Annotated in this window: 70 protein-coding genes, 2 rRNA genes and 2 other annotated features (1 of these 74 only partly in view); of the genes, 71 read left to right on the forward strand and 1 reads right to left on the reverse strand. The window is 44.2% G+C overall.

Annotated elements, in window-relative coordinates:
- The 33 genes from B9Y67_RS00275 to tuf form a co-directional block, all read left to right on the forward strand.
- Positions 1-125, forward strand: a 23S ribosomal RNA gene (locus B9Y67_RS00275); the annotation flags it as partial.
- 77 nt (positions 126-202) lie between these two features.
- A 5S ribosomal RNA gene (gene rrf, locus B9Y67_RS00280) occupies positions 203-316 on the forward strand.
- A gap of 127 nt (positions 317-443) precedes the next feature.
- Positions 444-1,142, forward strand: a complete 699-nt coding sequence (locus B9Y67_RS00285; protein ID WP_085504847.1) for an MgtC/SapB family protein — start codon at positions 444-446, stop codon at positions 1,140-1,142.
- Between the two features lie 203 nt (positions 1,143-1,345).
- Positions 1,346-1,813, forward strand: a complete 468-nt coding sequence (locus B9Y67_RS00290) for a CtsR family transcriptional regulator (RefSeq protein WP_085504848.1) — start codon at positions 1,346-1,348, stop codon at positions 1,811-1,813.
- Positions 1,814-1,834: 21 nt separating this feature from the next.
- A complete protein-coding gene (locus B9Y67_RS00295; protein ID WP_085504849.1) occupies positions 1,835-2,377 on the forward strand; it encodes a UvrB/UvrC motif-containing protein in 543 nt (180 codons plus the stop codon).
- A complete protein-coding gene (locus B9Y67_RS00300; protein WP_085504850.1) occupies positions 2,377-3,444 on the forward strand; it encodes a protein arginine kinase in 1,068 nt (355 codons plus the stop codon). Before B9Y67_RS00295 ends, B9Y67_RS00300 begins: the two co-directional genes overlap by 1 nt.
- A gap of 24 nt (positions 3,445-3,468) precedes the next feature.
- Positions 3,469-5,907, forward strand: coding sequence for an ATP-dependent protease ATP-binding subunit ClpC (gene clpC / locus B9Y67_RS00305; RefSeq protein ID WP_085504851.1), 2,439 nt, complete (start codon positions 3,469-3,471; stop codon positions 5,905-5,907).
- A 176-nt stretch (positions 5,908-6,083) separates the two neighbouring features.
- Positions 6,084-7,457 (forward strand): DNA repair protein RadA, encoded by a 1,374-nt coding sequence (gene radA, locus B9Y67_RS00310; RefSeq protein WP_085504852.1) that lies wholly within the window; start codon positions 6,084-6,086, stop codon positions 7,455-7,457.
- Positions 7,458-8,531: a DNA integrity scanning diadenylate cyclase DisA gene (disA, locus tag B9Y67_RS00315; protein WP_085504853.1), complete on the forward strand. Its 1,074-nt coding sequence runs from the start codon at positions 7,458-7,460 to the stop codon at positions 8,529-8,531.
- 154 nt (positions 8,532-8,685) lie between these two features.
- Entirely contained in the window at positions 8,686-9,780 is a 1,095-nt protein-coding gene (locus tag B9Y67_RS00320) for a PIN/TRAM domain-containing protein (protein ID WP_085504854.1), read from the forward strand.
- 89 nt (positions 9,781-9,869) lie between these two features.
- Positions 9,870-11,051: a 2-C-methyl-D-erythritol 4-phosphate cytidylyltransferase gene (ispD, locus tag B9Y67_RS00325; RefSeq protein ID WP_085504855.1), complete on the forward strand. Its 1,182-nt coding sequence runs from the start codon at positions 9,870-9,872 to the stop codon at positions 11,049-11,051.
- Between the two features lie 81 nt (positions 11,052-11,132).
- Positions 11,133-12,602, forward strand: coding sequence for a glutamate--tRNA ligase (gene gltX / locus B9Y67_RS00330; protein ID WP_085504856.1), 1,470 nt, complete (start codon positions 11,133-11,135; stop codon positions 12,600-12,602).
- 58 nt (positions 12,603-12,660) lie between these two features.
- Positions 12,661-12,873, forward strand: a binding site (T-box leader).
- Between the two features lie 116 nt (positions 12,874-12,989).
- The gene (gene cysE / locus B9Y67_RS00335) at positions 12,990-13,661 is read left to right on the forward strand and encodes a serine O-acetyltransferase (protein ID WP_085504857.1); all 672 of its coding nucleotides are present in this window, start codon (positions 12,990-12,992) and stop codon (positions 13,659-13,661) included.
- Positions 13,642-15,036 carry a cysteine--tRNA ligase gene (cysS, locus tag B9Y67_RS00340; RefSeq protein ID WP_085504858.1) on the forward strand — a complete coding sequence of 465 codons (1,395 nt, stop codon included), beginning with the start codon at positions 13,642-13,644 and terminating at the stop codon, positions 15,034-15,036. The genes cysE and cysS overlap by 20 nt, the downstream gene beginning before the upstream one ends.
- A 3-nt stretch (positions 15,037-15,039) precedes the next feature.
- Complete coding sequence (locus tag B9Y67_RS00345) at positions 15,040-15,453, forward strand: Mini-ribonuclease 3 (protein ID WP_085504859.1); 414 nt, start codon at positions 15,040-15,042, stop codon at positions 15,451-15,453.
- Positions 15,446-16,189: a 23S rRNA (guanosine(2251)-2'-O)-methyltransferase RlmB gene (gene rlmB / locus B9Y67_RS00350; protein WP_085504860.1), complete on the forward strand. Its 744-nt coding sequence runs from the start codon at positions 15,446-15,448 to the stop codon at positions 16,187-16,189. The genes B9Y67_RS00345 and rlmB overlap by 8 nt, the downstream gene beginning before the upstream one ends.
- A gap of 2 nt (positions 16,190-16,191) precedes the next feature.
- A complete protein-coding gene (locus B9Y67_RS00355; RefSeq protein ID WP_085504861.1) occupies positions 16,192-16,701 on the forward strand; it encodes an NYN domain-containing protein in 510 nt (169 codons plus the stop codon).
- Between the two features lie 84 nt (positions 16,702-16,785).
- A complete protein-coding gene (sigH, locus tag B9Y67_RS00360; RefSeq protein WP_085504862.1) occupies positions 16,786-17,436 on the forward strand; it encodes an RNA polymerase sporulation sigma factor SigH in 651 nt (216 codons plus the stop codon).
- Positions 17,437-17,510: 74 nt separating this feature from the next.
- On the forward strand, positions 17,511-17,660 hold the full coding sequence (rpmG, locus tag B9Y67_RS00365) for a 50S ribosomal protein L33 (protein ID WP_085504863.1): 150 nt from the start codon (positions 17,511-17,513) through the stop codon (positions 17,658-17,660).
- A gap of 40 nt (positions 17,661-17,700) precedes the next feature.
- Positions 17,701-17,877: a preprotein translocase subunit SecE gene (gene secE / locus B9Y67_RS00370; RefSeq protein ID WP_085504864.1), complete on the forward strand. Its 177-nt coding sequence runs from the start codon at positions 17,701-17,703 to the stop codon at positions 17,875-17,877.
- 124 nt (positions 17,878-18,001) lie between these two features.
- Positions 18,002-18,535, forward strand: coding sequence for a transcription termination/antitermination protein NusG (nusG, locus tag B9Y67_RS00375; protein WP_062438238.1), 534 nt, complete (start codon positions 18,002-18,004; stop codon positions 18,533-18,535).
- Positions 18,536-18,679: 144 nt separating this feature from the next.
- Positions 18,680-19,105 carry a 50S ribosomal protein L11 gene (rplK, locus tag B9Y67_RS00380; RefSeq protein ID WP_062438240.1) on the forward strand — a complete coding sequence of 142 codons (426 nt, stop codon included), beginning with the start codon at positions 18,680-18,682 and terminating at the stop codon, positions 19,103-19,105.
- A gap of 117 nt (positions 19,106-19,222) precedes the next feature.
- The gene (gene rplA / locus B9Y67_RS00385) at positions 19,223-19,921 is read left to right on the forward strand and encodes a 50S ribosomal protein L1 (RefSeq protein ID WP_062438243.1); all 699 of its coding nucleotides are present in this window, start codon (positions 19,223-19,225) and stop codon (positions 19,919-19,921) included.
- 48 nt (positions 19,922-19,969) lie between these two features.
- Positions 19,970-20,119: a sequence feature (ribosomal protein L10 leader region), on the forward strand.
- A 67-nt stretch (positions 20,120-20,186) separates the two neighbouring features.
- Positions 20,187-20,687 (forward strand): 50S ribosomal protein L10, encoded by a 501-nt coding sequence (rplJ, locus tag B9Y67_RS00390; protein ID WP_085504865.1) that lies wholly within the window; start codon positions 20,187-20,189, stop codon positions 20,685-20,687.
- A gap of 59 nt (positions 20,688-20,746) precedes the next feature.
- On the forward strand, positions 20,747-21,109 hold the full coding sequence (gene rplL / locus B9Y67_RS00395; RefSeq protein ID WP_028781703.1) for a 50S ribosomal protein L7/L12: 363 nt from the start codon (positions 20,747-20,749) through the stop codon (positions 21,107-21,109).
- A 163-nt stretch (positions 21,110-21,272) separates the two neighbouring features.
- Positions 21,273-21,875: a class I SAM-dependent methyltransferase gene (locus tag B9Y67_RS00400; protein WP_085504866.1), complete on the forward strand. Its 603-nt coding sequence runs from the start codon at positions 21,273-21,275 to the stop codon at positions 21,873-21,875.
- Between the two features lie 389 nt (positions 21,876-22,264).
- A complete protein-coding gene (gene rpoB / locus B9Y67_RS00405; protein ID WP_176223872.1) occupies positions 22,265-25,807 on the forward strand; it encodes a DNA-directed RNA polymerase subunit beta in 3,543 nt (1,180 codons plus the stop codon).
- Positions 25,808-25,876: 69 nt separating this feature from the next.
- Positions 25,877-29,482: a DNA-directed RNA polymerase subunit beta' gene (gene rpoC, locus B9Y67_RS00410; protein WP_085504868.1), complete on the forward strand. Its 3,606-nt coding sequence runs from the start codon at positions 25,877-25,879 to the stop codon at positions 29,480-29,482.
- Between the two features lie 147 nt (positions 29,483-29,629).
- Positions 29,630-29,881: a 50S ribosomal protein L7ae-like protein gene (locus B9Y67_RS00415; RefSeq protein ID WP_085504869.1), complete on the forward strand. Its 252-nt coding sequence runs from the start codon at positions 29,630-29,632 to the stop codon at positions 29,879-29,881.
- A gap of 99 nt (positions 29,882-29,980) precedes the next feature.
- Positions 29,981-30,394 carry a 30S ribosomal protein S12 gene (rpsL, locus tag B9Y67_RS00420; RefSeq protein ID WP_062438267.1) on the forward strand — a complete coding sequence of 138 codons (414 nt, stop codon included), beginning with the start codon at positions 29,981-29,983 and terminating at the stop codon, positions 30,392-30,394.
- A gap of 50 nt (positions 30,395-30,444) precedes the next feature.
- Positions 30,445-30,915, forward strand: a complete 471-nt coding sequence (gene rpsG, locus B9Y67_RS00425; RefSeq protein ID WP_062438269.1) for a 30S ribosomal protein S7 — start codon at positions 30,445-30,447, stop codon at positions 30,913-30,915.
- A gap of 45 nt (positions 30,916-30,960) precedes the next feature.
- Entirely contained in the window at positions 30,961-33,039 is a 2,079-nt protein-coding gene (fusA, locus tag B9Y67_RS00430) for an elongation factor G (protein ID WP_085504870.1), read from the forward strand.
- Positions 33,040-33,169: 130 nt separating this feature from the next.
- Positions 33,170-34,360 carry an elongation factor Tu gene (gene tuf, locus B9Y67_RS00435; RefSeq protein WP_085504871.1) on the forward strand — a complete coding sequence of 397 codons (1,191 nt, stop codon included), beginning with the start codon at positions 33,170-33,172 and terminating at the stop codon, positions 34,358-34,360.
- 146 nt (positions 34,361-34,506) lie between these two features.
- On the opposite strand, the gene B9Y67_RS20510 is transcribed toward tuf, so the two are convergent.
- Entirely contained in the window at positions 34,507-34,671 is a 165-nt protein-coding gene (locus B9Y67_RS20510; protein WP_176223873.1) for a hypothetical protein, read from the reverse strand.
- A 621-nt stretch (positions 34,672-35,292) separates the two neighbouring features.
- Between B9Y67_RS20510 and rpsJ the strand changes: the two genes are divergently transcribed.
- The 38 genes from rpsJ to cwlD form a co-directional block, all read left to right on the forward strand.
- Positions 35,293-35,601 carry a 30S ribosomal protein S10 gene (gene rpsJ / locus B9Y67_RS00445; RefSeq protein WP_085504873.1) on the forward strand — a complete coding sequence of 103 codons (309 nt, stop codon included), beginning with the start codon at positions 35,293-35,295 and terminating at the stop codon, positions 35,599-35,601.
- Positions 35,602-35,633: 32 nt separating this feature from the next.
- Positions 35,634-36,266: a 50S ribosomal protein L3 gene (rplC, locus tag B9Y67_RS00450; protein ID WP_085504874.1), complete on the forward strand. Its 633-nt coding sequence runs from the start codon at positions 35,634-35,636 to the stop codon at positions 36,264-36,266.
- Between the two features lie 22 nt (positions 36,267-36,288).
- A complete protein-coding gene (rplD, locus tag B9Y67_RS00455) occupies positions 36,289-36,912 on the forward strand; it encodes a 50S ribosomal protein L4 (protein WP_085504875.1) in 624 nt (207 codons plus the stop codon).
- The gene (rplW, locus tag B9Y67_RS00460) at positions 36,912-37,202 is read left to right on the forward strand and encodes a 50S ribosomal protein L23 (protein ID WP_062438285.1); all 291 of its coding nucleotides are present in this window, start codon (positions 36,912-36,914) and stop codon (positions 37,200-37,202) included. Before rplD ends, rplW begins: the two co-directional genes overlap by 1 nt.
- A 32-nt stretch (positions 37,203-37,234) precedes the next feature.
- Entirely contained in the window at positions 37,235-38,065 is an 831-nt protein-coding gene (gene rplB / locus B9Y67_RS00465) for a 50S ribosomal protein L2 (RefSeq protein WP_062438288.1), read from the forward strand.
- A gap of 58 nt (positions 38,066-38,123) precedes the next feature.
- Positions 38,124-38,402: a 30S ribosomal protein S19 gene (gene rpsS, locus B9Y67_RS00470; protein WP_028781717.1), complete on the forward strand. Its 279-nt coding sequence runs from the start codon at positions 38,124-38,126 to the stop codon at positions 38,400-38,402.
- A 19-nt stretch (positions 38,403-38,421) separates the two neighbouring features.
- Complete coding sequence (rplV, locus tag B9Y67_RS00475; protein ID WP_085504876.1) at positions 38,422-38,763, forward strand: 50S ribosomal protein L22; 342 nt, start codon at positions 38,422-38,424, stop codon at positions 38,761-38,763.
- Positions 38,764-38,766: 3 nt separating this feature from the next.
- On the forward strand, positions 38,767-39,408 hold the full coding sequence (gene rpsC, locus B9Y67_RS00480) for a 30S ribosomal protein S3 (RefSeq protein ID WP_062438294.1): 642 nt from the start codon (positions 38,767-38,769) through the stop codon (positions 39,406-39,408).
- Between the two features lie 18 nt (positions 39,409-39,426).
- Positions 39,427-39,861, forward strand: coding sequence for a 50S ribosomal protein L16 (gene rplP, locus B9Y67_RS00485; RefSeq protein WP_028781720.1), 435 nt, complete (start codon positions 39,427-39,429; stop codon positions 39,859-39,861).
- Positions 39,851-40,051, forward strand: coding sequence for a 50S ribosomal protein L29 (gene rpmC / locus B9Y67_RS00490; protein ID WP_028781721.1), 201 nt, complete (start codon positions 39,851-39,853; stop codon positions 40,049-40,051). Before rplP ends, rpmC begins: the two co-directional genes overlap by 11 nt.
- A gap of 24 nt (positions 40,052-40,075) precedes the next feature.
- Positions 40,076-40,339 carry a 30S ribosomal protein S17 gene (rpsQ, locus tag B9Y67_RS00495; RefSeq protein WP_062438298.1) on the forward strand — a complete coding sequence of 88 codons (264 nt, stop codon included), beginning with the start codon at positions 40,076-40,078 and terminating at the stop codon, positions 40,337-40,339.
- Between the two features lie 43 nt (positions 40,340-40,382).
- The gene (gene rplN / locus B9Y67_RS00500; RefSeq protein ID WP_062438301.1) at positions 40,383-40,751 is read left to right on the forward strand and encodes a 50S ribosomal protein L14; all 369 of its coding nucleotides are present in this window, start codon (positions 40,383-40,385) and stop codon (positions 40,749-40,751) included.
- 35 nt (positions 40,752-40,786) lie between these two features.
- Complete coding sequence (gene rplX / locus B9Y67_RS00505; RefSeq protein WP_062438304.1) at positions 40,787-41,098, forward strand: 50S ribosomal protein L24; 312 nt, start codon at positions 40,787-40,789, stop codon at positions 41,096-41,098.
- 25 nt (positions 41,099-41,123) lie between these two features.
- A complete protein-coding gene (rplE, locus tag B9Y67_RS00510) occupies positions 41,124-41,663 on the forward strand; it encodes a 50S ribosomal protein L5 (protein WP_085504877.1) in 540 nt (179 codons plus the stop codon).
- Positions 41,664-41,687: 24 nt separating this feature from the next.
- Positions 41,688-41,873, forward strand: a complete 186-nt coding sequence (locus B9Y67_RS00515) for a type Z 30S ribosomal protein S14 (RefSeq protein WP_082411863.1) — start codon at positions 41,688-41,690, stop codon at positions 41,871-41,873.
- 30 nt (positions 41,874-41,903) lie between these two features.
- Positions 41,904-42,302: a 30S ribosomal protein S8 gene (gene rpsH / locus B9Y67_RS00520; RefSeq protein WP_062438311.1), complete on the forward strand. Its 399-nt coding sequence runs from the start codon at positions 41,904-41,906 to the stop codon at positions 42,300-42,302.
- 30 nt (positions 42,303-42,332) lie between these two features.
- Positions 42,333-42,869 (forward strand): 50S ribosomal protein L6, encoded by a 537-nt coding sequence (rplF, locus tag B9Y67_RS00525; RefSeq protein WP_085504878.1) that lies wholly within the window; start codon positions 42,333-42,335, stop codon positions 42,867-42,869.
- A 32-nt stretch (positions 42,870-42,901) separates the two neighbouring features.
- Positions 42,902-43,264, forward strand: coding sequence for a 50S ribosomal protein L18 (gene rplR / locus B9Y67_RS00530; protein WP_085504879.1), 363 nt, complete (start codon positions 42,902-42,904; stop codon positions 43,262-43,264).
- Positions 43,265-43,284: 20 nt separating this feature from the next.
- Positions 43,285-43,788 (forward strand): 30S ribosomal protein S5, encoded by a 504-nt coding sequence (gene rpsE / locus B9Y67_RS00535; protein WP_028781729.1) that lies wholly within the window; start codon positions 43,285-43,287, stop codon positions 43,786-43,788.
- Between the two features lie 13 nt (positions 43,789-43,801).
- Complete coding sequence (gene rpmD, locus B9Y67_RS00540; RefSeq protein WP_062438321.1) at positions 43,802-43,987, forward strand: 50S ribosomal protein L30; 186 nt, start codon at positions 43,802-43,804, stop codon at positions 43,985-43,987.
- 28 nt (positions 43,988-44,015) lie between these two features.
- The gene (rplO, locus tag B9Y67_RS00545) at positions 44,016-44,456 is read left to right on the forward strand and encodes a 50S ribosomal protein L15 (RefSeq protein ID WP_062438325.1); all 441 of its coding nucleotides are present in this window, start codon (positions 44,016-44,018) and stop codon (positions 44,454-44,456) included.
- Positions 44,456-45,748 (forward strand): preprotein translocase subunit SecY, encoded by a 1,293-nt coding sequence (gene secY / locus B9Y67_RS00550; protein WP_085504880.1) that lies wholly within the window; start codon positions 44,456-44,458, stop codon positions 45,746-45,748. Before rplO ends, secY begins: the two co-directional genes overlap by 1 nt.
- Before the next feature lie 53 nt (positions 45,749-45,801).
- Positions 45,802-46,455: an adenylate kinase gene (locus tag B9Y67_RS00555; RefSeq protein ID WP_085504881.1), complete on the forward strand. Its 654-nt coding sequence runs from the start codon at positions 45,802-45,804 to the stop codon at positions 46,453-46,455.
- On the forward strand, positions 46,452-47,198 hold the full coding sequence (gene map, locus B9Y67_RS00560) for a type I methionyl aminopeptidase (RefSeq protein WP_085504882.1): 747 nt from the start codon (positions 46,452-46,454) through the stop codon (positions 47,196-47,198). The genes B9Y67_RS00555 and map overlap by 4 nt, the downstream gene beginning before the upstream one ends.
- 16 nt (positions 47,199-47,214) lie before the next feature.
- Positions 47,215-47,550: a KOW domain-containing RNA-binding protein gene (locus B9Y67_RS00565; RefSeq protein ID WP_085504883.1), complete on the forward strand. Its 336-nt coding sequence runs from the start codon at positions 47,215-47,217 to the stop codon at positions 47,548-47,550.
- Positions 47,528-47,746: a translation initiation factor IF-1 gene (infA, locus tag B9Y67_RS00570; protein ID WP_028781736.1), complete on the forward strand. Its 219-nt coding sequence runs from the start codon at positions 47,528-47,530 to the stop codon at positions 47,744-47,746. Before B9Y67_RS00565 ends, infA begins: the two co-directional genes overlap by 23 nt.
- Before the next feature lie 35 nt (positions 47,747-47,781).
- Complete coding sequence (rpmJ, locus tag B9Y67_RS00575) at positions 47,782-47,895, forward strand: 50S ribosomal protein L36 (protein WP_003156543.1); 114 nt, start codon at positions 47,782-47,784, stop codon at positions 47,893-47,895.
- 24 nt (positions 47,896-47,919) lie between these two features.
- Complete coding sequence (gene rpsM, locus B9Y67_RS00580; RefSeq protein WP_085504884.1) at positions 47,920-48,285, forward strand: 30S ribosomal protein S13; 366 nt, start codon at positions 47,920-47,922, stop codon at positions 48,283-48,285.
- Between the two features lie 30 nt (positions 48,286-48,315).
- Positions 48,316-48,705 carry a 30S ribosomal protein S11 gene (gene rpsK / locus B9Y67_RS00585; RefSeq protein ID WP_062438342.1) on the forward strand — a complete coding sequence of 130 codons (390 nt, stop codon included), beginning with the start codon at positions 48,316-48,318 and terminating at the stop codon, positions 48,703-48,705.
- A 183-nt stretch (positions 48,706-48,888) separates the two neighbouring features.
- The gene (locus B9Y67_RS00590) at positions 48,889-49,833 is read left to right on the forward strand and encodes a DNA-directed RNA polymerase subunit alpha (protein ID WP_062438345.1); all 945 of its coding nucleotides are present in this window, start codon (positions 48,889-48,891) and stop codon (positions 49,831-49,833) included.
- A gap of 46 nt (positions 49,834-49,879) precedes the next feature.
- Positions 49,880-50,239, forward strand: coding sequence for a 50S ribosomal protein L17 (gene rplQ, locus B9Y67_RS00595; RefSeq protein ID WP_085504885.1), 360 nt, complete (start codon positions 49,880-49,882; stop codon positions 50,237-50,239).
- A 161-nt stretch (positions 50,240-50,400) separates the two neighbouring features.
- The gene (locus B9Y67_RS00600) at positions 50,401-51,237 is read left to right on the forward strand and encodes an energy-coupling factor ABC transporter ATP-binding protein (RefSeq protein WP_085504886.1); all 837 of its coding nucleotides are present in this window, start codon (positions 50,401-50,403) and stop codon (positions 51,235-51,237) included.
- Positions 51,213-52,085 carry an energy-coupling factor ABC transporter ATP-binding protein gene (locus B9Y67_RS00605; RefSeq protein ID WP_085504887.1) on the forward strand — a complete coding sequence of 291 codons (873 nt, stop codon included), beginning with the start codon at positions 51,213-51,215 and terminating at the stop codon, positions 52,083-52,085. Before B9Y67_RS00600 ends, B9Y67_RS00605 begins: the two co-directional genes overlap by 25 nt.
- Complete coding sequence (locus B9Y67_RS00610) at positions 52,078-52,875, forward strand: energy-coupling factor transporter transmembrane component T family protein (RefSeq protein WP_085504888.1); 798 nt, start codon at positions 52,078-52,080, stop codon at positions 52,873-52,875. Before B9Y67_RS00605 ends, B9Y67_RS00610 begins: the two co-directional genes overlap by 8 nt.
- Before the next feature lie 15 nt (positions 52,876-52,890).
- Positions 52,891-53,631 carry a tRNA pseudouridine(38-40) synthase TruA gene (gene truA, locus B9Y67_RS00615; RefSeq protein ID WP_085504889.1) on the forward strand — a complete coding sequence of 247 codons (741 nt, stop codon included), beginning with the start codon at positions 52,891-52,893 and terminating at the stop codon, positions 53,629-53,631.
- A gap of 239 nt (positions 53,632-53,870) precedes the next feature.
- On the forward strand, positions 53,871-54,308 hold the full coding sequence (gene rplM, locus B9Y67_RS00620; RefSeq protein ID WP_062438365.1) for a 50S ribosomal protein L13: 438 nt from the start codon (positions 53,871-53,873) through the stop codon (positions 54,306-54,308).
- Positions 54,309-54,327: 19 nt separating this feature from the next.
- Positions 54,328-54,720 (forward strand): 30S ribosomal protein S9, encoded by a 393-nt coding sequence (gene rpsI / locus B9Y67_RS00625; RefSeq protein WP_085504890.1) that lies wholly within the window; start codon positions 54,328-54,330, stop codon positions 54,718-54,720.
- A 130-nt stretch (positions 54,721-54,850) separates the two neighbouring features.
- Positions 54,851-55,563, forward strand: partial view of an N-acetylmuramoyl-L-alanine amidase CwlD gene (gene cwlD, locus B9Y67_RS00630; protein WP_085504891.1) — the 5' portion only. The gene runs 37 nt beyond the window's last position; 713 of the gene's 750 nt are visible here — the first part of the coding sequence; it begins with the start codon at positions 54,851-54,853; the stop codon falls past the right edge of the window.

Consider the following 55,563-nt stretch of genomic DNA (forward strand, 5'->3'; position numbering starts at 1 on the left):
AGATGAGATTTCCCATCACTTCGAGTGAGTAAGATCCCTCAGAGACGATGAGGTAGATAGGTCCGAGGTGGAAGCGTGGTGACACGTGGAGCTGACGGATACTAATCGATCGAGGACTTAACTAACATAATTCGTGAATGACGTCAGTCGTTGAATGTTGCTTATCTAGTTTTGAGGGTTCACCTCAATTAAATAGTCAAGGTCTAGTGGCGATAGCGGAGAGGTCACACCTGTTCCCATGCCGAACACAGCAGTTAAGCTCTCCAGCGCCGATGGTAGTCGGGTTTATCCCCGTGAGAGTAGGACGCCGCTAGGCAATTGAAAAACCCGGAAGTTTTCCAAAGCTTCCGGGTTTTTTGGTTTCTTTTTAAAAAACAGGTATAGAGTGCTATACTGTTCATACTTATATATAATCAGCATATATGTAGTTGTTGGAGGTGAGGATGATGGAAGTAATCCCTTTTTTGGATGATGATTTTAATACTTATTTCATCCGACTGCTTATCGCTCTTCTTTTATCTGGCTTGATAGGTTTTGAGCGGGAATTAAAAAACCATTCTGCGGGTTTTCGAACACATATACTGGTCGGGGTCGGAGCTTGTCTGATGATGCTTTTATCTTTATATGGTTTTGAGACATTTATGGAGTCATCAGATAATATCAGATTTGATCCAGCAAGGATACCTTCATATGTAATCAGCGGAATCGGTTTCCTGGGAGCAGGCACGATAATTGTCAATGGTATGACTATCAAAGGACTGACCACTGCTGCTTCGATCTGGACGGTGGCAGCGATCGGTTTGGTGATCGGTGCCGGGATGTATGACGCTGCTATTTTTACCACCATTATAGTACTGTTAAGTCTTGTAGTCTTGAATCAAATTGAAGAAAAAGTAATGGCAGGAAGAGGAAGAAATTTTGTTCGGTTGTTAGTAGAAAAAGAAGTCAACATGGGAGAAGTGGTAGAGACTTTTGATCAATTCGGTCTAAATGTAAAAAGATTATCTATTGAAAATGAACGAACAGGAGAACGGACGCTTTTTATAGAAATAGAGAGAGGACAAAAGTTTGACCAAACGGTTTTATTTGATTGTCTTTCTAAAATTGAACATGTCAAATTGGTATACGAACGAAAAGCATGAAACCACACCTAAGCTGTACTGCATCTTTGTAGTACGGCTTTTTTCTACATAATCTCTTATAAATCATGGTTTTAAAAACATGCGAATTAGGGGAACATGAATGGTATGAAAAAATTATAAACTTTTTAGTTGCATCCAGAAAAAATTTAAGTATAATAAAATTAAAGTCAAAGATAGTCAAAGTCAAAAGAGGAGGGGGGAAGATGCGGAATATATCCGACATCATTGAAGCTTATTTAAAACAAATACTTGATTCTAACCGTCAAGATGCAATCGAAATAAAGCGAAGCGAAATAGCAGAGCGCTTTCAATGTGTTCCCTCTCAAATTAATTATGTGATTAAGACTAGATTCACTGTGGAAAAAGGCTATATAGTAGAAAGTAAACGGGGTGGCGGGGGTTATATCCGCATTATACGTGTCAAACACCAGGATGATACGAAACTTTTAGATGAAATCTTAAATAACATCCAGGACAAAGTGACACAGACAGCCGCCATTGATATTATTGAACGACTTTTAGACGAAGAAATCATTACAGAGCGGGAAGCCAAACTGATGGTTAGTGTTATGACCCGCCAAGTACTGACCTTTCAACTTCCATTACGAGATGAAGTTAGAGCAAGGATTTTAACAGCAATGTTAACAACCCTTAGATATAAGATGTCATGAGGAGAAAGGGGAGAAGTTGAGATGGAGTGCCAAGAATGTCATCAACGTCCGGCAACTGTGCATTTGACCAAGGTAATCAATGGTGACAAAACAGAAATTCATGTGTGTGAACAATGCGCCAAAGAAAAAGGCTATGGCGAAACTTCCTTTTCATTGAATGACTTGCTATCAGGCTTATTCAACTTTGATCATGCCACCTCGATTAGCAGCGGCACAGCGCCAGCTTCCACGCAACTTGCCAAGCAGGTGCAATGTCCGAAATGCGGTCTTACGTATAAGGAATTTGCCAGAATTGGCAAATTTGGATGTGCAGAATGCTACAAGACGTTTGATGAGAAGCTCAATCCGATTTTTCGACGCGTGCATAGCGGGAATACCCAGCATAATGGGAAAATTCCAAAACGTGCAGGTGGTAACCTTCACCTTAGAAAAGAAATAGAACAGAAAAAACATGAGTTACATCAATTGATTGATAGAGAAGAATTTGAAGAAGCAGCTAAAGTACGCGATCAAATTCGTAAGCTGGAGAAACAGCTGGATGATGAGCAAGGAGGAGATGTCTGATGTCTCTTCAGAATTTCATGAATGAAGCGATTAGTCCATGGATGAAAGAAGAAGGTCCTGACAGCGATATTGTACTCAGCAGCCGTATTCGGCTGGCCAGGAACTTCGCGCAGGTAACTTTTCCTATCATTGCAAAAGAAGAAGAGCTCAAACCGATTCTTGATTTTTTTAATCAAGAATATGCTCATCAGTCATTTAAAGACTATAGAAACCTGGAATTAGTAGAAATGAGCAGGCTGAAGCCGATAGAAAAAAGAGTGCTGGTTGAAAAGCATTTGATCAGCCCTCATCTTGCTGAACATTCGGACCATTCGGCCGCATTGATTTCAGAGAATGAGCAAATATCGGTCATGATCAATGAAGAAGATCATCTTCGTATCCAGTTATATTATCCTGGCTTTCAATTAGAACAGGCTTTACAACGTGCCTCGGAGCTGGATGATTGGCTGGAGGAGAAAATAAATTATGCCTTTGATGAGAAGCGAGGGTATTTAACAGCTTGTCCCACAAACGTCGGTACAGGGATGCGGGCTTCTGTCATGATGCATTTGCCGGCACTCGCCATGACGCAGCAGGTAAACCGGATGATTCCAGCTATTAACCAGTTAGGGCTGGTGGTAAGAGGCATCTATGGAGAAGGAAGCGAAGCGTTAGGCAACATCTTTCAAATCTCCAACCAGATCACGCTTGGAAAGTCAGAAGAAGATATTGTAGAAGATTTGCAAAGCGTGGTCAGACAGCTGGTTGACCAGGAAAGGAAAGCACGCGAAACGCTGATGCAGCGTTCCGGCATCCAATTGGAAGATCGTGTGTTCCGTTCTTACGGGGTTTTGAAAAATAGTCGGATCATCGAGTCTAAAGAAGCTGCCAAATGCTTATCGGATGTCCGGCTGGGAATTGATTTAGGTTTTATTAAAAATGTATCCCAAAATATTTTGAACGAGCTGATGATTTTGACGCAGCCGGGGTTTTTACAACAATACGCTCAGGAAACATTGACGCCAGATCAGCGGGATATACGAAGAGCGTCGCTGATACGTGAGCGACTACAATTAGAAAAAAAGTAACACTACTTTAAGGAGGTTATGTCCATGATGTTTGGGCGATTTACAGAAAGAGCACAAAAAGTGTTGGCACTGGCACAAGAAGAAGCAGTACGACTAGGGCATAATAATATTGGTACAGAGCATATTCTGCTTGGTTTAGTACGTGAAGGCGAAGGAATTGCAGCTAAAGCTCTCACTGCTTTAGGTCTGGAAGCGGAAAAGATCCAGGGAGAAGTGGAACAACTGATTGGAAGGGGAGAGAAAGTTTCTCAAACCATTCATTATACACCGCGAGCTAAAAAAGTAATTGAACTATCCATGGATGAAGCTCGAAAGCTTGGCCATTCTTATGTAGGCACAGAGCACATTCTGCTGGGGTTGATCCGTGAAGGTGAAGGAGTTGCGGCGCGCGTATTGAACAACTTAGGAGTGAGCCTGAACAAAGCGCGTCAGCAAGTTTTACAGCTATTGGGGAATAACGAATCTTCAAACGGTCAGAATCGTCGTGGAGGTTCCAGCCAGGCAGCCAATGCCAACACCCCCACATTAGATTCCCTGGCACGTGATTTGACCGCAATTGCTAAGGAAGGAAATATTGATCCGGTCATTGGCCGTGGTAAAGAGATCGAGCGGGTTATTCAAGTACTCAGCCGACGCACTAAAAACAACCCTGTTTTGATTGGTGAGCCTGGGGTAGGTAAAACCGCTATCGCAGAAGGCCTGGCACAGCAGATCATTAGTAATGAAGTGCCAGAGATTCTCCGTGATAAACGTGTCATGACCCTTGATATGGGTACGGTCGTTGCGGGGACGAAATACCGTGGTGAATTTGAAGATCGCTTGAAAAAAGTAATGGAAGAAATCCGTCAGGCTAATAATATCATCTTATTCATCGATGAATTGCATACCCTGATCGGAGCGGGTGGTGCAGAAGGTGCGATTGATGCCTCAAATATCCTGAAGCCATCACTAGCCCGTGGTGAACTGCAATGTATCGGTGCTACTACAATCGATGAATACCGTAAATATATCGAGAAGGATGCAGCGCTTGAACGCCGTTTCCAGCCGATCCAAGTCGATGAGCCGACAACAGATGAATCGGTTCAAATTTTACAAGGGCTGCGCGATCGTTATGAAGCTCACCACCGTGTAACGATTACGGACGAAGCGATTGAATCTGCAGTAAAACTATCTGACCGTTATATTACGGACCGGTTCCTGCCGGATAAAGCAATTGACCTGATCGATGAAGCAGCATCGAAAGTTCGTCTGCAGTCTTATACTGCTCCGCCAAACTTGAAAGAATTGGAACAGAAGCTGGAAGAAGTACGCAAAGAAAAAGATGCTGCCGTACAAGGCCAGGAATTCGAAAAAGCAGCTTCACTACGCGATAGTGAACAACGTCTTCGTGATGAGCTGGAGCAGACTAAAAATGAGTGGAAAGAAAAGCAAGGGCAGGAAAGTTCCGAAGTATCTACCGAAGATATCGCAGCAGTCGTTTCTACTTGGACGGGAGTGCCGGTATCTAAACTTGCTAAAGATGAAAGCGAACGTCTGTTGAATATGGAGGACACCCTTCACAAGCGTGTCATTGGCCAGGATGAAGCGGTGAAGTCCATTTCTAAAGCGATCCGTCGTGCCCGTGCCGGACTTAAAGATCCAAAACGTCCGATTGGTTCCTTTATCTTCTTAGGACCGACTGGTGTAGGTAAGACAGAGCTTGCCCGCGCGCTTGCTGAAACAATGTTCGGCGATGAGGATGCCATGATTCGCATCGATATGTCCGAATATATGGAAAAACACAGCACTTCTCGTTTGGTAGGTTCACCACCAGGATATGTCGGTCATGAAGAAGGCGGTCAGCTTACTGAGAAAGTCCGTCGTAAGCCATATTCCGTTGTCCTGTTGGATGAGATAGAAAAAGCTCACCCGGAAGTATTCAATATCTTGCTCCAGGTGCTGGAGGATGGACGGTTGACTGATTCAAAAGGTCGCGTCGTCGACTTCCGTAATACCGTGCTGATCATGACCTCCAACGTAGGGGCTCAAGAGTTGAAACGGAATAAATTCGTAGGTTTCAGCCTGGGTGATGACAACCAGGATCATTCCGATATGAGATCGAAAGTGTTGGGTGAACTGAAAAAGGCATTCCGCCCAGAGTTCCTGAACCGGATCGATGAAACCATCGTGTTCCATTCTCTAGAAAGAAAACACATGACTGATATTGTCACGCTTATGGCTGAGGAGTTACGTAAGCGCCTGAAGGAACAGGAGATCGACTTCACCTTATCTCAGAAAGCCATCGAGAAAATCGCAAGCGAAGGTTTCGATCCCGAGTATGGGGCAAGACCGTTGCGTCGTTCCATTCAGAAAAACGTGGAGGACCTGCTTTCTGAAGAGCTCTTGAAAGAAAACATTGAAAAAGGGCAAAAAGTAGATATTGATATCAATGACCAAGAGGAATTTGTTGTACACGCCAAATAATGGAATATTAGAAATCGGAAGGTTTTTGCCTTCCGATTTTTTTCTGTTTTCGCTATGCTTTCAGTAGGGAGTCTTTCTGGTTTCGAAGTTTTATTATAGGAGAAAAATAAATAAATCTTGCAACCTTTCCATCATTCTTATCGTATATAAAATAACAGAAGTAAGGGGAGATCAGCTTGGCAAAAAAGAAAAGCAAATTTGTTTGCCAGGAATGCGGCTATGAATCGGCAAAGTGGATGGGCAAATGCCCGGCCTGTCATCAGTGGAACACCTTAGTAGAAGAAGTAGTTTCCAAGGACCCTGCCCGCCATGTTTTCCAGGCAGACAACAGTGCTTCTAAGAAACCTGAGAAAATAACGGCTATCCATTCGGAAAAGGAGCCGCGTATAACGACGAAGATGCCGGAGCTTAACCGGGTGCTCGGCGGCGGGATTGTGCCGGGTTCTTTGGTTTTAATTGGGGGGGATCCGGGAATTGGTAAGTCAACTTTGTTATTGCAAGTATCTTCACAGCTGGCAGACAAAGGAATGCCAGTTTTATATATATCCGGAGAGGAATCAGCCAGACAGACAAAATTACGGGCTGATCGGCTATCGATAAATTCGGAAGAACTTTATGTCCTTCCCGAGACCAACTTAGCGGAAGTAGTCAACCAGATTGAATCTATTAACCCGAAGTTTGTCGTCATCGACTCGATTCAGACCATTTACCGGGAAGAGGTGACCTCTGCGCCGGGCAGTGTTTCACAAGTGCGGGAATGTACGAGTGAACTGATGCGAGTCGCGAAAAGTAAAGGGATTCCGATTTTCATTGTCGGTCATGTGACCAAAGAAGGATCAATTGCAGGTCCTCGGCTGTTGGAGCACATGGTAGATGCCGTTTTGTATTTTGAAGGGGAACAACATCATACCTTCCGCATTCTGCGAGGAGTAAAGAACCGTTTTGGCAGCACCAATGAGATGGGTATTTTTGAAATGAAAGAAAAGGGACTGGAAGAAGTGGATAACCCTTCTGAAATCTTTCTGGAAGAACGTTCTCAGGGAGCGGCTGGTTCTACGATCGTAGCCTCCATGGAAGGGACACGGCCGGTACTGGTAGAGATTCAGGCGCTTATATCTCCCACTACCTTTGGAAACCCTAGACGCATGGCAACCGGACTGGACCATAACCGTGTGCCATTGTTAATGGCCGTCCTGGAGAAACGTGTCGGTCTTCTTTTACAGAATCAGGATGCTTATTTGAAAGTTGCCGGTGGAGTGAAATTGGATGAACCGGCTATCGATCTGGCAGTTGCCATCAGCATTGCTTCGAGTTTCAGGAACCAGGCATCCAAGGCGGATGATGTTGTAGTAGGAGAAGTAGGACTAACTGGTGAAATAAGACGTGTTGCACGGATAGAACAACGTGTCCAGGAAGCAGCCAAGCTTGGTTTTAAGCGAGTCATTATTCCGCAGAAAAACCTTGACGGCTGGACACCCCCTGACAATATTGAGGTGGTCGGGGTCAATACAGTACAGGAAGCATTAAGCATAACGTTAGGAGAGAGATAAATGGAATGGCATGAAATGAAAGAGTCCGTCATCGGCGATATTTTACAATTTGTCGCCCCTGGGACTCCAGTCCGTGAAGGCATCGACAACGTGCTGCGTGCGAAAACCGGCGGACTGATTGTGGTAGGGTATGATGAAAAGATGCATCATATCGTAGATGGAGGCTTTCATATCCAGTCTGTTTTCACCCCTGCCCATCTGTATGAATTAGCCAAGATGGACGGAGCTATCATTTTAGATGATCGAGGTGAATATATTTTATACGCTAACGCCCAACTCATCCCGGATTCGACTATCACATCGACAGAGACCGGGATGCGCCACCGGACGGCAGAGCGTGTCGCCAAACAAACCGGACATTTAGTAATTGCCATTTCTCAGCGGAGGAATGTCATCACCCTTTATAAGGGAAGTCTCCGCTATTCGCTGAAAGATATAGGAGTCATTTTGACGAAAGCGAATCAGGCGATCCAAACGTTGGAAAAGTATAAAAAGGTGTTGGATCAGGGGATTACAAACCTTGGGGCATTAGAATTTGAAGAGATGGTCACTTTTTCAGAAGTGATCCAGGTGATTCACAGAATTGAAATGGTCCTTCGTATCAAAACAGAAATTTTGAATTACGCAAACGAGCTCGGCACCGAAGGCAGGCTGGTCCAAATGCAGTTGACCGAGCTGGTATCGAATATTGAAGAAGAAGCTACCCTTCTACTGAAAGATTACAGTAAGAACGATGACTATGAACCTTCTTACCTGTTAAAAAAGATGCAGGAGGCTACCGACTCTGAATTGATGTCTGGAGAGAAGATTCTTAAATTACTGGGTTATTCCCCTAATCAGAAAATGCAGGATTCTATTGAACCGAGAGGGTATCGTATCCTGAGAAAAATTCCACGTCTACCACCTTTGATCATCGAACATCTGATTAATCGTTTCGGTACCCTTAATCATATCGTCATGGCTTCTACGAAAGAACTGGTTAAAGTCGATGGTATTGGGGATGTACGGGCAAATAAAATCAAAGATGGGCTGGATAGGGTCCAGGAACAGTTATTTGTAGATAGACATATTTAAAAATTGACAACTTTATTTCAATATGGTAAAATTTTATGTTAAAAAATTGACTATATTTGTAAATTGTGCTACCTTTGAAAATATATATAACTTACTGCTTTTATGGTTATAGCAACGCTATTTTGGTCATACTGTTGGCTAGGAGGTGAACATAGTGCTTAAAAGAATTGTGCAATTATTTATTATTATTGCGGGTGCTACATTAGGTTATTTGTATATCCCTGATTTGATGAAGCTTTTCACTGACCAGGGCTGGTTACAATCTTCTTATGTCGGCGCTATTTTGGGAGCACTTATCTTATTTTTATTAACATTTTGGCTGGTCGATTCGATTGTAAATTTACTGAGGTGGTTTGAGGATACCCTTGTAAAAGCCCCTTTAGCTGATTTGCTGCTTGGAAGCTTCGGTCTGATAATCGGACTGGTGATTGCATTTTTAATTAATATGATCATCCAGGATATTCAGATTCAAGTCGTCAGCCAGGTCGTCCCTATTTTCCTGACCTTTTTCTTAGGATATTTCGGATTCCAGGTAGGTTTTAAACGTAAAGATGAAATACTAGCGTTATTTGGTAATAGTACAATAAAAGACAAAAAACAACCGGAAGAAGAAAATACTGCCCAGGTTACAGCAGAACTTCCTAAGCCGAAGATTCTGGATACGAGTGTCATCATCGATGGCCGGATAGCGGATATCTGTCAGACTAATTTTCTTGAGGGAACCATTGTCATTCCGCAATTTGTGCTGGAAGAACTGCAGCATATTGCCGATTCCTCTGATGGTTTGAAGCGTAATCGCGGTCGACGCGGGCTGGATATACTGAATAGACTTCAGAAAGATCTTCCGGTCAACGTGGAGATCTATGAGGGAGATTTTGAAGAGATCCAGGAAGTGGACAGTAAATTGGTCAAGCTCGCTAAAGTAATGGATGGTGTAGTTGTCACGAATGATTTCAATTTGAATAAAGTTTGTGAGTTTCAGAATGTAGCGGTGCTGAATATCAATGATCTTGCTAATGCTGTGAAACCGGTTGTTCTGCCAGGTGAAGAAATGAAAATCCAGGTGATCAAAGATGGTAAAGAGCAGAACCAGGGGGTTGCCTACCTGGATGATGGTACAATGATTGTTGTGGAAGAAGGAAAGAATTACATTGGTGAAACCATCGATGTCATTGTCACGAGTGTGTTGCAGACATCTGCGGGCCGGATGATTTTCGCTAAACCGAAACCACTTGAAAAAGCCTTATAAAAAGGGTATAAACAAATAAGGAAAAGCAAAAGTGATAACAGGTGATGTTATCGCTTTTGTTGTTTACAAACGGTTAGGATGGATGCATGATGATCGAATATACAGCAATAGTGCTCGCAGCTGGTCAGGGAAAGCGAATGAAAGCGGGGAAAAACAAACAGTTTCTGCTGCTGGATGATAAGCCTTTAATTATACATACCTTATCCGTTTTTGAGAAAGACGAGTGGTGCCGGGAGATTGTGTTAGTTATTAATGAAAAAGAGAAAAAGAGTATGCAGTCTCTGCTTGATGTTCACCCCTTTGAAACGGTTATCCGGTTGACGGTTGGAGGGAAAGAGCGTCAGGATAGTGTGTATCAAGGGTTGAAGTCAGTTTCCAATAAATCGATTCCAGTGTTTATTCATGATGGAGCAAGGCCGTTTGTGGAACAGTCCCACTTACATGAGTTGGCTAAAGAAACGGTGGAACATGAGGCGGCATTGCTGGCAGTACCGGTTACGGATACAATCAAACAGCGGAATGGAAATAAGCTGACGACCCTGGACCGGAAGACCTTATGGGCGGCCCAGACGCCACAAAGCTTTTCCTATCCATTGATATTAGAAGCACATGAACAGGCGAAAAATGCCGACTATACGGGGACAGATGATGCTTCACTTGTGGAACGGATGGGAAGAGATGTCACGGTTGTACAAGGAAGCTATGATAATATGAAATTAACAACTCCAGAGGATAAGGCGAAAGCACTATCGCACCTATCCCATAAAAACAACAAGACGGGAGATGAAGGGATGTTTCGGATAGGACAAGGATTTGATGTGCATCAGCTTGCCGAAGGGAGGAAGTGCATCATCGGTGGTGTGGAGATCCCTTATGAAAAAGGATTGCTCGGCCACTCCGATGCAGATGTATTACTTCATACGGTAGCGGATGCTTGTTTAGGAGCAATCGGGGAAGGAGATATTGGCAGACACTTCCCGGATACTGATGAAGCATATAGGGGCGCAGATTCTTCCCAACTGCTCGAAGATGTCTGGCAGCTGGTTGAGGAAAAAGGGTACAACCTGGGTAACCTGGATTGTACAGTAATTGCCCAAGCACCGAAAATGGCGCCATATATAGAGGGAATCAGGAAAAATATTGCTGCGTTATTACAAGCGGACATTAGCCGGATCAATGTCAAAGCGACAACAACAGAAAAATTAGGCTTTCCTGGAAGAGGCGAAGGAATTGCCGCGCAGGCTGTTGTCCTTTTGCAGAATGATAACTAAAAGACTGGAAAAAATGATAAAATAGGACAAGGTGAAGAACGTCCTTCCATGGAGCGGAAACTAGAAAGGGGTAGACATACTATGAACAACGAAGTGAGGGTGCGCTATGCACCAAGTCCAACGGGCCACCTGCATATCGGGAATGCCCGCACGGCTTTATTCAATTATTTATATGCGCGTCATTTAAATGGGAAATTCATCATCCGGGTGGAAGATACCGATGAGAAGCGAAACGTCGAAGGTGGTGAGAAAAGCCAGCTGGATTACTTGAAATGGCTTGGCATCGAGTGGGATGAAGGTGCGGATATCGGTGGTGAGTACGGACCATACCGCCAAATGGAGCGGCTTGATATTTACCAAAAGTATGTGGACGACTTATTAGAGCGTGACTTGGCTTACAAGTGCTATATGACTGCCGAGGAGCTGGAACAGGAACGTGAAGAACAGCGTGCGAAAGGGCAAGTACCGAAATATTCTGGTGCTCATGCCGACTTGACGCAGGAACAATGTGAGCAATTCGAAGCGGAAGGCCGTGAGCCGAGCATCCGCCTGCGTGTACCGAAAGACCACACTTATAAGTTCAATGATATTGTTCGTGAGGACATCAGTTTTGACTCCAGTGACTTTGGCGATTGGGTAATTGTAAAGAAAAACGGAATCCCGACATACAATTTCGCCGTTGCCATTGATGACCATCTGATGGGTATATCCCATGTATTGCGAGGAGAAGAACATATCTCCAATACACCAAAGCAAATGATGGTATATGAAGCCTTCGGATGGGAGCCGCCTAAATTTGGCCACATGACACTGATTTTAAATGAAAACCGTAAAAAGTTGAGTAAGCGTGATGAACATATCCTGCAGTTCATTGAGCAATACAAAAACCTTGGTTACTTGCCGGAAGCTTTGTTCAATTTCATCACACTGCTCGGCTGGTCCCCGGTAGGTGAAGAAGAAATCTTTACGAAAGATCAATTTATCGAGATGTTTGATCCTAATCGTCTGTCCACTTCACCAGCTGTATTCGATCCGGCTAAATTGAAATGGATGAACAACCAATACATCAAAGCGGCTGATTTCGATCAAGTGGTCGATTTAACGCTGCCGCATTTAATCCAGGCTGGTCGTCTGCCTGAAGATTTGGACGGGGAAGAACGAAAATGGGCCCTTGAATTGATCAGCCTTTATCATGAACAATTAAGCTATGGTTCTGAAATCGTGGAATTGACAGAGTTATTCTTCAAACAGGAAATCGAGTATGATAGTGAAGCGATGGGAGTGCTGGAAGGAGAGCAGGTTCCTGAAGTATTAAGCACCTTCAAGCAGAAGCTTGCCGAACTGGAAGAAGTGACACCACAGAATATTAAAGCTCAAATCAAAGCGGTTCAGAAAGAAACAGGTCATAAAGGGAAGAAGCTGTTTATGCCGATCCGTGTAGCTACCACCGGTCAGACGCACGGTCCGGAACTCCCGGATGCTATTCATTTGCTTGGTATCGATACAGTAACGGTCCGCTTGAATGATGTCCTGAATAAGCTGGAAGGCTAAATGATTCACAAAGGATCATTATTGTAATATAGTAATAATACATTTAAGAAACGTATCATTAGGAACGTCGATGAGGAAAAGTAGAAAGCATATCCCTTACACAGAGATAACCACCCTGGCTGAAAGTGGTTTTAAGGCCTGCTTTTGAATTGCCCCTCTGAGTCTTGCGTCGAACGAAGTAGGCGGAAGCGGGTTCTCCCGTTATAGAGAATCGAGTTGGAGAAAGGTACTTTCTCAAACAGAGTGGAACCGCGCGTGGAGCGTCTCTGTGCTGATCAGCATAGAGGCGTTTTTTTATTCTTTTAAAAATAGTTTAGATTTACGAATGCTTACGTCATAAGCCAAAGGCGACAAGCAGGTTTTCTAATATATTTAAGGAGGTCAAGTATGGGGCTATTCAAAATGTTCAAGGAAGATGTAGATGTCGTGTTTGACCAGGATCCGGCAGCTCGCACGTATTTTGAAGTTATTCTTACCTATTCCGGGCTGCATGCCATTTGGGCGCACAGGGTGGCCCATGCTTGTTATAAACGGAAATTTTTCTTCATCGCCCGTGTGATTTCACAAATCAGCCGCTTTTTCACAGGGATTGAGATTCACCCCGGTGCGACGATCGGACGTCGTTTTTTTATCGACCATGGTATGGGTGTAGTAATTGGGGAAACCTGTGAAATAGGAGATAATGTGACTATTTTCCAAGGGGTCACTCTAGGAGGCACAGGGAAGGAAAAAGGAAAAAGGCATCCGACTTTGCTGGATAATTCCCTTGTCGCTACAGGGGCGAAAGTGCTTGGTTCGATTACCATCGGGGAAAATTCCAAAGTGGGAGCAGGGTCTGTGGTATTGAACGATGTTCCTGATAATTCTACCGTAGTAGGGATTCCGGGACGGGTAGTCATCCAGGACGGTAAGAAAGTAAGGAAGAAGGACCTGGATCACCACAAGCTTCCTGACCCGGTATATGATCGATTGAAAGCGATGGAAGAAGAAATCATGCGGTTGAGAAAACAGATTGACGATAGCGAAGGAGCGATTCACGATGGCCATAAAAATTTATAATACGCTTAAACGGACAAAAGAGGTATTCACTCCTCTCGAAGAAGGTAAAGTGAAAATGTATGTATGCGGACCGACCGTATATAACTATATCCATATCGGGAACGCCCGACCGGCTATCGTATTCGATACTGTTCGCCGGTATTTCGAATATAAGGGGTATAACGTCGATTATGTACTCAACTTTACAGATGTCGATGACAAGCTGATCAAAGCAGCTAATGAAATGGGGGAAGAGGTGCCCGCGATTGCCGACAGATTCATCGGTGCCTACAAAGAGGACGTCAAAGCTCTCGGTGTAAAGGAAGCCGTCCATCATCCCCGCGTTACGGAAAATATGCCTGAGATCATTGAATTCATTAAGGGTTTGATCGATAAAGGCCATGCCTACGAATCCGACGGAGATGTTTATTTTAAAACACGTTCGTTTGATCAGTATGGTAAACTGTCCCATCAGTCCATTGACGAACTACGTACTGGAGCACGGATCCAAGTTGGTGAGAAGAAGGAAGACCCGCTTGACTTTACTTTGTGGAAACAGGCGAAACCGGGAGAGATTTCCTGGGAGAGCCCATGGGGCAAAGGGCGCCCTGGCTGGCATATCGAATGCTCGACAATGGCCAAAAAGTATTTAGGTGAAACGATTGATATTCATGCCGGTGGCCAGGATTTAACATTCCCGCACCATGAAAATGAGATCGCCCAATCGGAAGCACATAACTGCCAGACATTCGCAAATTATTGGATGCACAATGGTTATATCAATGTGGAAAATGAAAAAATGTCCAAGTCGCTTGGCAACTTTGTTCTTGCCCATGACTTAATCCAAAAGCACGATCCCAATATCATCCGCTTCTTTATGCTAAGTGTTCATTACCGTCACCCAATCAACTTTAGTGATGCACTTCTGGAAGGGGCGAAAAACAGCTTTGATCGGATTCGCAATGCCTATGAAAATCTTCAGCATCGTAAACAAGCAAGCATGGATCAAGCCGACCAGAAAGAGTGGCTGGAAAAAGTGGCACAGCATAAACAGCGGTTTGAAGAAGAGATGGACGATGATTTCAATACCGCCAATGCGATATCGGTATTATTTGATTTGACGAAAGATGCCAACCTGTATCTTCAATCCCCGCAAACTTCTACAGAAGTGATTGAGGCGTTCGAGGAAGCTCTGGTTTCGCTTACGGGTATTCTCGGAGTAGAATTGAAGCAGGAAGAGCTGATTGATGAAGAAATTGAAGCCTTAATCCAAAAACGGATTGAAGCAAGAAAGAACAGGAACTTTGAACTTGCCGACCAAATCCGTGATGATTTGAAAGCAAGGAATATCATTTTAGAAGATACACCACAAGGGACACGCTGGAAACGGGGATGAACCATGAAGAAGATGGAAGTAAAACAAATGAAAAGCCTGGCCCTTGCCTATATGGGTGATGCTGTATATGAGATGCATGTCCGGCATCACCTATTAAGTCAGGGTGCTGTAATGCCGAATCAGCTGCACCGTTCTGCGGTTCGCTTTGTTGCAGCTACCTCCCAGGCAGCTGTCGTACAAGCCTGGATAGCGGATAACTTCCTAACTGAAGAAGAACAAGGGGTCGTAAGAAGGGGAAGGAACGCTAAATCTGGTTCCATTCCGAAAAATACCGATGTGCAAACGTATCGTTACAGTACAGGATTTGAAGCACTGCTTGGGTACCATTATCTTTCAGGGGCTGTGGCTCGTCTCGAAGAACTTGTAACAGACGCTATCCGACAGGTAGAAGAGAAAGGGGTTGATAGGAATGAGTGAAGAATGGATTATTGGGAAAAATCCTGTATTTGAAGCGTTGAAGTCAGGTCGTACTATCAACAAAGTATTTGTTTCTGATCAGTTGCAGCATCAGGCATTTCAGAAGATCCAAAACCTGGCGAAAGAAAATGGGGCACTGGTTCAAAAGGTTCCAAGGAAAAAGATCGATCAGCTGGTGGAGGGGAACCACCAGGGGGTGGCAGCATCGGTCGCTGCCTATGATTACAGTTCGTTAGATGACTTATTCGCAAAAGCAGAGACCTTGGGTGAGGCTCCTTTTTTCATCGTGCTGGATGAAATCTCAGACCCTCATAATCTTGGTTCTGTTCTGCGAACGGCAGATGCGGTCGGGGCGCATGGAGTAATTATTCCTAAGCGTCGTTCGGTCGGGTTGACCGCTACAGTAGCCAAAACATCAGCAGGTGCCATTGAATATATTCCGGTCGCCCGGGTGACGAACCTCTCTCGTACGATAGATGAGTTGAAGGAGCGGCATGTGTGGGTGGCAGGAACCGACGCGGAAGGTACAGAAGATTATCGCCAACTGGATGGTGAGATGCCGATTGCACTGGTGATCGGGAGTGAAGGGAAGGGAATCAGCCGGATTATCAAGGAAAAATGTGATTGGACGATCTCACTTCCGATGAAGGGTAAGGTAACATCTTTAAATGCTTCCGTCGCTGCGTCCCTCTTAATGTATGAAGTCTATCGTAAACGAAATCCACTAGGACGATAACGATGATTGTACTATTAGTAGATGGTTATAACATGATCGGCGCCTGGCCTGAGTTGAAGAATTTAAAAGATAAAGACCTCAGCCAGGCGCGTGACCTGTTGATCGACATGATGGCTGAGTATCAGTCATATACCGGTGAGCGCGTCATCATCGTGTTTGATGCCTATCATGTGAGGGGACTGGCAAACAAAGAAAAAAACCATCGCGTGGAAGTCATATTCACCAAGGAAAATGAAACAGCGGATGAGCGGATTGAGAAATTAGCGGGAGAATTGAATGATGTACGGACCCAGGTGTATGTAGCTACCTCGGATTACGCGGAGCAGCGGACAATCTTTGGTCAAGGTGCTTTTCGAAAGTCTGCGAGGGAGCTTTACATCGAAGTGAAAAATATTGAAAGAACCATCGAGAAGGATGTAGAAGCTCATAAACAACTAAAATATCAGCCTAAAATACCGATAAAAAAAGAGGTGCTGGACGTTTTCGAGAAATGGCGCCGGGGTGATAAATGAGCCAAGAGCCTTGTTGACGTTTTGGAAGGGCTTACTGTATAATATTTCTATATTCAGGGCACTATGGGTCGGGGGGAATCCTGAGTGAGCATCGTTCAAAAAGAAGTGGACATCCATGATTACGAAAAGCTGGAAGATGAAGAAATCATCGAACGGATTAATGAGGGTCATAGCCAGGCGCTTGATTATCTGATCAATAAGTACAAAAATTTTGTCCGTGCCAAAGCCCGGACGTATTTTCTAATTGGTGCGGATCGTGAGGATATTGTACAGGAGGGTATGATCGGTCTTTATAAAGCCATTCGGGACTATAAAGAAGACAAGCTCTCATCCTTTAAAGCCTTCGCTGAATTATGTGTCACCCGCCAGATTATTACCGCCATCAAAACTGCCACTCGTCAAAAACATATCCCGCTTAATTCTTATGTATCCTTGGACAAGCCGATTTATGATGAAGAATCCGACCGTACCCTGCTGGACGTGATAGCTGGATCAAAAGCTATTGATCCGCAAGAATTAATTGTTAATAAAGAAAAATTCGGCGACATGGAAGACAAAATTTCAGAATTATTAAGCGACTTGGAGCGGAAAGTACTCACTCTCTACCTGGACGGAAGATCCTATCAGGAAATTTCTGCTGAGTTGGACAGGCATGTAAAGTCGATTGATAATGCCTTGCAGCGAGTGAAGCGGAAACTGGAAAAATACCTGGAAGTAGCTGAAATCATATTATAATCCTGCATTGACATGCCTTGACATGCGTGCTACATTTATGAGAGTGAAAATTCCTCTTATTTGAGGGGTGTATGATGAGAAAAAAAGTAGTCTTAGCCTGTACTGTTTGTATGAGTAGAAATTACAGTTCTTATAAAAACCCGTCGAACCAAGCGGAACGGCTTGAGGTTCGTAAATTTTGTAAAAAATGCGGCAAACACACATTGCATCGAGAAACAAAATAGAGAAAGAAGCCGACAGGCGCAAGGTTGGGGGAGGTTTAGCATGTTTAAGTTCTTGAAGAACGTGTCTCGTGAAATGCAGAAGGTCAGCTGGCCTAAAGGTCAGGAACTTGTGCGCTACACGATTACTGTTTTAACTACAGTGGCATTTGTTTCTGTGTTCTTCGCAGTCGTCGATTTAGGCATTTCTTGGGGTCTTGAATTATTCTTCCCTGAATAATGCTGTCGGATTTATGCTATAATGGTGAATAAGATTGACGTTTAAAAACCCGTTCCGCGGGTTTTTTCAATGCTCAAATTTTGAAAGATAAGGGAGGGAAGGGCAAGGAGCTTGTCCTGTATACATGGAAAAAAGATGGTATGTGGTTCACACCTATTCCGGTTACGAAAATAAAGTAAAAACGAATTTAGAAAAGCGTGTCGAGTCGATGGGAATGGAAGATAAAATCTTCCGTGTACTAGTGCCCGAAGACGAAGAAACAGAAATAAAAAATGGGAAACGTAAAGTAGCGAAGAAAAAAGTATTCCCTGGATATGTACTGGCTGAAATGGTGATGACCGATGATTCCTGGTATGTCGTCCGCAATACACCTGGTGTAACCGGGTTTGTCGGATCGACAGGCTCCGGTTCAAAGCCGACCCCTCTCCTGCCTGAAGAAGTAGAGACGGTGCTTAAACGTATGGGAATGAAAGAGCCAGTCACCGACATCGATTTTGAATTGAAAGAAAGTGTCTCAGTGACCGATGGTCCTTTCGCCAATTTCACGGGTACTATCGAGCATATCGACCTGGACAAACAAAAGGTGAAAGTCCACGTAAATATGTTTGGAAGAGAGACTCCGGTAGAACTGGACTTCTCTCAAATAGAAAAATTATAACTCTCCTCTTGCAAACAGGTCGTAAAGATGCTAAAATTTTTATGTTCTTTATGTGCCTCGGACAAAGAGGAAGTCAACATATTGTAATCTGAGTGGGAGGGCATCGCCCCATTACCACATCACGGACTTAAGGAGGTGTGTCTCGTGGCTAAAAAAGTAATCAAAGTAGTAAAGCTTCAAATCCCTGCAGGTAAAGCTAACCCAGCACCGCCAGTAGGACCAGCGCTAGGTCAAGCGGGTATCAACATCATGGGTTTCTGTAAGGAGTTCAACGCTCGCACACAAGAACAAGCGGGAATGATCATTCCAGTTGAAATCACGGTATTTGAAGACCGTTCATTTACATTTATTACGAAGACTCCGCCAGCTGCAGTGCTTCTTAAAAAAGCAGCCGGTATTGATACTGCATCAGGCGAACCGAACCGTAACAAGGTTGCAACGCTTAAGCGTGACCAGGTAAAAGAGATTGCGGAAACAAAAATGCCTGACTTGAATGCTGCTGACGTTGAAGCTGCTATGCGTATGGTTGAAGGTACTGCGCGTAGTATGGGTATCGTTATCGAAGACTAATCCCACAGCGTCGCTCTTATTGGAGTTAAAGGTTGCGAGAATGGAGGTTGCTTTCATTCCGCAACCTTTATTCGTGGGAGGTATAACCGTTAAAACCACAACGAGGAGGAAATAATAATGGCTAAACAAAGCAAAAGGTATCAAGAAGCTCAAAAGCTTGTTGATCGTGAAAAAGCATATGAAGTAAAAGAAGCAGTCGAATTAGTGAAAGAAACTGCTAAAGCTAAGTTTGATGAGACAGTAGAAGCTGCTTTCCGTTTGGGTGTAGACCCTAAGAAAGCTGACCAGCAAATCCGTGGGGCAATGGTTTTGCCGCATGGTACAGGTAAAACACAACGTGTTCTTGTATTCGCTAAAGGAGAGAAAGCAAAAGAAGCAGAAGCTGCTGGCGCTGACTACGTAGGCGATCAGGACATGATCAACAAAATCAACCAAGGCTGGTTCGAATTTGACGTAGTTGTCGCTACTCCGGACATGATGGCTGAAGTAGGTAAGCTGGGTCGTGTACTTGGACCTAAAGGTCTAATGCCTAACCCTAAGACTGGAACTGTCACTTTCGAAGTGGAAAAAGCTGTCCAGGAAATCAAGGCTGGTAAAGTGGAGTACCGTGTAGACAAGTCTGCTAATATCCATGTACCAATCGGTAAGGTTTCTTTCGATACAGATAAGCTGGTTGAAAACTTTGAAGCAATCACAGAAACTCTTGTAAAAGCAAAGCCGCAGGCTGCTAAAGGAACTTACATGAAGAATTCCGCTATTGCTTCTACAATGGGTCCTGGAATTAAAGTAGATATCTCCAGCTATATCCGCAAATAATTCGCTGTTGACTTTTAATTGCATTAAGCATATAATGAATAATGTTGTTTAAATAAATACGTTATACCGTAGACAGCAGGTGCGTTTTCGCGCTTAATTTCCTGCCGAGGTGTGTGAATAAACGAAACGGTTGTCCGTTTATAATCGTTTCTCACCATAAAGCCTCCATGTCTACATGGGGGCTTTTTTCATCTTGAACACTTGCCGTTTTGAAAATGAAACAGGCACCTGACGGTATGATGAAAAGTCAATAGGAGGTGGAATGATGAGCAAAATTATCGAGCACAAAAAGCAGATTGTATCTGAAATTGCAGACAAGCTTCGCAATAGTAAGTCTACTATCCTTGTAGATTACCGCGGACTTGATGTTGCTGAAGTGACTGAGCTTCGTAAGCAGCTGCGTGAAGCTGGCGTTGATTTCAAAGTGTACAAAAACACAATGACTCGCCGTGCGACAGAAGAAGCTGAGCTTACTGAGCTTAACGACACATTGGTTGGGCCGACTGCGATTGCTTTCAGTGAGGAAGATGTCGTAGCACCTGCCAAAATCCTTAACAACTTCGCTAAGGATCATGATGCCCTGGAAATCAAAGGAGGCGTCATCGAAGGTAATGTAGCCAGCCTTGAACAAATCAAGGAACTTGCAGATCTTCCAAACTACGAAGGTCTTGTATCTATGCTACTCAGCGTGCTTCAAGCACCTGTCCGCAACTTCGCTTACGTTACAAAAGCAGTTGCAGAGCAAAAAGAAGAACAAGGCGCGTAATAGCGTTTTATGCTTACGGTTAAATTATAAAACTAACATTTTTAAGGAGGAACTTAATCATGAGTCATGAACAAATTATTGAAGCGATTAAAGAAATGTCTGTTCTTGAGCTTAACGATCTAGTTAAAGCTATTGAAGAAGAATTCGGAGTAACTGCTGCAGCACCAGTTGCAGTCGGTGGCGGCGGTGCAGCCGAAGCTGCTGAAGAGCAAACAGAATTCGACGTAGTACTTGAGAGCGCTGGAAGCTCCAAAATCAAAGTCGTTAAAGCTGTTCGCGAAATCACTGGTCTTGGACTGAAAGATGCTAAGGACCTAGTTGATAACGCTCCTGGCGCTATCAAAGAAGGCATTTCTAAAGAAGACGCTGAAGAGATCAAAGGTAAGCTGGAAGAAGCAGGCGCTTCTGTAGAAGTTAAGTAATTTCATGCTTGAGAGGTAAAGCTCGCTGTTTATCGGCGAGCTTTCTTTTTCTTATACTTTAAGTAACACCCAAAGACAAAGGGTTTCTTCATTAGAACTTGTCGATAATCCGAGTTTTGTTTGAAAGTGATGATCGAACCCAATGAAAAGCAGGTGCATGATATTGACCGAGCACTATTACTCCAATAAAACGGAAACTCAAAGCGAAGAACGGACATGGCAGTTCACCCTTAAAGGGGAAACTTTTCGCTTCACAACGGATAATGCAGTTTTCTCGAAGAAGGAAGTAGACTTTGGTTCCCGTGTGTTGATTGAAGCTTTTCAGCCACCGGAAATAGAGGGCGATTTATTGGATTTAGGTTGTGGCTATGGACCGATTGGTTTGTCTATTGCTAAAGCAAACCCGGACAGGGTAGTTTATATGGTTGATATAAACGAACGTGCGGTAGAGTTGTCAAGAAAAAATGCCGAACAAAATGGCATCCCAAATGTTGAAGTCAGGGTGAGTGATCGCTTAAGCCAGATAGAGGACATCCGGTTTGCTGCCGTGTTGACCAACCCTCCCATTCGTGCGGGGAAGAAAGTAGTCCATTCCATGTTTGAAGAAGCTCACCAATCCCTGGTTGATAAAGGCGAACTTTGGGTGGTCATTCAAAAGAAGCAAGGGGCCCCGTCTGCCCGCAAAAAACTCGAAGAATTGTTCGGTGAGGTAGAGGTAGTAGATAAACAGAAAAGATATTATATCTTTCGGGCTAAAAAGGTTTGACTGCCATATGCGTTTATGCTATTATTGGAAAATGCCTATATATGCACTCCTGTGTCAAGGTTTTTTTCGTGTTTTATGTATAAATTTAGTGAACGCGGTTCACAATGGTAAAATCGAAGAAAATAACAGGGTGGCATACGGTTTGTTTCTATAATAGAAGAACGTTTCTTTTTTGTCTAACGTTAGAGAGAAATGAAGTTTCTTTTTTTAGATCCCATCCGCATTTGCGGATGACACTATATATCAGCTTGTGGTCGACATTAGCTTCCATAAGCTTGTTCGGCATGTTTGCCGGACCCTTTTTACGTAAGATTGAAAGTGGGGAGTGGAATACTCGCTATCAGCTTGAGATGCTTCCGCTTTTATTATTAAAATGCTTGATTTGAGGGGTGAAGCAGTTGACAGGTCAACTAGTTCAGTATGGACGACACCGCCAACGCAGAAGTTATGCGCGCATCAGTGAAGTACTAGATTTACCTAACTTGATTGAAATTCAGACAGCTTCCTATGAGTGGTTCTTAGAGGAAGGTCTGAAAGAAATGTTCCAGGATATTTCTCCAATTGAGGATTTCACCGGTAATCTATCGCTTGAGTTTGTAGATTATAGTTTAGGTGAACCTAAATATCCCGTGGACGAATCGAAAGATCGAGACGTTACCTATAATGCTCCTTTACGTGTGAAGGTCCGTTTGTTGAATAACGAAACAGGTGAAGTGAAAGAGCAGGAAGTATTTATGGGTGACTTCCCGTTGATGACAGATACAGGTACTTTTGTCATCAATGGTGCAGAGCGTGTCATCGTATCACAGCTTGTCCGCTCACCAAGCGTGTATTTCAATAATAAAATTGATAAAAACGGTAAGAAAGGCTATACAGCCACCGTCATTCCAAACCGTGGTGCATGGTTAGAGTTTGAAACGGACGCAAAGGATGTCGTCCACGTTCGTATCGATCGTACTCGAAAGCTGCCAATTACGGTTCTTTTGCGTGCGCTGGGCTTTGGTACCGATCAAGAAATCATTGACCTTATCGGGGACAATGAATATTTGAAAAACACATTAGAAAAAGACAACACCGAGAACAGTGAAAAAGCGCTTCTTGAAATCTATGAACGTCTACGTCCGGGAGAACCACCGACTGTGGAAAATGCCAAGAGTTTACTGGTTTCCCGCTTCTTCGATCCGAAGCGTTATGACTTGGCTCGTGTTGGCCGTTATAAAATGAACAAAAAACTTCATATTAAAAACCGTTTGTTCAATCAAACGTTAGCTGAAACGCTAGTAGATGAAGAGACTGGGGAAGTTTTAGCTGATAAAGGTGATAAAATTGACCGTCGTCTGTTGAACAAACTGCTTCCATATTTGGAAGGACAGGATGAAAACACTGGAGAGGAACTCCTTGAGCCGCATGATGGGGTGCTGGAAGATCCAATCAAAATCCAGTCCATCAAGATTGTTGATCCTACTGATCCAGAAGGGGAAAGAACAATCAACGTAATCGGCAACTCTAATATTGAAAAAACAGTCAAAAACATCACGCCTGCTGATATCCTTGCATCGATCAGCTATTTCTTCAACTTGCTTCACCAAGTTGGTGACACCGATGATATTGACCATTTAGGTAACCGTCGTTTGCGTTCTGTCGGTGAATTACTGCAAAACCAATTCCGTATCGGATTGTCCCGTATGGAACGTGTGGTGCGTGAGCGTATGTCTATCCAGGACACCTCTTCCATTACACCACAGCAATTGATCAACATCCGTCCAGTAATTGCATCAATTAAAGAGTTCTTCGGAAGCTCTCAGTTGTCGCAATTCATGGATCAGACGAACCCGCTTGCAGAATTGACGCACAAGCGCCGTCTGTCTGCCTTGGGACCTGGTGGTTTGACTCGTGAACGTGCCGGATTTGAAGTTCGAGACGTACACTATTCCCACTATGGGCGTATGTGTCCGATTGAAACGCCGGAAGGACCGAATATCGGCCTGATCAACTCGCTTTCCTCTTACGCAAAAGTGAATGAGTTCGGTTTCATCGAAACTCCATACCGTCGTGTGGATCCGGATACCAACAAAGTTACGGATCAAATCGACTACTTGACTGCCGACGAAGAAGATAACTACGTGGTAGCTCAGGCGAACGCGAAACTTGAAGAGGACGGTTCATTTACAGATCCAGAAGTCATCGCCCGTTTCCGTGGTGAAAACACGGTTGTCAGTCGTGAACGACTTGATTACATGGATGTATCACCAAAGCAGGTAGTATCTGCTGCGACGGCATGTATCCCATTCTTAGAGAATGATGACTCCAACCGTTCCCTGATGGGTGCGAACATGCAACGTCAGGCGGTGCCATTGTTAAATCCGGATTCGCCAATTGTTGGAACTGGCATGGAATATGTCAACGGTAAGGACTCCGGTGCGGCTGTCATTAATCGTCATGAAGGGATTGTCGAGCGCGTGGAAGCGAAAGAAATTCACGTACGTCGCATCTCTAAAGTTGATGGTAAAGAAGTAGAAGGCGATCTGGATCGTTATCGTCTGCAAAAATTCATTCGTTCCAACCAGGGAACTTGCTATAACCAGCGTCCGATTGTTTCCAAAGGAGACCGTGTTGCCAAAGGTGAAATCCTTGCTGACGGTCCGTCGATGGATAAAGGTGAGCTGGCTCTTGGTCAAAACCCTCTAGTAGCATTCATGACATGGGATGGCTACAACTATGAGGATGCCGTCATCATGAGTGAACGTCTGGTGAAGGATGATGTATACACCTCTGTTCATATTGAAGAGTATGAATCAGAAGCCCGTGATACAAAGCTTGGACCAGAGGAAATCACACGCGATATCCCTAACGTCGGGGAAGAAGCGTTAAAAGACTTAGATTCCCGCGGTATCATCCGTGTTGGTGCTGAAGTCAGCGATGGTGACCTGCTGGTAGGTAAAGTTACACCTAAGGGTGTGACAGAGCTATCTGCTGAAGAACGACTATTGCATGCAATCTTCGGTGAAAAAGCTCGAGAAGTACGGGATACTTCCTTGCGGGTGCCGCATGGAGCAGGTGGAATTGTGCTTGACGTGAAGATCTTCAACCGCGAAGATGGCGATGAGCTTCCTCCTGGTGTCAACCAGTTGGTACGTGTCTATATTGTTCAGAAGCGTAAGATTTCTGAAGGGGACAAGATGGCTGGTCGACATGGTAACAAAGGTGTTATCTCTAAAATCTTGCCGGAAGAGGATATGCCGTTCCTTCCAGATGGTACACCGGTAGATGTCATGTTGAACCCGCTTGGTGTACCGTCCCGTATGAACATCGGGCAGGTACTGGAATTACACTTAGGTATGGCAGCACGTCAGCTGGGCATCAAAGTAGCGACGCCGGTATTTGACGGTGCACGAGAAGAAGATGTCTGGGAAACATTAGAAGAGGCGGGAATGCCGCGTGATGCGAAGACCATCCTTTATGATGGCCGTACCGGTGAACCGTTTGACAACCGTATCTCTGTCGGCGTGATGTATATGATCAAGCTGGCACACATGGTTGATGATAAACTCCATGCACGTTCAACCGGCCCATACTCCCTCGTTACACAACAACCGTTGGGTGGTAAAGCGCAGTTCGGTGGACAACGTTTCGGTGAAATGGAGGTATGGGCACTGGAAGCATATGGTGCAGCATATACCCTTCAGGAAATCCTGACTGTCAAATCCGATGACGTTGTTGGCCGTGTGAAAACGTATGAAGCAATCGTCAAAGGGGAAAACGTACCTGAACCTGGTGTACCAGAATCATTCAAGGTCTTGATCAAAGAGCTGCAAAGCTTGGGTATGGATGTGAAGATTTTGGCAGGAGACGAATCAGAAATTGAAATGAGAGATATCGAAGAAGAAGAAACGAAAGCTTCTGAGAACCTGAATCTCGACCCGGAAGAATAAAAACTCTTAGCAATAGTCCTGATGTTCTAAGCTTAGGGAAACCTGGATACTAAAAGGGAGGTAGGCCCCTTGCTAGATGTAAATAATTTTGAGTATATGAAAATAGGTTTGGCATCACCGGATAAGATTCGTTCTTGGTCATTTGGTGAGGTCAAGAAACCTGAAACAATCAACTACCGTACGTTGAAGCCAGAAAAAGATGGATTGTTCTGCGAGCGCATTTTCGGACCTACAAAGGACTGGGAATGTCATTGCGGAAAGTATAAACGTGTGCGCTACAAAGGTGTCGTTTGTGACCGTTGTGGTGTGGAAGTTACGAAAGCAAAAGTCCGCCGTGAGCGTATGGGGCACCTTGAACTTGCTGCCCCTGTCTCTCACATCTGGTATTTCAAAGGTATTCCAAGCCGTATGGGGCTTGTACTGGATATGTCACCGCGTGCATTAGAGGAAGTCATTTACTTTGCTGCATACATTGTGACAGACCCAGGTGAAACAGCTTTAGAGAAAAAACAGCTGTTATCTGAAAAAGAATACCGCGCTTATCGCGAAAAATATGGGAAAAACTTCGGTGCTCAAATGGGCGCAGAAGCAATCCGTAAGCTTCTTTCCGACATCAACCTTGATAAAGAAGTAGATATGCTGAAAGAAGAATTAAAAACAGCACAAGGACAACGACGCACACGTGCGATTAAGCGATTGGAAGTGCTGGAGGCATTCCGCCACTCAGGAAATGATCCTTCCTGGATGATTCTTGATGTGCTGCCGGTAATCCCGCCGGAACTTCGCCCGATGGTTCAATTGGATGGCGGCCGTTTCGCCACTTCTGATTTAAACGACCTTTACCGTCGTGTCATCAACCGTAACAATCGTTTGAAACGGTTGTTGGATCTTGGTGCACCAAGCATTATCGTGCAAAACGAAAAACGAATGCTTCAGGAAGCAGTCGATGCCTTGATTGACAACGGTCGTCGCGGCCGTCCTGTAACCGGTCCTGGTAACCGTCCTTTGAAATCTCTTTCTCATATGTTGAAAGGGAAGCAAGGTCGTTTCCGTCAGAACCTTCTCGGTAAACGTGTCGACTATTCCGGTCGTTCCGTTATCGTAGTAGGGCCAAACCTGAAGATGTTCCAATGTGGTCTTCCAAAAGAAATGGCACTTGAATTATTTAAGCCATTTGTCATGAAGGAATTGGTCGAACGTGGCTTAGCTCATAATATCAAATCTGCCAAACGTAAAATCGAACGTATCCATCCAGAAGTATGGGATGTGCTGGAAGATGTCATTAAGGAGCATCCGGTCCTGTTGAACCGTGCCCCTACATTACACCGACTTGGTATCCAGGCGTTCGAGCCGGTATTGGTTGAGGGACGAGCGATTCGTCTGCATCCGTTAGTATGTACAGCCTATAACGCTGACTTTGACGGTGACCAGATGGCTGTTCACGTACCATTATCTGCTGAAGCCCAGGCAGAAGCCCGCATCCTTATGCTGGCAGCACAAAACATCCTTAACCCTAAGGATGGAAAACCGGTTGTTACTCCTTCACAGGATATGGTTTTGGGTAACTACTACCTGACAATGGAACGCCCGGGGGCTGTTGGTGAAGGAATGGTATTCAAAGATCTGAATGAAGCATTGATCGCTTATCAGAATGGCTACGTTCACCTGCATACTAGGGTCGCTGTGTATGCTGGCTCATTAAATAATGAAACACTTACAGAAAAGCAAAACCAGCAACTGCTATTGACTACTGTAGGTAAGTTGATTTTCAACGAAATGCTGCCGGCTTCATTCCCTTATATGAATGAACCGACACAAGAGAACCTGGAAATTAAGACTCCAGAGCATTACTTTGTAGAAAAAGGAACTAACATCAAGGAAGAAATCGCCGGACGTGACGAGATACTTCCATTCAAGAAAGGTATTCTTGGTGATATCATCGCACAAGTATTTAAACAGTTCTCCATCAGTGAGACGTCTAAAATGCTTGACCGCATGAAAGACCTTGGTTTCTCTTACTCTACAAAAGCTGGTATGACAGTCGGTGTTTCCGATGTTGTCGTATTACCAGAAAAGCAGGAGATATTGGATGAAGCTCAAGGTAAAGTAGATAAAGTATTGAAACAGTTCCGTCGTGGTTTGATCACAGAAGAAGAACGCTACGATCGCGTCATTGAAGTTTGGTCGAAAGCCAAGGATGATATTCAGGACCGCTTGATGAAATCCTTGAACCCGCGTAACCCGATCTTCATGATGAGTGACTCTGGTGCGCGTGGTAACGCCTCAAACTTCACACAGCTCGCGGGTATGCGTGGTCTTATGGCCAACCCGGCTGGACGTATCATCGAGTTGCCGATCAAATCCAGTTTCCGTGAAGGTTTGACTGTACTAGAGTACTTTATTTCCACTCACGGTGCTCGTAAAGGTCTTGCCGATACAGCGTTGAAGACGGCCGACTCTGGTTACTTGACGCGTCGTCTTGTAGACGTTGCTCAGGATGTCATCATCCGTGAAGATGATTGTGGAACAGATAGAGGCTTGACCGTCAGCTCGTTGACCGAAGGTACAGAGTTGATCGAACCGTTGATCGACCGTTTGATTGGACGTACAGCTTATCAGACCGTACGTCATCCGGAAACGAATGAAGTGTTGGCTTCCCGCAATGAAGTCATCTCTGAAGATGCTGCGAAAGCTATTGTGGAAGCTGGCATTGAAGAAGTGGTTATCCGCACAGCATTCACTTGTAATACGAAACATGGTGTTTGTAAAAAATGTTACGGTCGTAACCTTGCTACCGGGGACGAAGTGGAAGTTGGAGAAGCAGTGGGAATCATTGCTGCCCAGTCCATCGGTGAACCAGGTACACAGCTTACGATGCGTACATTCCATACGGGCGGGGTTGCTGGAGACGACATCACACAAGGTCTCCCGCGTATCCAGGAATTGTTTGAAGCCCGTAACCCTAAAGGTCGTGCCGTCGTTTCTGAAATCTACGGTACAGTCCAAGAGGTTAATGAAGTCAAAGAGAAACAGGAGATTGTCGTACAAGGCGATGTAGAAACACGCACGTATACAGCTCCTTATGGCGCTCGCATGAAAGTTGCTGTTGGAGATCAGGTTGGCGCTGGTCAGGAACTTACAGAAGGTTCCGTTGATCCAAAAGAACTCTTGACTATCAGTGGCTTGGATGGCGTCCAGGAATATCTGTTGAAAGAAGTTCAGAAGGTTTACCGGATGCAAGGGGTTGAAATCGGAGATAAGCACGTCGAAGTAATGGTCCGTCAAATGCTTCGCAAAATCCGTGTACTCGACTCTGGGGATACGGAAGTATTACCTGGTTCCTTGCTGGAAATCCATCAATTCCGCGATGCAAACAAGAAGGCATTGCTGGAAGGCGGACAACCGGCAGTCGGACGCCCTGTGCTTCTTGGTATTACGAAGGCATCGCTTGAAACAGATTCCTTCTTATCTGCCGCTTCCTTCCAGGAAACAACTCGTGTCCTTACAGATGCGGCAATCAAAGGTAAACGCGATGAGCTTCTCGGCTTGAAAGAGAATGTTATCATCGGTAAACTCGTACCAGCGGGTACCGGTATGACGCGTTACCGCAAGATCCAGGCTGATAAAGAGGGGAAAAATCCCGATCAGGCTGAATTGGATCAACTGACTCAATAAATTCAAAGTTAGCAAATAACTTGGGTAAATAATGGGGAAGCGCCTTGAGAAAAAACCACCACGAATATTGTTGACATGCAAAACCGTGAGTGATAATATAATCAAGGTGCTTCCATTTATCCTTGTTACTTTGGAGGATATGCTTAAATGTCTTATGAAAAAGTAGCACAGGCTAATTCTAATATCGTTATTGGAACGAAACAGACACTGAAAGCCATGAAAAATGGCGAAGTGGAAGAAGTCTTCGTAGCTGATGATGCTGATCAGCACGTTACAGACAAAGTAATGCGCCTGGCAAAAGAATTAAACATTCCGTGCCAGCGGGTTGACTCGATGAAAAAACTCGGAGAAGCCTGTGACATTGAAGTCGGTGCAGCGACCGTGGCGATAAAGCAATAAAGTTTTGGCGGTGTTATCCGCGAAAGCTTTGTTTTTTGCCTTATTATGAACCACCTGGATGTGTGGTATTGAAAAAGTGAGGAAGGGAGGACAAAAAACATGCCTACTATTAACCAATTAGTACGTAAAGGACGTGTGAGCAAAGGACGTAAGTCTGACTCTCCTGCGTTGAACAAAGGTTACAACAGCTTCAAGAAGTCATTGACAGATCAGTCTTCTCCGCAAAAACGTGGAGTATGTACTCGTGTTGGTACAATGACACCGAAAAAGCCAAACTCTGCATTGCGTAAATATGCGCGTGTACGTTTGACTAACGGAATTGAAGTTACTGCATATATCCCTGGTATCGGCCACAACTTGCAAGAGCACAGTGTTGTTCTTATCCGTGGCGGACGTGTAAAAGACTTGCCAGGTGTGCGTTATCACATCGTTCGTGGTGCGCTTGACACTGCAGGTGTTGAAGGCCGTATGCAAGGCCGTTCCAAGTATGGAACAAAACGCCCTAAGAAATAATAGCCTGAGTGGCTTAATTATAAAAATACAACATGGAAGGAGGGGGACATATGCCACGTAAAGGACCAGTAGCTAAGCGTGATGTACTACCAGATCCGCTTTACAACTCTAAACTTGTTACTCGTTTGATCAACCAGATCATGGTTGACGGACAACGCGGTAAGGCCCAAAAGATTCTTTATAAAGCTTTCGATCTTATCCAGGAACGCAGCGGTAACGATCCAATGGAAGTTTTTGAACAAGCAATGAAAAACGTAATGCCAGTACTTGAGGTGCGTGCTCGCCGTGTAGGTGGGTCAAACTACCAGGTACCAGTTGAGGTGCGCCCAGAGCGTCGCCAGGCACTAGGATTGCGTTTCATCGTGAACTATTCTCGCTTGCGCGGTGAAAAGACGATGGAAGAACGCCTTGCTAACGAAGTATTAGATGCAGCTAACAACACAGGTGCTTCTGTCAAGAAACGCGAAGATATGCACAAGATGGCTGAAGCGAATAAAGCATTCGCTCACTATCGCTGGTAAAATCCTACCAATCACAAAACTTATATTCAGGAAGGAGAAAGATTCATGCCTAGAGAATTCTCCTTGGAGAAAACACGTAATATCGGTGTCATGGCTCACATCGACGCCGGTAAAACAACTGCTACTGAACGTATCCTTTTCTATACAGGACGTATCCATAAAATTGGGGAAACTCACGAAGGTGCTTCTCAAATGGACTGGATGGAGCAGGAGCAAGAGCGCGGTATTACAATCACATCCGCAGCAACAACTGCTCAATGGAAAGGTCATCGTATCAACATCATCGATACACCAGGCCACGTGGACTTCACTGTAGAAGTTGAACGTTCCCTGCGTGTACTAGATGGTTCTGTAGCTGTTCTTGACGCTCAATCAGGCGTTGAGCCACAAACGGAAACAGTTTGGCGCCAGGCTACAACATACGGTGTTCCTCGTATCGTCTTTGTAAATAAGATGGATAAAATCGGTGCAGACTTCATTTACTCCCTGGGCACACTTAGTGATCGCCTTGGAGCAAATGCAGCAGCAGTACAACTTCCAATCGGAGCAGAAGATGAATTCGAAGGAATCATCGACTTAGTAACGATGGAAGCATATTATTACATGGATGACTTGGGTACACGTGCGGAAGCGCGTGAAATCCCGGACAGCCATAAAGAACAAGCGGAAGAATACCGCAGCAAGTTGATTGAAGCTGTAGCAGATTTTGATGAAGACTTAATGATGAAATTCCTCGAAGGGGAAGAAATCACTAATGATGAGTTGAGATCAGCTATCCGCCAAGCAACATTAAGCGTGGAATTCTATCCAGTCTTCTGTGGTTCTGCCTTCAAAAACAAAGGTGTACAGTTATTGATTGATGGGGTTATTGATTATCTTCCATCTCCACTGGATGTACCTCCAATCGAAGGTCATGTTCCACAAACAGAAGAAGAGGTTGTCCGTAAAGCGGACGACAAAGAACCTTTCTCTGCTTTGGCGTTTAAGGTTGCAACAGACCCATATGTAGGTAAACTGACGTTTTTCCGCGTTTATTCCGGAACCTTGAAATCTGGTTCATACGTAAAGAACTCCACGAAAGATAAGCGTGAGCGTGTAGGTCGTATCCTGCAGATGCACGCGAATTCCCGTGAAGAGATCTCTGAAGTATATGCAGGAGATATCGCAGGTGCTGTAGGTCTGAAGGATACAGGTACTGGTGACACATTGTGTGACGAGAAGAGCCTGGTAATTCTTGAGTCTATGGAATTCCCTGAGCCGGTTATTTCCGTAGCAATTGAACCGAAATCCAAGGCTGACCAGGATAAAATGGCTGTTGCCCTTGGTAAGCTGGCAGAAGAAGATCCGACCTTTGTAACTGAGACAGATACCGAAACTGGTCAAACGATCATTAAAGGTATGGGTGAGCTTCACCTCGACATTATTGTCGACCGTCTCCGTCGCGAATTCAAAGTAGATGCCAACATCGGTGCTCCTCAGGTTGCCTACCGCGAAACATTCCGCGGAAGCGCTGAAGTCGAAGGTAAATTCGTACGTCAGTCTGGTGGTCGCGGACAATACGGTCACGTTTGGGTCAAATTCGAGCCAAACGAAGAAGGCGCAGGCTTTGAATTTGAAAACAAAATCGTCGGTGGTGTCGTTCCGCGTGAATACATTCCTTCCGTAGAACAAGGTATTAAAGAATCCTTGGAAAACGGTGTACTAGCCGGATATCCGATGGTAGACATCAAAGCAACACTTTATGATGGTTCTTACCATGATGTTGACTCCAACGAAATGGCATTTAAAGTTGCCGCTTCCATGGCACTTAAAGAAGCCAAGAATAAATGTAAACCAGTACTTCTTGAGCCATTGATGAAAGTGGAAGTTGTAATCCCTGAAGAATACATGGGAGATATCATGGGTGATGTCACTTCCCGTCGTGGACGTGTAGAAGGTATGGAAGCCCGTGGTTCTGCACAAGTGGTTAAAGCATTTGTACCACTTTCTGAAATGTTCGGTTACGCAACAGCGTTGCGTTCCAACACCCAAGGCCGTGGAACTTACTCCATGCACTTTGACCATTATGAAGAAGTACCAAAGAGCATTGCTGATGAAATCATCAAGAAAAATGCCGGTCAGTAATTGATTTTATTGACTAGATAAAGTATAAATTATATTGTAGGCTTAGAGGCAATTTTGCATTGCTTCTGAGCTTCCTATAAAAAAAGTTAAACTATAACAATATGTTATTTATTTAAAGGAGGAACTATAAATGGGTAAAGAAAAGTTTGATCGTTCCAAGTCCCACGTCAACATTGGTACAATTGGCCACGTTGACCATGGTAAAACAACACTAACTGCTGCAATCACTACAGTACTTCACAAGAAATCTGGTTCTGGTACTGCAATGGCATACGACATGATCGACGGTGCTCCAGAAGAGCGTGAGCGTGGAATCACAATCGCAACTGCACACGTTGAGTATGAAACTGACAATCGTCACTATGCACACGTTGACTGCCCAGGCCACGCTGACTATGTTAAAAACATGATCACTGGTGCTGCGCAAATGGACGGTGCTATCCTGGTTGTATCTGCAGCTGATGGCCCAATGCCACAAACTCGTGAGCACATCCTTCTTTCTCGTCAAGTAGGTGTACCTGCGATCGTAGTATTCCTAAACAAAACTGACATGGTAGACGACGAAGAGCTACTTGAACTAGTTGAAATGGAAGTTCGTGACCTATTGACTGAATACGAATTCCCTGGTGATGATGTACCAGTAATCAAAGGTTCTGCTCTTAAAGCCCTAGAAGGCGACGATGAGTACGAAGCTAAAATCTTTGAACTAATGGATGCGGTTGATGAGTACATCCCAACTCCAGAGCGTGACACTGACAAGCCATTCATGATGCCAGTTGAGGACGTATTCTCAATCACTGGCCGTGGTACAGTTGCAACTGGCCGTGTAGAGCGTGGTCAAGTTAAAGTCGGTGACGAAATCGAAATCATCGGTCTTGCTGAAGAGCCTACTAAAACTACTGTAACTGGTGTTGAAATGTTCCGTAAGCTTCTTGACTATGCAGAAGCTGGTGACAACATCGGTGCACTTCTTCGTGGTGTATCCCGTGAAGATATCAACCGTGGACAAGTACTTGCTAAGCCAGGTTCTATCACTCCACACACGAAGTTCCGTGCAGAAGTTTATGTACTATCTAAAGAAGAAGGTGGACGTCACACTCCATTCTTCACTAACTACCGTCCACAGTTCTACTTCCGTACAACTGACGTAACTGGTGTTTGCCAGCTGCCAGAAGGAGTAGAAATGGTAATGCCTGGTGACAACGTTGAAATGACAGTTGAACTTATTTCTCCAATCGCTATCGAAGATGGAACTAAGTTCTCTATCCGTGAAGGTGGCCGTACAGTAGGCGCCGGCGTTGTTGCTGAAATCACTGAGTAATAACAACATTAATTATAAAAAGACAGCGATCTAGCATCGCTGTCTTTTTTGCATTTTATCAGGGGTTCTTTACCATAATAGCGTCAGGGTTGGCTGGGAAACTACTCGCTTTCCTGCGGGGGAACCGACAAGCCTCCTCAGTCGTTTCACTCCTTGTGGGGTCTCGCCTGGCTCCTTCTCCCGCGGGAGTCTCGCAGTTTCCCAACCACCCCATCTGAAGAATGGGAGATACGAACCCATCCCATATTATAGATGTCTTCTACTTCTAATCGATAATTGAACAAAGACGCGGTTTTAAGCTCATATTTCATGCGTAGCTCCCTCCTTGTTTAAAAATATACCGATGTTTCCGTTTCTCTCATAAACGCAAGGAGGGCCGGGAAATTGCGAGACTCCTATGGGATGAACATGATCGGTGAGATCCCGCAGGGCTTTAGCCCGAGGAAGCTCACCTCATGCACATGGAAAGCGAGTGATTTCCCGGACCTCCCTACCGTTACTACCTTAACGGAAAGAGTTTTCGCGAACATCACTTCTCGAAATCAAGTCTTCGACTTTTCCGGCCTTATAATTGAATAAGCATAGCGTGCCGATGACGGACCAGCCACGAATAATTGCTTTATATTTATATAGAAGAAACTCGTCAAATTTTATTTTCCAACTATTACTTTTAGTTAGTTGGAATCTTACTGGCGCTAGGGGTTGAAATGATAACCAGAAGTTTGTATAATGTTTTGAGTGTTGCTTCATAGATTCGTTGAATTTATGCTTGCATTCACCAACGTTCTTCTATATAATGAATAATGTTGGTCATAAAAGGCGATGAAGCGAAAGGTTGTTGGCACACCCGGCCCCTTTGCCATGGCGGGTGAGTCGAGGAATTTTCGTGGAGAAAGTCTATTTAACAAAATGGGCGTAAAGGAGGGAAAATAATGGCAAAAGAGAAGATTCGTATTCGTTTAAAGGCGTATGATCATCGTATTCTAGATCAATCCGCTGAAAAAATCGTGGACACTGCGAAGCGTTCAGGTGCTAATGTATCTGGTCCAATACCGCTTCCGACAGAAAAAAGCATTTACACAGTTTTGCGTGCGGTGCACAAATACAAAGATGCTCGTGAGCAATTCGAAATGCGTACTCACAAACGTCTAATCGACATTGTAAATCCAACACCACAAACTGTAGATTCACTTATGCGTTTAGATCTACCATCTGGTGTGGATATCGAAATCAAACTATAATAGTATTTTTTAATTAATAGGAGGTGTAACGGATGGCGAAAGGAATCTTAGGACGCAAAGTCGGCATGACTCAAGTTTTCTCTGAAAATGGCGAGTTGATCCCAGTAACAGTGATTCAAGCCGAACCAAACGTTGTTCTTCAAAAGAAAACAAACGAAAACGACGGTTATGAATCCCTGCAATTGGGCTTTGCTGATGAAAAGAAGAATCGCGTGAACAAAGCTGGGCAAGGACATGCTGATAAAGCAAACACCACCCCTAAGCGCTACGTTCGTGAAATCCGTAATGTAAATCTTGACGATTATGAAGTAGGTCAAGAGGTTAAGGTAGATATTTTCGAAGCTGGAGACATCATTGATGTTACTGGAACATCCAAGGGTAAAGGTTTCCAAGGTGCTATTAAGCGTCATAACCAATCCCGCGGACCAATGACTCACGGTTCTCGCTATCACCGACGTCCAGGTGCTATGGGTGTAATTGACCCAATGCGTGTATTTAAAGGTAAAAACCTTCCTGGTCAAATGGGTAACGAGCAAGTGACATTGCAAAACCTTGAAGTAGTACAAGTGGATGTAGAACGTAACTTGCTGCTTATCAAAGGCAATGTTCCTGGCCCGAAAAAATCTTACGTTAAAATTACAAGTGCAATCAAGGCTAACAAATAATTAAAGGAAGGGAGGATTAGTCATGCCTAAAGTAGCACTATTAAACCAAAGTGGCTCTCAGGTAGGCGATGTGGAATTGAACGATGCCGTATTCGGTATTGAACCAAATACACATGTACTACATGAAGCAGTTGTTATGCAGCGCGCATCTTTGCGTCAAGGCACACACAAAGTAAAGAATCGTTCAGAAGTGAGTGGCGGTGGTCGTAAACCATGGCGTCAAAAGGGTACAGGTCGTGCACGTCAAGGATCTATCCGTTCCCCACAATGGGTTGGCGGTGGAACTGTGTTCGGTCCTACACCACGCAGCTATAGCTACAAACTTCCAAAGAAAGTACGCCGTCTGGCTCTTCGTTCTGCGCTTTCTACTAAAGCGAACGAGGGAAACGTCGTTGTTTTAGAAGCTCTTTCTTTTGACGCTCCAAAAACAAAAGAAGCAGTAAACGTCCTTAAAGCTCTGGATGTCAACACGAAAGCGTTGATCGTAACAGCGGACGAAGATGAAAATGTAACTCGCTCAACAAACAACATTCCTAATGCGAAGACTATCACAGTCGATCAATTGAATGTACTTGATTTGTTGGCGCATGACAAGCTGATCCTGACGAAGGAAGCAGCTGAAAAAGCAGGGGAGGTGCTTGCATAATGAAAGACGCTCGTGATATCATTAAGCGCCCTGTCATTACGGAACACTCTGCTGACCTTATGGGAGAAAAGAAATATACGTTTGAAGTTGATACAAAAGCGAACAAAACACAAATCAAGCATGCTGTTGAGGAAATCTTCGGTGTGAAAGTTGAACGTGTTAACACGCTTAACCTGAAAGGTAAATTCAAGCGTATGGGTCGTTATGGTGGATACCGTTCTGACCGTAAGAAAGCAGTTGTCACTTTGACTGAAGATAGTAAAGAACTAGAATTCTTTGAAGGTGTATAAATAAAAATTCAAATGTGAAGGAGGGAAAAACGATGGCGATTAAAAAATACAGACCTACTACAAATGGTCGTAGAGGTATGACCGGTTCCGATTTCGCTGAAATCACAACCGATAAGCCAGAAAAATCCTTGCTGTCTCCGTTGCACAAACGTGGTGGCCGTAACAACCAAGGTAAATTAACAGTTCGTCATCAAGGCGGCGGTCATAAGCGTCAATACCGTATTATCGACTTTAAGCGTGATAAAGATGGAATACCAGGACGCGTTGCTACAATCGAATACGATCCTAACCGTTCCGCTAACATTGCTTTAATCCATTACGTAGATGGTGAAAAGCGTTATATCCTAGCCCCTAAAGGGTTGGAAGTAGGGAATGAAATCATGTCAGGTGAAGGTGCTGACATCAAAGCTGGTAACTCTCTTCAATTGAAAGATATCCCAGTTGGTACGATCATCCACAACATTGAACTTAAGCCTGGTCGCGGTGGTCAAATGGCACGCTCTGCTGGTGCACAAGCACAAGTACTTGGACGCGAAGATAAGTACACACTTGTACGTTTGACTTCCGGAGAAGTACGCCTGGTATTGAGCACTTGCCGTGCGACTATCGGTCAAGTAGGTAACCTTCAGCATGAACTGATCAACATTGGTAAAGCTGGACGTTCCCGTCACCTAGGTAAGCGCCCTACAGTTCGTGGTTCTGTTATGAACCCAAGTGATCACCCACACGGTGGTGGTGAAGGACGTGCGCCAATCGGTCGTAAGTCACCAATGTCTCCATGGGGTAAACCTACGCTTGGTCTTAAGACTCGTAAGCGTAACAAGCCTACAGATAAGTATATTGTACGTAAACGTAAAAAATAAACGGGGTTGATCGACGGGGGATGAAACCCGTCTCTCAATCACGAAGGGAGGTTTATGTATGGGTCGCAGCCTAAAAAAGGGACCTTTCGTAGATGACCATTTGATGAAGAAAGTTGAGAAATTGAATGAAGACGACAAGAAACAAGTGGTGAAAACCTGGTCTCGTCGTTCTACTATTTTCCCTAATTTTGTCGGACACACAATCGCAGTTTATGACGGACGTAAACATGTACCAGTCTATGTTACTGAAGATATGGTAGGTCATAAGCTTGGCGAATTCGCGCCATCCCGTACGTTCAAGGGTCACTCTGGCGACGATAAGAAAACAAAACGCTAATTGAGAGGAGGCACTCTACATGCAAGCTAAAGCCGTTGCAAAAACCGTTCGTATTGCTCCTCGTAAAGTTCGTATTGTTATCGATTTGATTCGAGGAAAAAACGTAGGCGAAGCGATCGGTATTTTAAATAATACTCGACGTGGCGCTTCTCCGGTTGTAGAAAAAGTATTGAAATCTGCTATTGCAAACGCAGAGCATAACTATGAACTAGATCCAGAAAGCTTATATATTTCTGAAGCATATGTAAACGAAGGTGTGACAATGAAACGTTTCCGTCCACGCGCAATGGGACGTGCGAGCCAGATCAACAAACGTACCAGTCACATTACAGTTGTCGTATCAGAAAAGAAGGAGGGATAATCAGTGGGTCAAAAAGTTAATCCGGTAGGTCTTCGTGTCGGCGTTATCCGCGACTGGGAATCCAAGTGGTACGCAGGTAAAGATTACGCAGACTTGCTACATGAAGACATTAAGATTCGTGAATATATTGAACAACGTCTTAAGGATGCTGCTGTTTCAACCATCGAAATTGAACGTGCAGCTAACCGCGTGAACATTACTATCCACACAGCTAAGCCTGGTATGGTTATCGGTAAGGGCGGTTCTGAAGTTGAAGCACTTCGTAAGTCATTGAACAGCCTTACTGGCAAACGTGTTCACATCAACATCGTTGAAGTTAAAAAAGCAGACTTGAACGCAACATTGGTTGCTGAAAATATTGCACGCCAATTGGAAAACCGTATTTCTTTCCGTCGTGCTCAAAAACAAACAATCCAACGTGCTATGCGCGCAGGTGCCAAAGGTATCCGTACACAAGTATCCGGACGTCTTGGCGGCGCAGACATCGCTCGTGCAGAACATTATAGTGAAGGAACAGTACCACTACACACACTTCGTGCAGACATCGACTACGGAACTGCAGAAGCTGACACCACATACGGTAAACTTGGTGTTAAAGTGTGGATCTATCGTGGAGAAGTCCTTCCAACTAAAAACAACAACTAAGGAAGGGGGAAAAGCATTATGTTAATGCCTAAACGTGTCAAGTATCGTCGTCAACACCGTACTAGTCTGAAAGGCCGCGCGAAAGGCGGAACTTCAGTAGCATTTGGTGAATATGGTTTGCAAGCTGTAGAGCCTGCATGGATTACTAGCCGTCAAATCGAGGCAGCGCGTATCGCGATGACTCGTTACATGAAGCGTGGCGGTAAGGTTTGGATTAAAATCTTCCCTGACAAGCCTTATACTGCTAAACCCCTAGAGGTCCGCATGGGTTCCGGTAAAGGTGCTCCAGAAGGATGGGTTGCAGTAGTAAAACCTGGGAAAATCATGTTTGAAATCGCAGGTGTATCTGAAGAAGTAGCACGCGAAGCGTTGCGCCTTGCTTCACACAAACTGCCGATTAAAACTAAATTCGTAAAACGTGAAGAAATTGGTGGTGAAATCAATGAAGGCTAATGAAATCAGAGAATTAACCACTGCCGAAATTGAACAAAAAGTTAAATCTTTAAAAGAAGAACTTTTCAACCTACGTTTCCAGCTGGCAACAGGTCAACTTGAGAACACAGCACGTATCCGTCAGGTTCGCAAGTCCATTGCAAAAATGAAGACCGTTGTTCGTGAAAGAGAGCTAGGCGTAAATAACTAATAGTTGAGAGGAGGTTACCCTCACATGAGTGAACGTAACAATCGTAAGGTTTACACTGGTCGTGTAGTATCTGACAAGATGGATAAAACCATTACGGTAATGGTTGAGACGTATAAATTCCACAAGCTATATGGCAAGCGTGTTAAATACTCTAAGAAGTTCAAGACCCATGACGAAAACAACCAAGCTAAAAACGGCGACATCGTACGTATCATGGAAACTCGTCCGCTATCAGCAACAAAGCGTTTCCGTTTGGTTGAAATCGTTGAAGAGTCAGTTATTATCTAATTAAAGTTCGCTCGGAAGGATTCCGAAGGGAGGTTACAACGATATGATCCAACAAGAGAGTCGTTTAAAAGTTGCAGACAACTCTGGTGCTCGTGAAATTCAAACTATTAAGGTGTTAGGTGGTTCTGGACGTAAGACTGCTAACATCGGTGACGTCATCGTTGCTTCGGTAAAACAAGCAACACCAGGAGGCGTTGTCAAAAAAGGTGAGATTGTAAAAGCAGTAATTGTACGTTCCAAGAGCGGAGCTCGCCGTAAAGATGGTTCTTACATTCGATTTGATGAGAATGCTGCCGTAATCATCCGTGACGATAAAGGACCACGTGGTACTCGTATCTTCGGTCCGGTTGCTCGTGAATTGCGTGATGAGAAATTTATGAAAATCGTATCTCTAGCTCCAGAAGTACTATAAAGAATGAATCGCGTTGTTAAGGAGGTGCGTCAAGCATGCATGTAAAAAAAGGCGATAAGGTAATGGTCATTTCCGGTAAGGACAAAGGCAAGCAAGGCTCTGTACTTGAAGCTTACCCGAAAAATGAACGTGTACTAGTTGAAGGTATCAACGTCGTGAAAAAACACGCAAAACCTTCTCAAGATAACCCACAAGGTGGAATTCTAAACCAGGAAGCACCTATCCATGTATCTAATGTAATGCCGATTGACCCGAAATCAGGCGAACCAACACGTGTTGGATACAAAGTGGAAAACGGAAAGAAAGTTCGTATCGCTAAAAAATCTGGTGAAACGTTAGGTAATTAATTAGCGACGAAAGGAGGGCCATACGATGAACGAACTACAGAATAAATATAATGAAGAAGTTGTGCCATCTTTGATGGAAAAATTCAATTATGACTCTATCATGGAAGCACCTAGAGTTGAGAAGATCGTAGTCAACATGGGTGTTGGTGATGCGGTTCAAAATGCGAAAGCATTGGACACTGCTGTTGAAGAACTATCACTTATCACTGGTCAAAAACCAATGGTAACACGTGCGAAGAAATCAATCGCTGGCTTCCGCCTTCGTGAAGGAATGCCAATCGGTGCGAAAGTTACTCTTCGCGGTGAGCGTATGTACGAATTCTTGCAAAAGTTGATTGCTGTATCTTTGCCACGTGTACGTGACTTCCGTGGTATTTCCAAGAAAGCATTCGACGGCCGTGGAAACTACACGCTTGGTGTAAAAGAACAATTGATTTTCCCAGAGATTAACTATGATAAAGTCAACAAAGTGCGTGGAATGGACATCGTTGTAGTAACTACAGCGAACACTGATGAAGAAGCGCGTGAACTCTTAGCTCAGTTTGGCATGCCGTTTCAAAAATAATGAGCTAACAAAGGAGGGAAAATTGTGGCTAAAAAATCAATGATCGCGAAACAAAAGCGACCGCAAAAGTATAAAGTTCAGGAATATACACGTTGTGAGCGTTGTGGACGTCCTCATTCCGTACTACGCAAATTCAAACTTTGCCGTATTTGCTTCCGCGAACTTGCATATAAAGGACAAATTCCTGGCGTCAAAAAAGCTAGCTGGTAAAGACCCCGATAGGGAAGGAGGTAACAAGTTATGACAATGACAGATCCGATTGCAGATATGCTGACACGTATTCGTAATGCCAACATGGTCCGCCATGAGAAGCTAGAACTTCCAGCTTCAAACTTGAAGAAGGAGATCGCTGATATCCTTAAGCGTGAAGGTTTTGTACGTGATTTCGAGTATGTAGAAGACAATCATCAAGGTGTTCTACGTATTTTCTTGAAATACGGACAAAACGACGAGCGTGTAATCACTGGACTGAAACGTATCAGTAAACCAGGATTGCGTGTTTACGCTAAAGCAGAAGAGCTACCAAAAGTCTTGAATGGCTTAGGTGTCGCTATCGTATCCACATCTAAAGGTGTATTAACTGATAAAGAAGCACGTGAGCAGGCTATTGGCGGCGAAGTGCTTGCCTATATCTGGTAATCTTAAAGAGAAGACAGGAGGTGCAAAGATATGTCTCGCGTAGGTTTTAAATCATTAGAACTTCCAGAAGGTGTTGAAGTTAAAAATGACAACAACACTGTTACAGTTAAAGGTCCAAAAGGGGAACTTACTCAAACGTTCCACGAGGACATGACAATTAAAGTTGAAGACAATGTTCTTACTGTAGAGCGTCCAAGCGAAAGTAAAGAACATCGTGCCCTTCATGGAACAACTCGCAGCCTGATCGGAAACATGGTTGAAGGAGTATCCAAAGGCTACGAAAAAAGTCTTGAAATCATCGGTGTAGGTTACCGTGCGACAAAGCAAGGTAACAAAGTGACCATCAACGCTGGTTATTCCCACCCTGTGGAAGTAGAACAGCGTGACGGTATTGAAATCGATGTTCCTTCCAACACGAAACTTGTTGTAAAAGGTATCGATAAAGAATTGGTTGGCGCTGTAGCTGCCAACATCCGTGCTATTCGTCCGCCAGAGCCTTACAAAGGTAAAGGTATCCGTTATGAAGGCGAATATGTACGTCGTAAAGAAGGTAAAACTGCTAAGTAAGGGCAAGTAAGCAACAGAAAGGAGTGACCTTGATGATCACTAAGCCTGATAAAAATGTGACACGTAAGAAAAGACATGCTCGTGTACGTCGCAGCATTTCTGGAACTGCTGCACGCCCACGTTTGAACGTATATCGCTCTAACAAGCACATCTATGCACAATTGATCGATGATGTGAATCAAGTGACAGTAGCTAGCGCTTCCACTAACGACAATGGTTTCGACCTTGAAAGCACTGGTAACGTTGAAGCAGCTAAAAAAGTCGGAGAACTGATTGCACAACGTGCACAGGACAATGGTTACAAAAACGTCGTGTTCGACCGTGGCGGCTATTTGTACCATGGACGTGTAAAAGCATTAGCAGAAGCCGCTCGTGAAGCCGGCCTTGAATTTTAATCGTTAAAGGAGGGACATATATGCGTACAAACATCGACCCTAGTAAACTAGATCTAGAAGAACGCGTTGTAACAGTCAACCGTGTAGCAAAAGTAGTTAAAGGTGGACGTCGTTTCCGTTTTGCAGCATTGGTTGTTGTAGGAGATAAAAATGGTCACGTCGGATTCGGTACTGGTAAAGCCCAAGAGGTACCAGAAGCGATCAAAAAGGCGATCGACGATGCAAAGAAAAACTTGATCAGTGTACCAGTCGTTGGTACGACTATTCCACATGAAATCCATGGACAATTCGGTGCTGGTAACATCCTATTGAAACCAGCTGCAGAAGGTACCGGAGTAATCGCTGGTGGCCCTGTCCGTGCCGTACTTGAGCTCGCAGGTGTAGGTGACATCCTGTCTAAATCCCTAGGATCCAACACACCAATCAACATGGTCCGTGCAACAATCAGCGGCCTTAATGAGCTTAAGCGCGCTGAAGATGTAGCTAAACTACGTGGAAAGTCTGTAGAAGAACTGTTAGGATAAGGAGGGAAATAACATGGCTAAAAAGTTGGAAGTTACCCTCACGCGCAGTGTGATCGGCAGACCTGAAGACCAACGTCTAACTGTCAAAACACTTGGCCTGAATAAAATTCGTCAATCTGTGGTACTTGAAGACACTCCATCCAATCGTGGAATGGTTAACAAAGTATCTCACTTGGTTGCAATTAAAGAAGTAGAATAAACATTAAGCGCAAAGAGGAGGTGCTCGCATGAAACTACATGAATTGAAGCCATCAAAAGGTGCTCGTAAAGAACGTAACCGTGTCGGACGCGGAATGGCGACAGGAAATGGTAAAACTTCCGGTCGTGGTCATAAGGGGCAGAAAGCTCGTTCCGGCGGTGGCACTCGTCCAGGATTCGAAGGTGGACAAATGCCATTATTCCAACGTCTTCCTAAACGTGGATTCACTAACATCCACCGTAAGGAATTCGCTATCGTAAACCTTGATGCACTTAATCGCTTTGATGAAGGCACAGAGGTTACTCCTGAGCTTTTACTTGAAACTGGCGTAGTAAGCAAAGAAAAAGCTGGTATCAAAATCCTTGGTAACGGATCACTTGATAAAAAACTTACAGTAAAAGCTCACAAGTTCTCTGCTTCAGCTAAAGAAGCAATTGAAGCAGCGGGCGGTCAAACTGAGGTGATTTAATGTTCCGGACAATCTCCAATTTTATGCGCGTGGGTGATATTCGGCGAAAAATCATATTTACACTTTTGATGTTGATCGTTTTCCGCTTTGGAACATTCATTCCCGTACCATTTACGGATAAGAATGCCATCAACTTCATGGATGAACAGAATGCCTTCGGTTTCTTGAATACTTTCGGGGGCGGCGCGTTGCAAAACTTTTCTATTTTTGCGATGGGGATCATGCCCTACATTACTGCTTCCATCATTATGCAGTTATTGCAAATGGACGTAGTACCTAAATTCGCAGAATGGAAGAAACAAGGGGAAGTGGGCCGGAGGAAATTGGCTCAGTTTACCCGTTATGGCACAGTCGTTCTTGCTTTTATTCAAGCTATTGGAATGTCCATTGGTTTTAACGCGATGACGCAAGGGCAGCTTATCCAGAATCCTGGAGTCGGCAAGTTTCTTGTTATTGCGTTAGTATTGACGGGTGGTACGGCATTCTTAATGTGGCTTGGTGAACAGATCACCGCTAACGGGGTGGGAAATGGAATTTCCATCTTGATTTTTGCAGGTATCGTAGCTGCCATCCCACAAGGTGTAAATCAACTATATGATCAGTACCTTGCTGATCCTGGTGAACAATTGTTTCTCAACCTCGTAATATTGGCAATCATTCTACTAGTTATCGTAGCTGTGGTGGTTGGAGTTATCTTTATCCAACAGGCACTACGCAAAATTCCAGTCCAATATGCCAAGCGTCTAGTGAATCGTTCACCAGTAGGCGGGCACTCCACGCATTTACCGATTAAAGTTAATGCTGCCGGAGTAATCCCGGTCATCTTTGCCATTTCCTTCATCATTGCTCCGCGGACAATCGCTGGATTCTTTGAAGGAAGCGAAATAGCCAGTACGATCGAATATATTTTCGATTATCAAAACTGGCCAGGGATGATCATTTATGTCGCTTTGATTATTGCCTTCACGTATTTCTACACTTTTGTTCAAGTTAACCCTGAACAAATGGCAGAAAACCTGAAGAAGCAAGGTGGATATATTCCTGGTATCCGTCCAGGTCAAAACACGGAAACTTATTTGACACGAGTCATGTATCGTCTAACTTTCGTCGGCTCGATCTTCTTAGCCGCCGTTTCGATTTTACCGATCATACTTGGGTCAGTGGCTAACCTGCCGCCTACCATTCAAATTGGAGGCACGAGCTTGCTCATCGTAGTAGGTGTTGCACTTGAAATGATGAAACAGTTGGAAAGCCAATTAGTGAAGCGTCACTATAAAGGGTTTATTAAATAAACATCCTTGGAAATGTTTCGAAGGGTGATCAACATGAGAGCGAGGGGAACAAGTTGAATTTAATTCTGATGGGTCTTCCTGGTGCCGGTAAAGGTACCCAGGCTGAAAAGATAGTCGAAAAATATAACATCCCTCATATCTCAACTGGAGATATGTTCCGTTTAGCTATCAAAGAAGGAACAGCATTAGGTAAAGAAGCAAAATCATTCATGGACAAAGGCGAATTGGTTCCTGATGAAGTAACCATCGGAATCGTGCGTGAACGTCTCAGCAAAGATGATTGTCAAAAAGGTTTCTTGCTGGATGGTTTTCCGAGAACAATCGCTCAAGCCGAAGCCCTGGAAAATCTTTTGAAGGATATGAACGAATCCTTGGATTATGTCCTTCATATTGATGTTCCAACCGATCAACTGGTAGAACGTTTAACAGGCAGACGTGTCTGCCCGACATGTGGTGCTACGTATCACGTCATCTACAACCCTCCTAAAGTGGAAGGCAAATGTGATAAAGATGGTTCCGAGTTGATTCAGCGTGAAGATGATCAACCAGAAACTGTCCGTAAACGTTTGGATGTAAATATCGAACAGACACAACCAATGTTGGACTTCTACAAGGACAAAGGCTATTTAGTAACAATTGAAGGTGACCAGGATATCAACCAAGTATTCAAGGACATCGACGAAAAGCTCGGAGGCTTAGCTAAATGATCATCACGAAAACACCACGGGAAATTGAAATCATGCGTGAAGCGGGCAGAATTGTTGCCCTGACGCACCGAGAGTTGAAAAAGCATATTCAACCAGGTATCACTACAGGAGAATTGGATAACATTGCTGAGCAGTTTATCAGCAGTATGGATGCAATTCCTTCCTTTAAAGGGTATAATGGTTTCCGTGGTAGTATTTGCGCCTCTGTCAATGAGGAGCTTGTTCATGGAATTCCGGGTGACCGGAAATTGAATGAAGGAGATATCATCAGTATTGATATCGGTGCAAAATACAAAGGATATCATGGCGATTCAGCCTGGACTTATCCGGTCGGTGAAATTGATGAAAAGACAGAGGATTTGCTGAAAGTTACTGAAACATCCTTGTTTAAAGGACTTGATGAAGCAAAACCAGGTGTACGCCTTTCAAATATATCGCATGCCATCCAAAGTTACGTTGAACCGTTAGGATACTCGATTGTCCGGGAATATGTAGGACATGGCGTCGGACAGGAACTGCATGAGGACCCACAAATTCCTCATTATGGACCTCCCAACAAGGGGCCGCGTCTGAAGCCTGGAATGGTATTGGCGGTTGAACCGATGGTGAATGCAGGTAAAAGGTACGTCAAAACACTTGCTGATAATTGGACGGTCGTCACGCAAGACGGTAAGATGTGTGCTCATTTTGAACATACTATCGTCATTACTGAAGAAGGTTATGAGATTTTAACCAAAGCCTAAGTGAAGGTGATCGTGATTGAACGAAACTGAGTCGAGTCCACGAATAGGTCAAGTTGTTCGTATTGTACAGGGACGTGAAGCAGAGCAGTATATGGTTGTCATTGATTTGCTTGACGATCGTTTTGTGCTGCTTGCTGATGGGGAGAAACGAAAGTTTGATCGACCAAAGAAAAAGAATCTGCAGCACGTGGAGCTGATGGATTTCGTTTCTCCAGAAGTCCAACACAGCCTTCTAGAAACTGGTCGCGTCACAAATGGTAAGCTGCGTTTTGCCGTAACGAAATTTATGAATGAAGTAGTGACTGATTTGAAGAAGGGAGATCAACTCGATGGCGAAAGACGATGTAATTGAAGTGGAAGGTACCGTCGTTGAGACTCTGCCAAATGCAATGTTCAAGGTAGAGCTTGAGAACGAACATACCGTTCTGGCACATGTATCTGGTAAAATTCGCATGCATTTCATTCGAATCTTGCCTGGTGACAAAGTGACGGTTGAACTTTCCCCTTATGATTTAACAAGAGGACGAATTACGTACCGTTATAAATAGCATGAAATGCTCCGATCTAAAAGGAGGTATGGATCATGAAGGTAAGGCCTTCTGTAAAACCAATTTGCGAAAAGTGCAAAGTTATCCGTCGTAAAGGTAAAGTAATGGTAATTTGCGAAAATCCTAAGCATAAACAAAAACAAGGCTAATTCTGAAGGAGGTGCACGTAACCTATGGCACGTATTGCAGGTATAGATATTCCTCGTGACAAGCGCGTCGTTGTTTCTTTAACTTATATCTATGGCATTGGTAAATCCGCTGCTAAAGAAGTACTGGCTAAAGCTGGTGTTTCTGAAGACACACGCGTCCGCGACTTGACTGAGGACGAACTAGCTAAAATCCGTAAAGCAATGGAGGACTTCAACGTAGAAGGTGACCTTCGCCGTGAAGTTTCTCTTAACATCAAACGTTTGATTGAAATCGGTTCTTACCGTGGAATCCGCCACCGTCGCGGCCTTCCAGTACGCGGACAGAAGACGAAGAACAACTCCCGTACTCGTAAGGGACCACGTCGTACCGTTGCGAATAAGCGTAAATAATCGTTAGATAAAGGAGGTAAATAAAACAATATGGCACGTAAAACTAACACTCGTAAACGTCGTGTGAAAAAGAATATTGAGAGTGGAGTGGCTCATATCCGTTCTACTTTCAACAATACGATCGTTACTATCACCGATGTCCAAGGTAACGCAGTAAGCTGGAGCAGTGCTGGATCCCTAGGTTTCAAAGGTTCCCGTAAGTCTACTCCATTCGCTGCACAAATGGCTTCTGAAGCTGCAGCTAAAGCAGCTCAGGAACACGGTATGAAAACTTTGGAAGTAACCGTTAAAGGCCCAGGTGCTGGTCGTGAAGCTGCTATCCGTGCACTTCAAGCTGCAGGCTTGGAAGTAACAGCTATTCGTGATGTTACACCTGTACCTCACAATGGTTGCCGTCCGCCAAAACGTCGTCGTGTATAATTTTACTGTATAGAATTTGTAACCCTGTCTATAATGGGTTATGATAGCTATTTAACAGCACCGCATGAATAACAGACAATACGAACGTTATTTGTTCTAAATCGGGGACTGCCTACCTGAGGAATTTCGGTTAGACAGGAGGTCTAACCGAGGTTTCGACGTTTTGAAGGAGGGTTTTGTTTAATGATCGAAATTGAAAAGCCGAAAATTGAAACGGTTGAGATCAGCGATGACGCCACATTTGGGAAATTCGTTGTCGAACCGCTCGAACGCGGGTATGGTACAACACTAGGTAACTCCTTACGTCGTATCCTACTATCCTCGCTTCCTGGCGCTGCTGTGACATCTGTTCAGATGGATGGGGCACTTCATGAATTCTCCACGATCGATGGGGTGGTTGAAGATGTAACGACTATCATTCTGAACCTGAAGAAACTGGCTCTGAAGATTTATTCAGATGAGGAAAAGACTTTAGAGATTGATGTACAAGGCGAAGGAAACGTTACTGCTGCTGACATTACGCATGACAGTGATATCGAGGTCTTGAATCCGGAGATTCACATTGCAACACTTGGTCCGAATGCCAGTCTGCAAATGCGTATCACAGCTGAGCGTGGCAGAGGATATCGCCCGGCAGAGGGGAACAATCACGAAGACCTGCCAATTGGAGTCATTCCGGTTGATTCCATCTTCACACCAGTATCACGTGTAACATACCAGGTGGAAAACACACGTGTGGGTCAGTCAGCTAATTTTGATAAACTTACGTTAGATGTTTGGACAGATGGAAGCATTCGTCCAGAAGAGGCTGTGTCTCTTGGTGCTAAAGTCTATATGGAACACCTCAATATCTTTGTCGGCCTTACTGATGAAGCACAAAAAGCGGAAATCATGGTCGAAAAAGAAGAGGACCAAAAAGAAAAAGTACTAGAGATGACTATCGAAGAGCTTGACTTGTCTGTACGTTCCTACAATTGCTTGAAGCGTGCGGGAATCAATACCGTACAAGAACTTGCTCATAAGTCTGAAGAAGACATGATGAAGGTCCGCAACCTCGGACGTAAGTCACTGGAAGAAGTTAAATATAAATTAGATGAACTCGGCCTTGGTCTAAGAAAAGACGATTGATCGATAGATTGCATCAAAGAGAGTCAAAACAAGGGAGGGATAATCAATGGCTAGAAAATTGGGTCGTACTACAGATCAACGCTTGGCGTTGTTGCGCAACCTGGCGACAGATCTAATTATCCATGAACGTATTGAGACGACTGAAGCCAAAGCGAAAGAGCTTCGTTCTGTCGTGGACAAAATGATCACACTCGGCAAGCGTGGGGATCTACACGCTCGTCGTCAAGCAGAAGCGTATCTATATAGTGCTTCAGCTGATGAAGAAGGAGATCAGACAGCACTACAAAAACTATTCTCTGACATCGCTCCACGCTATGAGGAGCGTCAAGGTGGTTATACTCGTGTACTGAAACTTGGCGAACGTCAAGGTGATGGCGCGAAAATGGCGATCATTGAATTAGTTTAATGAATAACAAGGGTGCAAAAGGGCAGGACGGAATCTCAGCTAGAGGTTGGTTCCAGCCCTTTTTTGTTTTGCACCTAACCAGCTATTTCCCTATAATTCTAGAAAAACGGACATTATTTCCGGGGAAATATTAGGTAAGTCGAGCAGAGGGGGAGCTAAGTTTGTCATATTTTATCGAGTTTAGAGACGTATCATTCCGCTATAGGGAAGACCAGCCCTGGGTATTAAAAGATGTAAGTTTTCATGTGCAATCTGATGAGTGGCTGGCCATTATCGGCCACAATGGCTCCGGGAAATCTACCATCGCTAAATTGATGAATGGCCTTCTTCTTCCTCAAAAGGGAGAGATCCTTGTCGACGGGGTGCAAGTAACTGAAGATACGATTTGGGAAATCCGCAAGAAAGTAGGAATGGTTTTTCAGAATCCTGATAACCAGTTTGTCGGTACGACGGTTAAGGATGATGTTGCCTTTGGCATGGAGAACCATGGTCTGCCACGAAAACTTATGGTGGAAAGGATCCAGACAAGCTTAGCTGCAGTAGGCATGAGCGATTATGTAGCCCACGAACCCCACCGTCTCTCTGGAGGGCAAAAACAGCGTGTTGCTATAGCCAGTGTGCTGGCTGTGGCACCTCAACTCATCATATTGGATGAAGCTACCGCTATGCTTGACCCTAAAGGCAGACTGGAAATTATGGAAACGATACGTAACGTGCAGGAAGACCAGGATCTATCACTCCTTACCATTACTCATGACCTCCAGGAAGTTGTAAAGGCAGACAGGGTAATTGTGATGAACCAGGGCAGCAAATGGTTAGAAGGCACCCCGCGAGATGTGTTTTCCGAAAAAGATAAATTACGGAATATTGGCTTAGATACTCCCTTTGTAACGAAGCTGGCTGCTGAATTATCTGCTGCTGGATTACCTATACAGCGTGAGCCATTAAATCACCAGGAGTTGTTGGAGGACTTATGGACATTACATTCAAAGATGTAAGTTATATCTACCAGGCTAATACACCATTTGAACATCGTGCTTTGAGTGGGGTGTCATTTCATATACCTTCCGGGTCCTTTGTTGCTGTTATTGGCCATACAGGCTCTGGTAAGTCCACATTGCTTCAACACTTGAATGGTCTCTTACGACCCACAGAGGGGAAAGTGATGATCGACGACTACCAAATCAGTGCAGGGGAAAAAACGAAAGATATCAAAAGCTTACGAGAAAAAGTAGGGGTGGTCTTTCAATATCCTGAGCACCAACTATTTGAGGAAACAGTTGCAAAGGATATCGGGTTTGGCCCATTGAACTTTAACGTGGAGCCTAAAGAAATCGAAAGAAGAACAGGTGAAGCCATTAAGGCGGTAGGTTTGCCGGAAGATCTTCTCCAGCGATCACCTTTTGATCTCAGCGGAGGGCAAATGAGAAGAGTAGCTATAGCGGGTGTGCTTGCCATGAACCCTGAAGTGCTTGTATTAGACGAGCCGACAGCTGGACTGGATCCAAGTGGTCAAAGGGAAATCATGGATATGTTTTCCCGCCAGCATAAAAACAACAACCTTACTACTGTTTTGGTTACGCACAGTATGGAGGACGCGCTCCGATATGCGGACCATATTATCATCATGAAAGATGGCGAAAAGTATATGGAAGGCGCTCCTTTGGACGTACTCGTCAATAAAGAGGAACTGCAAAGGGTACAACTGGATCTTCCGGAGGTAATCCAATTTTTGCATCAGGCAGAAAAGCAGTTCGGAAAAGCGATCCCCTACCAAAAACAAAGCATAGCACAATTAGCAAAGGAATTGACTGCTATTGTAAAAGGGGGAGAGAGCAATGGGTAGCAGCATGATCATCGGACAGTATGTACCAGGCAACTCGTTTATCCACCGACTTGACCCCCGGACGAAAATAACCATCATTTTTTTCTTTGTGTTGATCGTATTCTTTGCTAATTCTGTTATGAGTTACGGGTTATTGACGTTATTTGCAGTAGGAAGCGCGGTTTCAACAAGAATTCCTGCGCCTTACTTGATTAAAGGGTTGCTTCCTGTTTGGTTTTTGATAGTTTTCACTTTTATTCTGCACTTATTTGTTACAAAAGAAGGAGAAGTACTGTTCACTATTTTTTCCTTTGATTTTTATACAGGCGGAATCATTCAAGGTTTAGCTATTTCTTTGCGTTTCTTTTTATTAATCCTGGTGACCTCACTCCTGACGCTGACGACCACCCCGATAGAAATCACAGATGCGATTGAGGGGATGTTAGGGCCATTGAAGAAGATTCGTTTCCCGGTGCATGAGCTTGCGTTAATGATGTCGATCTCACTACGCTTCATTCCAACGTTGATGCAGGAAACAGAGAAAATTTCGAAAGCTCAGGCATCGAGAGGCGTCGACTTTCGTACAGGCTCTTTCAAAGACCGTATCAAGGCAGTGGTACCTTTGTTAGTTCCATTGTTTGTGAGTGCTTTTAAACGTGCAGAAGAACTGGCAATGGCGATGGAGGCAAGAGGATACCAGGGTGGTGAGGGAAGAACGAAGCTGAGGGAACTTCGTATCGGTAAGCTGGATACCTACACGTATATCCTTTTTATACTTTTGGTTATCGGTTTATTCTTGACCAGAGCATAGGATGGAGGAAACATTGTGCAAAAGTTAAAGGGCATCATCCAATATGATGGAACAGCATTTGCAGGTTATCAAATACAGCCTAACGGTCGTACCATCCAGGCCGAGATTGAAGCTGCCCTGCAGAAGATGCATAAAGGTCAAACGGTGAAGGTGACAGCCTCAGGACGGACCGATGCTGGTGTGCATGCGGTGGGACAAGTTATCCATTTCACTTCAAATCTTAATATCCCGCCTGAAGGCTGGAACCGGGCTTTGAATGCTATGCTTTCTGATGATATTCGTATAGCTGACATCCAATATGCCGAGGCAGGTTTTCATGCCCGTTATGACACCAGAGGAAAAGAATATCGCTATAAAGTATTGAATCAAAAGGATCCTGACCTGTTCAGACGCTATTATAGTTATCATGTTCCTCAGAAATTGGATGTAACAGCGATTAAGGAAGCATGCAGGTATCTGGAAGGGGAACATGATTTTACTTCCTTTTGTTCTGCCCGTTCTACAGTAAAAGGCGATAAAGTCCGGACGATCACTAAGGCTGAAATTCATCCGGAAGGAAATGATCTGGTATTTATTTTCCGGGGTACAGGATTTCTTTACAATATGGTCCGCATTTTGGTGGGTACTTTGCTGGAAATTGGAAAAGGAGAAAGAAAACCAGAAGAGATTATGGCTATGATTGAGGCGAAGGATCGAAGCGCAGCAGGCAAGACTGCACCGCCCCATGGTTTGTTTCTTTGGGAGGTTTTTTACTAAGCATTTTGAGGATCATAACTGGCAGCAGAAAGTTCAGCATTTCTTATATTTTATCGTTTTTCAATAATTTATAAAAAACAACTCTCCCTGGTGTAACATTTCCTTGACATTCGGGGTACAAGTATTATAATATGTTCTATGGCATTTTATTTCTATACCACGATTAGCCCCGGAAACTAATCGTATCGAGATAAATGAAGCTCTGTGAAACATTTAAACAATTCAGGAGGGAAACCGACATGCGCACAACTTTCATGGCTAATGAAGGTAACGTTGAACGTAAATGGTATGTTGTGGATGCAGCGGGTAAGACACTTGGTCGTCTTTCCAGCGAAGTAGCTGCTATCCTACGCGGTAAGCATAAACCAACTTATACACCGCACTTTGACACTGGTGATCACGTAATTATCGTCAATGCAGAAAAAATCGAACTTTCAGGTAAGAAACTTAACGATAAAATTTATTACCGTCACACAAATTATGTAGGCGGTTTGAAATCTCGTACAGCTAACGAAATGCGTACGAAATACCCTGAGCAAATGCTTGAAATTGCAATCAAGGGTATGCTGCCTAAAGGAAGCCTGGGACGTAAAATGGGTAAGAAGCTTCACGTGTATGCTGGCCCAGAGCACAAGCACGAAGCACAACAACCAGAAGTTTACGAACTTCGCGGATAATCTAAGGAGGTAATGAAGAGTGGCACAAGTACAATACAACGGTACTGGACGTCGTAAAAAGTCAACTGCACGTGTACGCCTTGTTCCTGGAAACGGCCGTGTAGTAGTCAACAACCGTGACGCGGAAGACTACTTCCCGTATGAAACCCTTCGTACAATTCTAAAGCAGCCTCTAGCTGTTACAGAAACAGAAGGTAACTATGATGTATATGTAAACGTTGATGGTGGTGGATTCACTGGCCAGGCTGGTGCTGTCCGTCATGGTATCGCTCGCGCCCTATTGCAAGCTGATCCTGACTACCGCACACCATTGAAGCGTGCAGGTCTACTGACACGTGACAGCCGCATGAAAGAGCGTAAGAAATACGGTCTTAAAGGCGCTCGTCGTGCACCACAGTTCTCCAAGCGTTAATTTTATATTGTTACTAAAGTCTCTGGTCTATTGCAGATCAGAGGCTTTTTTATATAATTTTTCAAGTAGCAGGAAAAGGTTAGACGAGCATATTTTACTGCTTTGTCCCATATAGTTGAAAGAGAATGTTATGGGAGAGGGTGGGAAAGACGTGTACCATCGTCTGAAAGTATTTACGTGGTTATGTGGGCTGGCATTATTGATTTTTTTAATTGCATATCCTGTTCAAGAAGCAAAAGATACATGGCAGACATGGTCGCTCCCATTAGCCGGAAAGGTGATTGTACTGGATCCGGGACATGGGGGAGTTGACGGAGGAGCGGAAGGGCCGGAGGAAGATAATGTACAGGAAAAAGATATTGCGCTTAATATCACCAAATACTTACAGGATTACCTCCAGCAGGGTGGGGCGTTAGTATATTTGACGCGAAGTGATGACCGTGATTTAGCAGCGGAAGATACAGACGGGTATTCGAGGAGAAAAACCGAAGATCTGCGGAACCGATTGGCATTCATTCATGAGAAAGAACCGGATATTTTTTTAAGTATACACTTGAATGCCCTTCCTGCTTCGGAATGGCGTGGTGCTCAGACTTTCTATTATCCTGACTTGGAGCAAAGTGAGCATTTGGCCAAGTTTATCCAGGCGGAAATCGTCCGTAACCTGGAAAATACAACAAGATCTGTACTCGCTATTAATGGCATGTATCTCCTCAAGCATTCTAATGTTCCAAGTGCACTAGTGGAAGCTGGCTTTTTATCGAATCCCCATGAACGGAACTTATTGAAAAAAGACAGCTATCAGCGAAAGATGGCAGCTTCTATTTATGAAGGCATTTTGCG

The sequence above is a fragment of the Thalassobacillus devorans genome (genome assembly GCF_900176565.1).
GTDB lineage: Bacteria > Bacillota > Bacilli > Bacillales > Halobacillaceae > Thalassobacillus > Thalassobacillus devorans_A.

Bases quoted from the DNA above. Each gene is read 5' to 3' on its own strand.
- rplN (WP_062438301.1), top strand. From the start codon at position 40,383: ATGATCCAACAAGAGAGTCGTTTAAAAGTTGCAGACAACTCTGGTGCT.
- rpsE (WP_028781729.1), top strand. From the start codon at position 43,285: ATGCGTACAAACATCGACCCTAGTAAACTAGATCTAGAAGAACGCGTT.
- B9Y67_RS00355 (WP_085504861.1), top strand. From the start codon at position 16,192: ATGATTGTACTATTAGTAGATGGTTATAACATGATCGGCGCCTGGCCT.
- B9Y67_RS00300 (WP_085504850.1), top strand. From the start codon at position 2,377: ATGTCTCTTCAGAATTTCATGAATGAAGCGATTAGTCCATGGATGAAA.
- nusG (WP_062438238.1), top strand. From the start codon at position 18,002: ATGGAAAAAAGATGGTATGTGGTTCACACCTATTCCGGTTACGAAAAT.
- rpsM (WP_085504884.1), top strand. From the start codon at position 47,920: ATGGCACGTATTGCAGGTATAGATATTCCTCGTGACAAGCGCGTCGTT.
- secY (WP_085504880.1), top strand. From the start codon at position 44,456: ATGTTCCGGACAATCTCCAATTTTATGCGCGTGGGTGATATTCGGCGA.
- rplO (WP_062438325.1), top strand. From the start codon at position 44,016: ATGAAACTACATGAATTGAAGCCATCAAAAGGTGCTCGTAAAGAACGT.
- rpsK (WP_062438342.1), top strand. From the start codon at position 48,316: ATGGCACGTAAAACTAACACTCGTAAACGTCGTGTGAAAAAGAATATT.
- B9Y67_RS00415 (WP_085504869.1), top strand. From the start codon at position 29,630: ATGTCTTATGAAAAAGTAGCACAGGCTAATTCTAATATCGTTATTGGA.
- B9Y67_RS00295 (WP_085504849.1), top strand. From the start codon at position 1,835: ATGGAGTGCCAAGAATGTCATCAACGTCCGGCAACTGTGCATTTGACC.
- secE (WP_085504864.1), top strand. From the start codon at position 17,701: ATGTTTAAGTTCTTGAAGAACGTGTCTCGTGAAATGCAGAAGGTCAGC.
- rpsQ (WP_062438298.1), top strand. From the start codon at position 40,076: ATGAGTGAACGTAACAATCGTAAGGTTTACACTGGTCGTGTAGTATCT.
- cysE (WP_085504857.1), top strand. From the start codon at position 12,990: ATGGGGCTATTCAAAATGTTCAAGGAAGATGTAGATGTCGTGTTTGAC.
- rplC (WP_085504874.1), top strand. From the start codon at position 35,634: ATGGCGAAAGGAATCTTAGGACGCAAAGTCGGCATGACTCAAGTTTTC.
- rplL (WP_028781703.1), top strand. From the start codon at position 20,747: ATGAGTCATGAACAAATTATTGAAGCGATTAAAGAAATGTCTGTTCTT.
- infA (WP_028781736.1), top strand. From the start codon at position 47,528: ATGGCGAAAGACGATGTAATTGAAGTGGAAGGTACCGTCGTTGAGACT.
- rplV (WP_085504876.1), top strand. From the start codon at position 38,422: ATGCAAGCTAAAGCCGTTGCAAAAACCGTTCGTATTGCTCCTCGTAAA.
- rplW (WP_062438285.1), top strand. From the start codon at position 36,912: ATGAAAGACGCTCGTGATATCATTAAGCGCCCTGTCATTACGGAACAC.
- B9Y67_RS00590 (WP_062438345.1), top strand. From the start codon at position 48,889: ATGATCGAAATTGAAAAGCCGAAAATTGAAACGGTTGAGATCAGCGAT.
- B9Y67_RS00605 (WP_085504887.1), top strand. From the start codon at position 51,213: ATGGACATTACATTCAAAGATGTAAGTTATATCTACCAGGCTAATACA.
- rpmC (WP_028781721.1), top strand. From the start codon at position 39,851: ATGAAGGCTAATGAAATCAGAGAATTAACCACTGCCGAAATTGAACAA.
- rpsJ (WP_085504873.1), top strand. From the start codon at position 35,293: ATGGCAAAAGAGAAGATTCGTATTCGTTTAAAGGCGTATGATCATCGT.
- rplF (WP_085504878.1), top strand. From the start codon at position 42,333: ATGTCTCGCGTAGGTTTTAAATCATTAGAACTTCCAGAAGGTGTTGAA.
- rpsL (WP_062438267.1), top strand. From the start codon at position 29,981: ATGCCTACTATTAACCAATTAGTACGTAAAGGACGTGTGAGCAAAGGA.
- rplR (WP_085504879.1), top strand. From the start codon at position 42,902: ATGATCACTAAGCCTGATAAAAATGTGACACGTAAGAAAAGACATGCT.
- rplX (WP_062438304.1), top strand. From the start codon at position 40,787: ATGCATGTAAAAAAAGGCGATAAGGTAATGGTCATTTCCGGTAAGGAC.
- disA (WP_085504853.1), top strand. From the start codon at position 7,458: ATGGAATGGCATGAAATGAAAGAGTCCGTCATCGGCGATATTTTACAA.
- B9Y67_RS00285 (WP_085504847.1), top strand. From the start codon at position 444: ATGATGGAAGTAATCCCTTTTTTGGATGATGATTTTAATACTTATTTC.
- rplA (WP_062438243.1), top strand. From the start codon at position 19,223: ATGGCTAAACAAAGCAAAAGGTATCAAGAAGCTCAAAAGCTTGTTGAT.
- B9Y67_RS00345 (WP_085504859.1), top strand. From the start codon at position 15,040: ATGAAGAAGATGGAAGTAAAACAAATGAAAAGCCTGGCCCTTGCCTAT.
- B9Y67_RS00290 (WP_085504848.1), top strand. From the start codon at position 1,346: ATGCGGAATATATCCGACATCATTGAAGCTTATTTAAAACAAATACTT.
- rpmD (WP_062438321.1), top strand. From the start codon at position 43,802: ATGGCTAAAAAGTTGGAAGTTACCCTCACGCGCAGTGTGATCGGCAGA.
- cysS (WP_085504858.1), top strand. From the start codon at position 13,642: ATGGCCATAAAAATTTATAATACGCTTAAACGGACAAAAGAGGTATTC.
- rplJ (WP_085504865.1), top strand. From the start codon at position 20,187: ATGAGCAAAATTATCGAGCACAAAAAGCAGATTGTATCTGAAATTGCA.
- map (WP_085504882.1), top strand. From the start codon at position 46,452: ATGATCATCACGAAAACACCACGGGAAATTGAAATCATGCGTGAAGCG.
- rpsG (WP_062438269.1), top strand. From the start codon at position 30,445: ATGCCACGTAAAGGACCAGTAGCTAAGCGTGATGTACTACCAGATCCG.
- rpmJ (WP_003156543.1), top strand. From the start codon at position 47,782: ATGAAGGTAAGGCCTTCTGTAAAACCAATTTGCGAAAAGTGCAAAGTT.
- fusA (WP_085504870.1), top strand. From the start codon at position 30,961: ATGCCTAGAGAATTCTCCTTGGAGAAAACACGTAATATCGGTGTCATG.
- rplM (WP_062438365.1), top strand. From the start codon at position 53,871: ATGCGCACAACTTTCATGGCTAATGAAGGTAACGTTGAACGTAAATGG.
- rplQ (WP_085504885.1), top strand. From the start codon at position 49,880: ATGGCTAGAAAATTGGGTCGTACTACAGATCAACGCTTGGCGTTGTTG.
- rplP (WP_028781720.1), top strand. From the start codon at position 39,427: ATGTTAATGCCTAAACGTGTCAAGTATCGTCGTCAACACCGTACTAGT.
- rpsH (WP_062438311.1), top strand. From the start codon at position 41,904: ATGACAATGACAGATCCGATTGCAGATATGCTGACACGTATTCGTAAT.
- tuf (WP_085504871.1), top strand. From the start codon at position 33,170: ATGGGTAAAGAAAAGTTTGATCGTTCCAAGTCCCACGTCAACATTGGT.
- gltX (WP_085504856.1), top strand. From the start codon at position 11,133: ATGAACAACGAAGTGAGGGTGCGCTATGCACCAAGTCCAACGGGCCAC.
- B9Y67_RS00610 (WP_085504888.1), top strand. From the start codon at position 52,078: ATGGGTAGCAGCATGATCATCGGACAGTATGTACCAGGCAACTCGTTT.
- rpsS (WP_028781717.1), top strand. From the start codon at position 38,124: ATGGGTCGCAGCCTAAAAAAGGGACCTTTCGTAGATGACCATTTGATG.
- clpC (WP_085504851.1), top strand. From the start codon at position 3,469: ATGATGTTTGGGCGATTTACAGAAAGAGCACAAAAAGTGTTGGCACTG.
- rplB (WP_062438288.1), top strand. From the start codon at position 37,235: ATGGCGATTAAAAAATACAGACCTACTACAAATGGTCGTAGAGGTATG.
- B9Y67_RS20510 (WP_176223873.1), bottom strand. From the start codon at position 34,671: ATGAAATATGAGCTTAAAACCGCGTCTTTGTTCAATTATCGATTAGAA.
- rpmG (WP_085504863.1), top strand. From the start codon at position 17,511: ATGAGAAAAAAAGTAGTCTTAGCCTGTACTGTTTGTATGAGTAGAAAT.
- rlmB (WP_085504860.1), top strand. From the start codon at position 15,446: ATGAGTGAAGAATGGATTATTGGGAAAAATCCTGTATTTGAAGCGTTG.
- rplE (WP_085504877.1), top strand. From the start codon at position 41,124: ATGAACGAACTACAGAATAAATATAATGAAGAAGTTGTGCCATCTTTG.
- rplD (WP_085504875.1), top strand. From the start codon at position 36,289: ATGCCTAAAGTAGCACTATTAAACCAAAGTGGCTCTCAGGTAGGCGAT.
- ispD (WP_085504855.1), top strand. From the start codon at position 9,870: ATGATCGAATATACAGCAATAGTGCTCGCAGCTGGTCAGGGAAAGCGA.